Source organism: Clostridium sp. 10cd* (assembly GCF_044336395.1).
GTDB classification, from domain to species: Bacteria; Bacillota_I; Bacilli_A; order Erysipelotrichales; family Erysipelotrichaceae; genus Clostridium_AQ; species Clostridium_AQ innocuum.
The window spans coordinates 4089373-4147043 of sequence record NZ_CP172347.1; the positions used below are offsets into that span (position 1 = coordinate 4089373).

Annotated in this window: 54 protein-coding genes (2 of these 54 only partly in view); 4 read left to right on the plus strand and 50 right to left on the minus strand. The window is 43.7% G+C overall.

From position 1 onward, the window contains the following. The 29 genes from ACG3M1_RS20485 to ACG3M1_RS20625 all read right to left on the minus strand — a co-directional run. On the minus strand, positions 1–746 hold the 5' portion of the coding sequence (locus ACG3M1_RS20485) for an NAD(P)H-dependent glycerol-3-phosphate dehydrogenase (RefSeq protein WP_008816550.1). Its footprint begins 256 nt before the window's first position; 746 of the gene's 1002 nt are visible here — the first part of the coding sequence; it begins with the start codon at positions 744–746; its stop codon lies off the left edge, out of view. 103 nt (positions 747–849) lie between these two features. Beyond that, positions 850–2709 carry a 1,4-alpha-glucan branching protein GlgB gene (gene glgB / locus ACG3M1_RS20490; protein ID WP_008816549.1) on the minus strand — a complete coding sequence of 620 codons (1860 nt, stop codon included), beginning with the start codon at positions 2707–2709 and terminating at the stop codon, positions 850–852. Positions 2710–3111: 402 nt separating this feature from the next. Next, positions 3112–4806: a phospho-sugar mutase gene (locus ACG3M1_RS20495; protein ID WP_008816548.1), complete on the minus strand. Its 1695-nt coding sequence runs from the start codon at positions 4804–4806 to the stop codon at positions 3112–3114. 446 nt (positions 4807–5252) lie between these two features. Then, positions 5253–5420 (minus strand): hypothetical protein, encoded by a 168-nt coding sequence (locus tag ACG3M1_RS20500; RefSeq protein WP_009589156.1) that lies wholly within the window; start codon positions 5418–5420, stop codon positions 5253–5255. A gap of 73 nt (positions 5421–5493) precedes the next feature. Then, entirely contained in the window at positions 5494–5760 is a 267-nt protein-coding gene (locus ACG3M1_RS20505; protein ID WP_002606045.1) for a phosphocarrier protein HPr, read from the minus strand. Positions 5761–5887: 127 nt separating this feature from the next. Next, positions 5888–6337, minus strand: a complete 450-nt coding sequence (locus ACG3M1_RS20510; RefSeq protein ID WP_008816547.1) for a DUF523 domain-containing protein — start codon at positions 6335–6337, stop codon at positions 5888–5890. A gap of 473 nt (positions 6338–6810) precedes the next feature. Next, on the minus strand, positions 6811–7221 hold the full coding sequence (locus ACG3M1_RS20515) for a gamma-glutamylcyclotransferase family protein (protein WP_008816546.1): 411 nt from the start codon (positions 7219–7221) through the stop codon (positions 6811–6813). A 1-nt stretch (position 7222) separates the two neighbouring features. After that, positions 7223–7864 carry a pyroglutamyl-peptidase I gene (pcp, locus tag ACG3M1_RS20520; protein WP_008816545.1) on the minus strand — a complete coding sequence of 214 codons (642 nt, stop codon included), beginning with the start codon at positions 7862–7864 and terminating at the stop codon, positions 7223–7225. 15 nt (positions 7865–7879) lie between these two features. Next, positions 7880–8815 carry a DUF979 domain-containing protein gene (locus ACG3M1_RS20525; RefSeq protein WP_008816544.1) on the minus strand — a complete coding sequence of 312 codons (936 nt, stop codon included), beginning with the start codon at positions 8813–8815 and terminating at the stop codon, positions 7880–7882. Further along, positions 8808–9485, minus strand: coding sequence for a DUF969 domain-containing protein (locus tag ACG3M1_RS20530; protein ID WP_008816543.1), 678 nt, complete (start codon positions 9483–9485; stop codon positions 8808–8810). The genes ACG3M1_RS20525 and ACG3M1_RS20530 overlap by 8 nt, the downstream gene beginning before the upstream one ends. Positions 9486–9633: 148 nt before the next feature. Next, positions 9634–10380: a peroxide stress protein YaaA gene (yaaA, locus tag ACG3M1_RS20535; protein ID WP_008816542.1), complete on the minus strand. Its 747-nt coding sequence runs from the start codon at positions 10378–10380 to the stop codon at positions 9634–9636. A gap of 309 nt (positions 10381–10689) precedes the next feature. Continuing rightward, entirely contained in the window at positions 10690–11874 is a 1185-nt protein-coding gene (locus tag ACG3M1_RS20540; protein ID WP_008816541.1) for an AI-2E family transporter, read from the minus strand. A gap of 15 nt (positions 11875–11889) precedes the next feature. After that, complete coding sequence (uvrB, locus tag ACG3M1_RS20545) at positions 11890–13866, minus strand: excinuclease ABC subunit UvrB (protein WP_002606053.1); 1977 nt, start codon at positions 13864–13866, stop codon at positions 11890–11892. Continuing rightward, on the minus strand, positions 13856–15337 hold the full coding sequence (locus ACG3M1_RS20550; RefSeq protein WP_002606054.1) for a S41 family peptidase: 1482 nt from the start codon (positions 15335–15337) through the stop codon (positions 13856–13858). Before ACG3M1_RS20550 ends, uvrB begins: the two co-directional genes overlap by 11 nt. Before the next feature lie 317 nt (positions 15338–15654). After that, positions 15655–16557, minus strand: a complete 903-nt coding sequence (ftsX, locus tag ACG3M1_RS20555) for a permease-like cell division protein FtsX (RefSeq protein ID WP_002606055.1) — start codon at positions 16555–16557, stop codon at positions 15655–15657. Then, a complete protein-coding gene (ftsE, locus tag ACG3M1_RS20560; protein ID WP_009270654.1) occupies positions 16550–17239 on the minus strand; it encodes a cell division ATP-binding protein FtsE in 690 nt (229 codons plus the stop codon). The genes ftsX (ACG3M1_RS20555) and ftsE (ACG3M1_RS20560) overlap by 8 nt, the downstream gene beginning before the upstream one ends. 61 nt (positions 17240–17300) lie before the next feature. Beyond that, positions 17301–18698, minus strand: coding sequence for a murein hydrolase activator EnvC family protein (locus ACG3M1_RS20565; protein WP_008816539.1), 1398 nt, complete (start codon positions 18696–18698; stop codon positions 17301–17303). Further along, positions 18695–19591 (minus strand): permease-like cell division protein FtsX, encoded by an 897-nt coding sequence (gene ftsX / locus ACG3M1_RS20570; protein ID WP_008816538.1) that lies wholly within the window; start codon positions 19589–19591, stop codon positions 18695–18697. Before ftsX (ACG3M1_RS20570) ends, ACG3M1_RS20565 begins: the two co-directional genes overlap by 4 nt. Further along, on the minus strand, positions 19584–20273 hold the full coding sequence (ftsE, locus tag ACG3M1_RS20575; RefSeq protein ID WP_009270655.1) for a cell division ATP-binding protein FtsE: 690 nt from the start codon (positions 20271–20273) through the stop codon (positions 19584–19586). The genes ftsX (ACG3M1_RS20570) and ftsE (ACG3M1_RS20575) overlap by 8 nt, the downstream gene beginning before the upstream one ends. A 611-nt stretch (positions 20274–20884) precedes the next feature. Then, entirely contained in the window at positions 20885–21751 is an 867-nt protein-coding gene (locus ACG3M1_RS20580) for a YitT family protein (protein ID WP_008816536.1), read from the minus strand. A gap of 583 nt (positions 21752–22334) precedes the next feature. Next, positions 22335–23807 carry a murein hydrolase activator EnvC family protein gene (locus ACG3M1_RS20585; RefSeq protein WP_009270656.1) on the minus strand — a complete coding sequence of 491 codons (1473 nt, stop codon included), beginning with the start codon at positions 23805–23807 and terminating at the stop codon, positions 22335–22337. A 236-nt stretch (positions 23808–24043) separates the two neighbouring features. After that, positions 24044–24559, minus strand: coding sequence for a hypothetical protein (locus ACG3M1_RS20590; protein ID WP_009270657.1), 516 nt, complete (start codon positions 24557–24559; stop codon positions 24044–24046). Between the two features lie 476 nt (positions 24560–25035). Then, positions 25036–25710, minus strand: a complete 675-nt coding sequence (locus tag ACG3M1_RS20595) for a class II aldolase/adducin family protein (protein WP_008816532.1) — start codon at positions 25708–25710, stop codon at positions 25036–25038. 15 nt (positions 25711–25725) lie between these two features. Beyond that, positions 25726–27162, minus strand: coding sequence for an FGGY-family carbohydrate kinase (locus ACG3M1_RS20600; protein WP_054343816.1), 1437 nt, complete (start codon positions 27160–27162; stop codon positions 25726–25728). Next, the gene (locus tag ACG3M1_RS20605; protein ID WP_395814545.1) at positions 27159–27365 is read right to left on the minus strand and encodes a hypothetical protein; all 207 of its coding nucleotides are present in this window, start codon (positions 27363–27365) and stop codon (positions 27159–27161) included. Before ACG3M1_RS20605 ends, ACG3M1_RS20600 begins: the two co-directional genes overlap by 4 nt. Beyond that, positions 27334–28146 (minus strand): NAD(P)-dependent oxidoreductase, encoded by an 813-nt coding sequence (locus ACG3M1_RS20610; protein WP_395814548.1) that lies wholly within the window; start codon positions 28144–28146, stop codon positions 27334–27336. Before ACG3M1_RS20610 ends, ACG3M1_RS20605 begins: the two co-directional genes overlap by 32 nt. Positions 28147–28161: 15 nt before the next feature. Next, positions 28162–29214 (minus strand): s-methyl-5-thioribose-1-phosphate isomerase, encoded by a 1053-nt coding sequence (locus ACG3M1_RS20615; RefSeq protein WP_395814551.1) that lies wholly within the window; start codon positions 29212–29214, stop codon positions 28162–28164. 190 nt (positions 29215–29404) lie between these two features. Further along, positions 29405–30610: an S-methyl-5-thioribose kinase gene (mtnK, locus tag ACG3M1_RS20620; protein WP_257334243.1), complete on the minus strand. Its 1206-nt coding sequence runs from the start codon at positions 30608–30610 to the stop codon at positions 29405–29407. 23 nt (positions 30611–30633) lie between these two features. After that, on the minus strand, positions 30634–31965 hold the full coding sequence (locus ACG3M1_RS20625) for a Na+/H+ antiporter NhaC family protein (protein WP_002606066.1): 1332 nt from the start codon (positions 31963–31965) through the stop codon (positions 30634–30636). A 335-nt stretch (positions 31966–32300) separates the two neighbouring features. Between ACG3M1_RS20625 and ACG3M1_RS20630 the strand changes: the two genes are divergently transcribed. Continuing rightward, a complete protein-coding gene (locus ACG3M1_RS20630) occupies positions 32301–33068 on the plus strand; it encodes a DeoR/GlpR family DNA-binding transcription regulator (protein WP_002606067.1) in 768 nt (255 codons plus the stop codon). An 18-nt stretch (positions 33069–33086) separates the two neighbouring features. Next, the gene (locus ACG3M1_RS20635; RefSeq protein WP_257334241.1) at positions 33087–34253 is read left to right on the plus strand and encodes an iron-containing alcohol dehydrogenase; all 1167 of its coding nucleotides are present in this window, start codon (positions 33087–33089) and stop codon (positions 34251–34253) included. Between the two features lie 158 nt (positions 34254–34411). Here the strand turns inward: ACG3M1_RS20635 and ACG3M1_RS20640 are convergent, their stop codons facing one another. The 17 genes from ACG3M1_RS20640 to ACG3M1_RS20720 all read right to left on the minus strand — a co-directional run bounded on the left by ACG3M1_RS20640 (position 34412) and on the right by ACG3M1_RS20720 (position 52417). Further along, the gene (locus ACG3M1_RS20640; protein ID WP_395814554.1) at positions 34412–36142 is read right to left on the minus strand and encodes a GH25 family lysozyme; all 1731 of its coding nucleotides are present in this window, start codon (positions 36140–36142) and stop codon (positions 34412–34414) included. Positions 36143–36397: 255 nt separating this feature from the next. Next, positions 36398–37496, minus strand: a protein-coding gene (gene prfB / locus ACG3M1_RS20645) for a peptide chain release factor 2 (RefSeq protein WP_181968901.1) whose coding sequence is annotated in 2 segments (ribosomal slippage) — positions 36398–37423 and positions 37425–37496 — 1098 coding nt in all. Because the reading frame shifts where the segments join, the coding sequence is not laid out codon by codon here. 1 nt (position 37497) lies between these two features. Then, positions 37498–39726 carry a preprotein translocase subunit SecA gene (gene secA, locus ACG3M1_RS20650; RefSeq protein WP_395815479.1) on the minus strand — a complete coding sequence of 743 codons (2229 nt, stop codon included), beginning with the start codon at positions 39724–39726 and terminating at the stop codon, positions 37498–37500. Then, positions 39660–39845 (minus strand): hypothetical protein, encoded by a 186-nt coding sequence (locus ACG3M1_RS20655; RefSeq protein WP_395814557.1) that lies wholly within the window; start codon positions 39843–39845, stop codon positions 39660–39662. The genes secA and ACG3M1_RS20655 overlap by 67 nt, the downstream gene beginning before the upstream one ends. A gap of 312 nt (positions 39846–40157) precedes the next feature. Beyond that, a complete protein-coding gene (locus tag ACG3M1_RS20660; RefSeq protein WP_009270662.1) occupies positions 40158–40913 on the minus strand; it encodes a collagen-like protein in 756 nt (251 codons plus the stop codon). 154 nt (positions 40914–41067) lie between these two features. Further along, positions 41068–41265 (minus strand): cold-shock protein, encoded by a 198-nt coding sequence (locus tag ACG3M1_RS20665; protein WP_009589121.1) that lies wholly within the window; start codon positions 41263–41265, stop codon positions 41068–41070. 329 nt (positions 41266–41594) lie between these two features. Continuing rightward, positions 41595–41792: a cold-shock protein gene (locus ACG3M1_RS20670; protein ID WP_002606099.1), complete on the minus strand. Its 198-nt coding sequence runs from the start codon at positions 41790–41792 to the stop codon at positions 41595–41597. Between the two features lie 27 nt (positions 41793–41819). Further along, entirely contained in the window at positions 41820–42488 is a 669-nt protein-coding gene (locus ACG3M1_RS20675; protein WP_009270663.1) for a ComF family protein, read from the minus strand. Next, the gene (locus tag ACG3M1_RS20680; protein ID WP_009270664.1) at positions 42485–43639 is read right to left on the minus strand and encodes a helicase-related protein; all 1155 of its coding nucleotides are present in this window, start codon (positions 43637–43639) and stop codon (positions 42485–42487) included. The genes ACG3M1_RS20675 and ACG3M1_RS20680 overlap by 4 nt, the downstream gene beginning before the upstream one ends. Before the next feature lie 157 nt (positions 43640–43796). Continuing rightward, positions 43797–44807 (minus strand): UDP-glucose 4-epimerase GalE, encoded by a 1011-nt coding sequence (galE, locus tag ACG3M1_RS20685; RefSeq protein WP_002606102.1) that lies wholly within the window; start codon positions 44805–44807, stop codon positions 43797–43799. Positions 44808–45064: 257 nt separating this feature from the next. Beyond that, a complete protein-coding gene (locus tag ACG3M1_RS20690; protein WP_008816519.1) occupies positions 45065–46063 on the minus strand; it encodes an SIS domain-containing protein in 999 nt (332 codons plus the stop codon). 35 nt (positions 46064–46098) lie between these two features. Then, positions 46099–46932 (minus strand): PTS system mannose/fructose/sorbose family transporter subunit IID, encoded by an 834-nt coding sequence (locus ACG3M1_RS20695; RefSeq protein ID WP_008816518.1) that lies wholly within the window; start codon positions 46930–46932, stop codon positions 46099–46101. Beyond that, the gene (locus ACG3M1_RS20700) at positions 46919–47689 is read right to left on the minus strand and encodes a PTS mannose/fructose/sorbose/N-acetylgalactosamine transporter subunit IIC (RefSeq protein WP_008816517.1); all 771 of its coding nucleotides are present in this window, start codon (positions 47687–47689) and stop codon (positions 46919–46921) included. Before ACG3M1_RS20700 ends, ACG3M1_RS20695 begins: the two co-directional genes overlap by 14 nt. Before the next feature lie 85 nt (positions 47690–47774). Then, on the minus strand, positions 47775–48251 hold the full coding sequence (locus tag ACG3M1_RS20705; RefSeq protein WP_008816516.1) for a PTS sugar transporter subunit IIB: 477 nt from the start codon (positions 48249–48251) through the stop codon (positions 47775–47777). 165 nt (positions 48252–48416) lie between these two features. Beyond that, positions 48417–48836 carry a PTS sugar transporter subunit IIA gene (locus ACG3M1_RS20710; protein ID WP_008816515.1) on the minus strand — a complete coding sequence of 140 codons (420 nt, stop codon included), beginning with the start codon at positions 48834–48836 and terminating at the stop codon, positions 48417–48419. 13 nt (positions 48837–48849) lie between these two features. After that, positions 48850–49671 carry a sugar phosphate isomerase/epimerase family protein gene (locus tag ACG3M1_RS20715; RefSeq protein ID WP_008816514.1) on the minus strand — a complete coding sequence of 274 codons (822 nt, stop codon included), beginning with the start codon at positions 49669–49671 and terminating at the stop codon, positions 48850–48852. Next, complete coding sequence (locus tag ACG3M1_RS20720; RefSeq protein ID WP_009270666.1) at positions 49661–52417, minus strand: sigma 54-interacting transcriptional regulator; 2757 nt, start codon at positions 52415–52417, stop codon at positions 49661–49663. Before ACG3M1_RS20720 ends, ACG3M1_RS20715 begins: the two co-directional genes overlap by 11 nt. A gap of 613 nt (positions 52418–53030) precedes the next feature. Here ACG3M1_RS20720 and ACG3M1_RS20725 point away from each other — a divergent pair. Further along, entirely contained in the window at positions 53031–54014 is a 984-nt protein-coding gene (locus tag ACG3M1_RS20725) for a hypothetical protein (RefSeq protein WP_008816512.1), read from the plus strand. 404 nt (positions 54015–54418) lie between these two features. After that, on the plus strand, positions 54419–54856 hold the full coding sequence (locus ACG3M1_RS20730) for a LytTR family DNA-binding domain-containing protein (RefSeq protein ID WP_008816511.1): 438 nt from the start codon (positions 54419–54421) through the stop codon (positions 54854–54856). A gap of 221 nt (positions 54857–55077) precedes the next feature. On the opposite strand, the gene ACG3M1_RS20735 is transcribed toward ACG3M1_RS20730, so the two are convergent. The 4 genes in view from ACG3M1_RS20735 to ACG3M1_RS20750 are tightly spaced (at most 3 nt apart) and all read right to left on the minus strand, a layout consistent with a single transcriptional unit that may run on beyond the window. Further along, a complete protein-coding gene (locus ACG3M1_RS20735; protein ID WP_008816510.1) occupies positions 55078–55533 on the minus strand; it encodes a hypothetical protein in 456 nt (151 codons plus the stop codon). Beyond that, a complete protein-coding gene (locus ACG3M1_RS20740; RefSeq protein WP_008816509.1) occupies positions 55530–56657 on the minus strand; it encodes a hypothetical protein in 1128 nt (375 codons plus the stop codon). The genes ACG3M1_RS20735 and ACG3M1_RS20740 overlap by 4 nt, the downstream gene beginning before the upstream one ends. Then, positions 56654–57511, minus strand: coding sequence for a hypothetical protein (locus tag ACG3M1_RS20745; protein WP_008816508.1), 858 nt, complete (start codon positions 57509–57511; stop codon positions 56654–56656). The genes ACG3M1_RS20740 and ACG3M1_RS20745 overlap by 4 nt, the downstream gene beginning before the upstream one ends. A 3-nt stretch (positions 57512–57514) precedes the next feature. Further along, positions 57515–57671, minus strand: partial view of a hypothetical protein gene (locus ACG3M1_RS20750; protein WP_008816507.1) — the final stretch only. The gene runs 1496 nt beyond the window's last position; the window shows 157 of its 1653 coding nt (coding positions 1497–1653); the start codon falls outside the window, past its right edge — the gene reads right to left on this strand; it ends in the stop codon at positions 57515–57517.

Sequence of the window (57671 nt, forward strand, 5' to 3'; positions counted from 1 at the left end):
GTACAGGTCACAATCAAATCTCCGATACCTGTCAGCCCCATGAAGGTTTCCTTTTTACCGCCCAAGGCAACACCGTACCGCGTCATTTCCATCAGACCGCGGGTAATCAAAGCTGCCCGTGTATTATCACCATATCCAAGACCATACAAGACACCACTTGCCAGTGCAATGGCATTTTTCACTGCAACCCCGATTTCACTTCCTATTTCATCTGTACCGGTATAAATACGCAGATAATCATTGGAGAAGAGCTTTTGAATTTTCTGTGCATCAGCTTCCTTCTGCGATACCGCACAGATCGTTGTCAGCATACGGATGACAACCTCCTCCGCATGACTTGGACCAATCAGTGAAACCACGCTGCTGAGATGCTCAGCACTTATATTTCTGCGAATGACATCCGACATTCGATCAAAGGTCTCCGGATGAAATCCTTTGGATGTATTAACAACAACAACCTTATGATCCAGCAAAGCATCAATTTCTTTACAAACGCTTTCCACAGCAATCGTCGGTATACTTAAAACGATCACATCCGCATCCTTTACAACCTGGATATCAGTCGTTGCCTTAAGCGCCGGATTCAACTCCACTCCAGCAAAATATTTTGCATTCTGATGATTTTCATTGATATCCCGTATTTCACTCTCGCAATTTCCATATATCATCACATCTTCATTATTATCACAAAGAACCTGGGCCAATCCGGTGCCCCAGCTTCCGCTGCCTACTACAACTGCTTTCACTTTATTCCCTGCCTTTCATAAGGTCAATGTCTGCCTTGATAATCATTATACACATTTCCCCGCATACCGACAACTCTTTTTCCGTGACTGCCTCTGCAAACAATTATTTTACGGCTTTTTTGACAGGTTTCTTACGCTTTTTCAATTCCAGCAGCACACCGCCGAACGCAGGCACATCCACCTCGATGGTATACGGCAGCTTGTTACATTCCTTTTCAACAGCCTTCATTTTTCCAAGCTCCGTGATCTCTCCGCCCCAGATATCCTGTTCCGTATTCAGCAGCTCATGATACACACCCTTTTCCGGAACACCGAACGCATGCTTCTTATAGGCATTTGGAGAGAAATTCAGAATGACGATGTAATAGGTGTTTTCATTTTTACGAAGGTAGCTGAACATATTTTCATCCGCATTGTCCGCATCAATCCACTGAAAGGAGGTCCAGTCATATTCTGTTTCATACAATGCCGGTGTCTTACTATACAGCTCGCCAAGCTTCGCAAAATACCTGTGAAATGCATCATGCATCGGATATTTTAACAAATCCCAGTCGCACTGCTTTTCTTCATCCCACTCACGGAAATGCGCCAGTTCATTTCCCATAAAATTGAGCTTCTTGCCCGGATGCGTGAACATATATAAATACAGGGTCCGCAGCTGTGCGAACTTTTCCTCATAGCTGCCCCATATCTTATCGACGATGGTTTTCTTTCCATGTACCACCTCATCATGGGAAAACTCCATAATAAAGCGTTCGGAATAGAAATAAGCCATGGAAAAGGTGATATTATTGTGATGCCACTTTCGATAAATTGGATCCTTTTCCAGATACTTCAACGTATCATTCATCCAGCCCAGATCCCATTTATAATCAAATCCCAGTCCGCCGTCCTGCGTTGCCTTTGTCACATTCGCAAAATCACTGGAATCCTCCGCAATCAGCATGACACCTTTATATGCCTCAGACAAATGATAATTCATCCGCTTAATGAAATGCAGGGCACCTTCATTTTCTCCCAGGTCCTTGTTTCCATGCCAGTGTATGATATTGCTGATGGCATCCATTCTCAGACCATCCACATGATACTTATCAATCCAGAAGGCAGCCGCCGACATCAGGAAGCTGCGCACCTCTTCTCTCCAGAGATTGAAGTTCGCCGTTCCCCATTGAGAATCCGCATCGCATGCCTTCTCATATTCATACAGCGGTGTCCCGTCAAAATATGACAGGGAGAAATCATCACGCACAAAATGAACAGGCACGAAATCCATAATGATTCCGATATTGGCACGGTGACATGCATTGATCAGATACATCAGCTCCTGTGCACTTCCATAGCGACTTGTTGCGCTGAAATACCCGCTGCACTGATAGCCCCAGGAACCGTCAAACGGATACTCATTCAGCGGCATCAGTTCAATATGTGTAAAATTGTTTTCTTTCACATACGCAATCAATTCCTTCGCTATATCCTTATAATTCACCCACTCCTGATCTTCATCCTTTTTCCAGGAGCCCAGATGCATTTCATAAATATTTACCGGTTTATCAAAATTTTTCGTACGCTGCGCAAGCCATTTCTCATCGCTCCATTTCTTATAATCCAGATTTGTAACGATGCTGGCCGTATTGGGACGCAGCTCGGAATAAAATGCATACGGGTCCATCTTATCGACAATACGTCCGGTAGCCTGTGTCACCCGATACTTATACATATCGCCTTCTTTTGCTTCTGCCACAAACAGTGACCAGATTCCCTTATCATCCTTTCGGCGCATCTGGTGTCCCTTGCAGCTCCAGTCATCAAAGGAGCCGATGACCTGAATGCCTTGCGCATGCGGTGCATACACCGTGAAGCGAACTCCTTTTTTCCCCCGTTCTTCACACAGGTGTGCGCCGAACAGCTCGTAAGCATCCAATGCACAGCCCTTATAATAACGATCCATAATTTTATTTTTCATGAGTAGCCCTCCAGTCTGTAACTACTTATATTTTACTCTATTTCAACACGAAAACCTATAGGTTTTCCTCTCTTTTTCATAAATTTGTAATGGGTTACATTACTTTTTTACCTATTTGTATACTATTTGCGAATAGCCTGATTCAAATAGTATACAGGCTTTGAAGCTCAAAGTTTTTCTATGCGGAAGCTTGACAGGAACAGATGAATGCGATATGCTGTATACGAAGATAGTTAGTTTAAACTAACAAACAAGGAGGGATACCCATGCTGCTGTCTTTACTAGCATTGACCATACTGACAATCGCATTGCTGAGCACCCGAAACTATCTGCTGCACAGCTATCGCTGACATTCATATAAAACAGTAAGTGGTGAGTTCATGATCGAACTCACCACTTTTTTTATTTGATCATTTCTGCCATCGCATTCTGGAATGCCAGAGTTTTCTCATGAGCATTGTCCAGTGATGTTCCCTTGATACAGTAATAGAACTTGCATTTCGGCTCAGTGCCACTTGGACGAATCGCAATCCAGCTGCCATCCTCAAGATAGTATTTCAGAACATCGGATTTTGTAAATCCGCAAAGCTCCTCTTCTTTTCCGTTTTCAATGATCTTGCTTTCCTTATAGTCTTCGAAGCGGATAACCTTCACATCGTTAATTGTTTCCACTGAAGTCTTACGCAGGGTTGCCAGAATTTCCTGAATACGCTGTGCGCCTGCCTGCCCCTCCAGCTTTAGCGATGTCTGGCTTTCCTCATAGAAGCCCAGCTCCGCATACAAATCATACAGAACATCCACCAGAGTCTTGCCCTTTGCCTTGTAGTAGCATGCCGCCTCTGCCAGCATCAGACATGCCTGCGGAGCATCCTTGTCACGCACGAACGGCTTGATCAAAGAGCCATAGCTTTCCTCATATCCGAATACATACTGCTTCTCATTCGTAATTTCGTATTTTGCCACCTTTTCACCGATAAACTTAAATCCGGTCAGTGTCTTTTCTGTAGCAACTCCGTATTTTGTGGCGATTTTTTCTCCCAGATCACTGGTCACCACAGTATTGAACATCACCGGGTTGTTCGGCATGCGATCCTTCGCCTGCAGCTGTGAGAAGATGTATTCAATCAATACAGCACCACTCTGATTACCGGTAAGCAGCTTGTATTCCCCGTCATGCTTTACACCAACACCCATACGGTCGGCATCCGGATCACAGACAAGGATAATATCTGCATCCTCTCGCTTCGCATATTCAATTGCTAGCTCGTAGCTTCCTGCCTCCTCCGGATTCGGTGTCGGTGTATTGGAGAAATCAGGATCCGGAGAACACTGTTCTTCCACAGCGACAAAGTGATAGCCTGCACGTGTATACACTTCCTTCACAGGAATGTTCGCAGTTCCATGCTCCGGCGTAAAGATTATTTTCACATCATCCTTATTGATATCCGGATTCAGCTGAATGCTGAGTACATTTTTATAATACTCTTCATCCACATCCTTACCAATCACGGTAATCAGCTTTTCCTGTTCAGCGGAAGGCTCTGCCATGATGGCAAGCTCATCCTCAACTGCATTTACTCGGTCGATAACCTGCTGTGCCAGTGCAGGCACCAGCTGACATCCTTTTTCATCATACAGCTTATATCCGTTGTATTCCTTCGGATTATGAGAAGCGGTAACCATGATACCTCCAAAGCAGTTAAAATGACGAACAGCGAAGCTCAGCTCCGGTGTCGGGCGAAGACTTTCAAACACATAGGATGCAATGTTGTAGGTCGCAAGCACCTTAGCGGAATCCATAGCGAATTCCTTTGACATATGACGGTTATCATAGCCAATGGCTACCCCCCGCTTCATCGCATCTTCCCCGTTTGCGCAGATATATTCTGCAAAGCCGACATTCGCCTTGCGGATCGTATGCAGGTTAATACGGTTTGTACCAGGTCCCAACAGACCTCTCATCCCCGCTGTACCAAATTCGATGGTTGTATAAAACGCATCGTTGATCTGACCCTCATCCATCTGTTCCAGCACTTCTTTATAAGAAGGATCCAGATTCGGATGGTTCAGCCATTTTTCATAAATATCTTTCACCATAAACTATCTTCCTTTCTGTTGATTGCTGGTTTTATTATACCATAATCTCATGGTTTTTTCTGTAAAAGTTTAGCGAATGTAAGCGATTACCACATTTTAAAGAGTTAAATTAAAAATTTTGCCATTCTGTACACGATTTGCATCTGATTTTTATCTGAATTTCATACAAAATAAGGAATGAAACGACTATTCGACTACTGTTTTCCTGCAAGTATCGTCTTTACATACTTGAAAAAACCCGTTTTCGATTTATACCCTCTGTGGAAAGTTTTCATTGTACAGATGGATTTCATATGAAACAGCGCATAACATGCACATCTTCCTTTCAATGGCGTGCTGACAGGAATATACGGATATGTCTCTGCCTCCGGCTATCATAGTTGAAGCCGAACCCCTCAGATGCTTCATATCACCTTTCCTGTAAAATACAGGTATTTCCACACCGCCTATGGATATGGCTTACGCACATTTGAATCTCTGGAAGAGACTGCGTCCTCATCGATAATAAGGATACAGGTAAGATACATGCGGTAAAATATACCGGCATTCCACCAGAAATGATATTCCTGCATACGCACAACAGCCGTATATTGTTTTTTAAGTGAAACCTCCATCCAATACTCATATACAAAAAAAGCTCCGTCCACAGTCTATCAGCAGGACTGTGCTCGGAGCCTTTCTCTTTTATTAACCGATGATTTTCTGAGCGCGCAATACTTCTTCGATTGCAGCGATTGCAGCATCTTCGTCATCACCATTGCAGGAAATAGTAATTTCAGACTGCGTAGGGATTCCCAGTGACATTACACCCATGATGGATTTCATGTTTACTTCACGGCCCTTGAAAGACACGTTAACTTCACATTTGAATTTGCTTGCAGCGTTCACAGCAACAGTTGCCGGACGTGCGTGTAATCCAACTGGGTCAATAACAGATACAGTGATTTGTTTCATTTTATATTCCTCCTATTAAACAACTTTTTTACATATCCTATTTTAAACCATTTTGATACCACTTACAATCTTTAATTCGTTTTTTTTCGAGAAAAATGGCTTTTCCCATGGGTTTTCCATGCATTTCTCAGCCTTTTGTAGAAAGCGGCTTCACTTCTTCCAAAAATTCCCCGCAGGTCATTACCGGGATTCCCTCATCCAGCAGCAAACGTGCAAACATTCCATCGCCCTCCACCAGCCGGTTTTGAAAGCTTCCATCATAAATGATTCCCTTTCCGCAGCTTGGACTACGCGGCTGTAAAATGACCAGATCCGGCTGAAACTCACGTATCTGCGCCAGTGCCAGTGCTGCTCCCTTTTTAAACTGCGCAGTTACATCCTCACCTTCTGTATTCATGATGTACTCCCCCGATATCTCCGCACAAGCTCTTGGAGTAGGTAGACCACCCAGCACCTCAGGACACACCTGCAGCACCTCATGCTCCTTCAGATAATCGATCAATTCCGAGGAAGCATTATTTCCGCCATTATATTTACAATTTACTCCCAGCAAGCAGCTGCTTACAGCATATTTCATTCCTTACCCCTCCTGTTTATTCAATGTATTTAAATAATGAATGTAGCCTTTTCTTATTTTCTATAAAGAAAACAGCACACCCACATCTCTATACATTCTATCATAAACCATCCAGTGACACATACAAATGTTTGTGTATCACATAAAATTCAATCCTCTCAATACCGATTCGCTTCCGCATATCATCATGAAACAAACTATAAAACCATAATTGGCAGCTTCCTTTCACATTCTATCTTCATTCCCCCACATATCCTGATAGGGACCATATGTTTAAACTCCCTCTATTCTCCCACGCTTTGAGCGCAGGCGCAGACATTGCCTAACAGTTGTTTCAAATTACTGATTTCATCACAAACTGGATTTTATTTCACACATTCCTATCGACGATTTTAAGCGCACCTGTATATTCACGCAGACGAGCTTGTAGCGCAAAAAAGCCGCCTGCACAAATCACAATACGGCTTCCTGTATTAGCTTGCTTTTGCCTTGCAATAGGCTGTAAAATCATGCTCCTGTATAATTTCATCCAAAAGCTCGCGGTTCCCCGGCTTCTCCACATGATACCAGTAGACAGGCAATATATCCAGCTGTCTGCCCTGTTCATCCAGTATCTGCGTGTTTATTTTCTCATATTCATTTTCCGAACTACCAGGCACATATTCCTCCAGTGCATCAACCGCACGGGCTGCCGCTTCATCCACCTCATAGATTTCTCCAAGAATTCTGGAATTCCCCGGAAGCAGTGCCGGGTATGAGCGTTCCTTTAGGGAATACAGTTCCCCGATGACATAGCCATAGCCTAAAAACCGACTCTTCCCCTTCAAATAAAGCTCATAATTATACAATCCCATTCGCAGGGATCCATAAACGAACAGCTTCATTCTAACAGATGGTGCCTCCTGTCGTTTTGACATCCGCTTCATTATGGATCATTGCGGAAATAGCACAGGTTAACCCCTTAACGATAACCTCCAGCGCCATGCTCGGCTGTCCCGGCTTGTCCACCACCTGCTGTGGAAGATACGGAATATGGATAAATCCGCTTTTCTTGCCGGCAAATTCCTTTTCAATCATATAGCGCACACCATAAAGCACATGGTTGCATACAAAGGTTCCCGCACTGTTTGATATAGAGGCAGGTATCTTGTTTTTGCGTATCTCATTCACCATTGCCTTGATTGGCAGGTTGGAGAAATAGGCAGCATCACCATCCGCAAACACAGGCTCATCAATGGGCTGATTGCCTTCATTGTCCGTGATACGGCAGTCATCGATATTGATACCGATACGCTCCACGGTAAGATCACTGCGGCCACCTGCCTGTCCGATCGACAGAATCATATCCGGATCATGCTTCTGAATAGCTTCACGAATCACCTGCAAAGACTTATGAACGACAGTAGGTATTTCCAACTTGATAATCTCTGCTCCCTCTATCGTAGCTGGCAGCAGCTTCACTGACTCAATAGCGGGATTTATCGGCTCTCCGCCAAACGGATCAAATCCGGTCACTAATATTTTCATAAACAGCTTCCTTTCCTAGAACGCCAGCAACAGCATCAGTACGATGTGTACGACGATCATTGCGAATGCCATCGGTGCCTGTGCCCGAATGACAGTCCATTTATTTCTTGTTTCCAAAACAGCTGTTGGCACAATATTGAAATTGGCAGCCATCGGTGTTAATAAGGTACCACAAAATCCGCAGGTCATACCAAGTGCTCCGACAACAACCGGGTTTCCACCCTGTGCAATGACAAAGGGAATACCGATTCCCAGAGTAATGACAGAGAATGCCGCAAATGCATTTCCCATAATCATCGTAAATATTACCATGCCAAGGCAGTAGATAATGACTCCGATCAGAATATTGCCGCTTGGTACGACACTGGATATCATTGTGGAAATCACATCACCGACACCGGCTTCGGTAAACAGGGTACCCAAAGCGCCCAAAAGCTGTGGCAAAAGACAGGATGCACCGACCTGCATCAGCTGCTTGGTTGTATTTTCACGCGTTTCATTTACCTTTGGACGGCAGATGATAACCGCCAGAACAAAGGATACCAGACAGGCGATTCCAACCATAACGGCACCATCCAGCGCAGCGCCGTCGATTCTGACAAACGACATCACCAGCGCCATCAGACCAACTGTCACGGCCGGAAGGAATATCCAGCTTTTGATCCGTCTGTTTTCTTTTTCCTTTTCCTCAACACTGACATCCCGGAAGGTACCGATACGTACCTGCCCGCTAACTGTTAAAATCCCCATAACCACAAGGATTCCTCCGGTAATCGTACTCGGAATCCATTTTCCAAGGATGAAGATCACACCGACAAGCACCCAGAACAGCGCTGTCCCGTATTTTGCCTTATCATTCTTCCGGAATGCCCGCCAGCCGGCATCCAGACAAACCAGTCCGCATAATGCATAAAATATTTCCGGAGCGATATTAGTCAGAAAATCAGTCATGACGAGCACCTGCCTTTTTTACCTTACGGTCAAACAGGAAAACCTGCACAAATGTAAAAGCTACGGTAATGACCATCACCGGGATACTGGCCATTGCAATACTTGGAAGTGTAACTTCCTTGTACATGGAAAGTGTTCCCTGAATCAGCACAACACCGCTTGCCGCCGCAAAGCAGTTCTGTGCAAAGAAGTTACCGAAGTTTTCCACAGCTGCCGCATGTCCCTTCAGCTCCTCCACCTCATTTTCACTCAGGTCACTCTGCTTACTCACCTTTGCCGCAGCCTCTGACATTGGCAGAATCAGCGGACGGACAAACTGAACATGTCCTCCGATCCGCACATTGAATGCACTGGCAGCAGTACGAACAAGCATATAGATTGCCAGCACCTTTCCTGCGGATGCATTTTTTATTTTTCCTATCAGATATGCCGCACGTTCCTTCAGCCCGTAACGCTCAATAATCGCGATTACCGGGAAGATAATCAGGAAGATCGACATCAGACGATTGCTAACAAAAGACTCTCCCAGAATGGAAAGAATATGTGGAATATCCATTCCTGCAACAATTCCTGTCACCAGACCAGCCAGCAGAACAGTTGCGAGTACATCGAACTTCAGTGCGAAGCCGAGAACGATGATTACGATTCCAATCAATTTCAAGTATTCCATAATAAACTCCTCTCTATCATGGGGATTTTATCATTAACGGTAAAAAGTCGCAATCATTTTCTTACAAAATTTTATGAATTATTTTCACATTTCACCTGAAAAAGAGCTTCAGGCTTCCATTTTTTATTGAAATAAGCCAGCATTTACCTTATTTTCGTTTCATAAACACAAGCTCCTGTGCCTTGGATAATTCCTTATGATATGCATAGCCGTCCGCGTGAAAAGCGATAAGCTCCTCTGCGGTGGATATCCGCTGTGTGATGATCCAGTTAACCATTGCGCCTCTTGCCATCTTCACCTGCGTGGATTCTGTTTTCAGTCTGCCCGCCTTCTCTATAAGAAATGTCACTGTATAGGTAGATTCTTCGCACAGATAAGGGTACACAGCTTTTGAATATTCCTTACTGGCAAGATTGATGATACAGGGTTTTTCGCCTTCCTCCTGCAAGAGGAAATGCGCAAGACGATCCCCCCAGTACGCATACAGGTCCCTGCATTCACCGATCGGCAAACGTGTCTGCATTTCCAGACGATAGGGCTGGATGGCATCCATGGGACGCAGGACACCATACATACCGGACAGTATTCGTATACAGTTCTGTGCATAGGCGGCATCCTCCTGTGAAAAATTCTCCACCCCCATATGCTTGAACTGCAGTCCGTTATATGTATACAGCGCGGGTGAGCCTGCAAGAGAAAACGTCATGTTCTGATACCGCTGTACATTCTCCACAGCTATTTTCTCATTTATTTTCATCAGGGTACGCAGCTCATCAGCGGAAAGCTGCTTCAGCCTTTCACATATAACTTCACTGTCGTTGATGAAGTGTGGAAGCTGCAGCGGTTCTCTGTTCACCGGCTTCATCTGCTTGGTTGGTGATAACATTATTTTCATACTATCTTCCTCATTTCTCCTGTCTATTATAGCAGAGGGAGCTGCTTTGCGGCATTGATTTGCATGTTCATATCCGATTTCATTCCTAATGATTTTATAGCCTCTTTGAAGAATGATATCCCTGAAAGAAGAATCAAAAGCATACAGCTACCGAAAGGTTTCTTTACCATAACAATATAAGTTGATAAAGCAGTAAAAACCGAAAAAAAGAAATAAAGTTCCTGCATGTGAAGGAAATCTATTTCTTCATGGTTTGTTATGTACACCGGTATTTCAATCCGTGTTAGAATCAGCTTTACAGCACCGCTTTTAGATCATGTCCTCGCTTTGTTCCGGCAGGTCCTCACTCACCGGTAGTTCCACGCTGCTGTTTTCCCTTTTCAAGCGTACTCTGCGATTCATTTCCTCACGCAGCAGAGAATAGATAACAGAGAAGGTTGGCAGTCCCAGCAGCATACCCGCAAAGCCAAACAAGCCGCCGCCAACTGTGATTGCAAACAATACCCAAAGGCCGGAAAGCCCCACACTTGTTCCAACGACGCGCGGATAGATCAGATTGGATTCAAACTGCTGCAGACAGATGCCGAATATGACAAAGAACACCCCTTGCAGAGGATTGACGAATGCGACCAGCAGGGCACACAGAACAACACCGAAGATCGCTCCGAAAATCGGTATGATGTTGGTACAGCCGATAATCACACCCAGGATCGGTGCATATGGGAAGCCTAACACCAGGCAGCCGATATAGCACAAAACACCGATAATCACCGCTTCCACCAGCTGCCCGGTGATAAAGGCGGAAAAGGTTGTGTTGGTAAGATGAGCGACCCGCAGCACAAACGCATTCGCTCTGCTGGATGTAAAGGCATAGAGAAAGCGATGAGACTGTTCCAGCAGCTTATCCTTGGATACCGTCAGATAAACCGCAATAACCAGCGCCATAAATACATTGGCCAGACTGCTCGCAAAGCCGCTTGCCATGGTAAGCAGATGCGGTATTCCGTTTTTCAGAAGATTCACCAGAGTGTCCTGCAGCTGTGCGGAATAGGTGTCCACCTGCTTGAGAACATCCTGCGGTATCTGCTGTTTCTCGATCATACTGGTAATCGTTTTCTGTGCATCCTCAATATATCCCGGCAGTGAATTCGCCAGTGAGGCAATGCTTTCAATCACCTGCGGCATCACAATGCGTACAATAAAGGCGAGAATACCGAAAATAATTAACAGGGAGCATACAGCGGCGAGCGCCTTTTTCCACCTTCCCAGATTGTCCGGAAGCTTTTTCAGGAAAAATTTCATAGGGATGTTGAAAACAAACGCCATCATGATGCCATAGATAAACGGACGCAGCATACCGATGATCATAGACACCGTATCAAACACCTCATTCAGATGCAGCATGATCCAGATTAACGCTATCGTATAGGTAATCAGAAACAATACATGCTTCAGCGTCAGCCGGTTGATTTTCTTATTTTTTTCAGTGAACATAGAAGACCCCTTCCTTTATGAGTTCCTCAGCTCCAGCAGGATATCGCGAAGCTCTGCCGCACGTTCGAAGTCCAGCACCTTTGCGGCCTCCCGCATTTCCTTTTCCAGATTTGCCAGCAGCTTTTCCTTATCCTTCTTGCTGACCTTGGCTTTCTTCCCAATATATTTCGCCGTCATTTCCTGGGTTTCCTTACTGCGGACAACCTCATGGATCGGCTTGATGATCGTTTTTGGCGTAATGCCGTGCTTCTCATTATAGGCAATCTGTATTTCACGGCGACGTGCGGTTTCATCCAGCGCCTTCTGCATGGAATCCGTTATTTTATCCGCATACATAATGACCTGTCCATGGGCATTACGGGCAGCACGACCGATAATCTGAATCAAAGAGCGCTCACTTCGCAGGAAGCCCTCTTTATCGGCATCCAGAATGGTAATCAGAGAAACCTCCGGTATGTCCAGACCTTCACGAAGCAGGTTGATACCGATCAGCACATCGTATTTTCCTTTCCGCAGGTCCCGTATGATTTCCGTTCGTTCAATCGTTTTAACCTCATGATGCAGCCACGCCACCTTGAAATCCATTCCCTTCAGATAGCTGGTCAGATCTTCCGCCATGCGAACGGTCAGCGTTGTAATCAGAGTACGTTCATTCTTTTCAATGCGCGTACGGATTTCATCCACAAGATCGTCGATTTGTCCCTGCGTCGGACGTACGGTTACCACCGGATCCAGAAGACCTGTCGGACGAATGATCTGTTCTATGATTTCACCCTTTGTCTGTTCCAGCTCATAGTTACCCGGTGTTGCGGAGACAAAGATTGCCTGATTGATCATTTTCTCAAATTCTTCAAAACGCATCGGACGGTTATCAAGTGCGGAAGGAAGACGGAAGCCATAGTTTACCAGTGTTTCCTTACGGGCACGGTCCCCATTGTACATGCCGCGAATCTGCGGCAGGGATACATGGGATTCATCCACTACGAGCAGAAAATCGTCAGGGAAATAATCAAATAAGGTATACGGGCGTTCTCCCGGCTTACGACCATCAATATGACGCGAATAGTTTTCAATACCCGGGCAGACACCGAATTCACGCAGAGCTTCTATATCATAACGCGCACGCTGTTCCAGCCGCTGCTTCTCCAGCAGCTTGCCCTCATTTTCCAGCACCTGCAGACGGTCAGCCAGCTCTTCTTCGATCGTATTCGCTGCCCGATTGATAATTTCCTGCTTTGTCGCATAACCGCTGGCCGGATAAACCACGTAAACGGTATAGGCATTCAGAACCTTGCCGGTTAGGGGATCCACTTCACAGATTCGTTCGATTTCATCATCAAACATTTCGATTCGCAGGATAAAGGAGTCCGTATGTCCCGGTGCAACCTCAATTACATCTCCGCGGACACGAAAGGTACCCCTCAGCAAATCCATGTCATTTCTCGTATACTGTCTTGCGACCAGCTTTCCCATCAGCTCCTTGCGATCAATGATATCACCCACACGGATTGAGAAAAACATCTCCCGATACTGTTCCGGATTGCTGGCACCGTAAATACATGCGACTGAAGCTATGATAATCGTATCCCTTCGTTCCAGAATGGAGTTGACAGCTGCCATTCGCAGCATATCCAGCTCCATGTTGGTTGTCGCATTCTTGTCAATATAGGTGTCGGAGCTTGGAATATAGGCCTCCGGCTGATAATAATCAAAGTTGGATACAAAGTATTCCACCCGGTTGTTCGGAAAAAATTCCTTAAATTCAGAATAGAGCTGTCCTGCCAGTGTCTTGTTATGTGCGAATACCAGTGTGGGCTTATTGACCTTCGCAATCACATTGGATATGGTGAAGGTCTTACCGGTACCGGTCGCCCCCAGCAGAACCTGCTGTTTCTTTCCTTTTTGAATGCCGTCCACCAGCTCCTGAATTGCCTTTGGCTGATCTCCCTGCGGCTGATAATCCGATACAAGATCAAATAATTTAGTTTCCATTTGTCAGTTCCACCGCTTTCTTCATCTGCGTATCCAGAACTGCCTCCTCACTATGCCATTTTAACGCACAGCTGGAAAGCAGAGAGGTCAGGGTATCCGCATCAATGTTTCCAGTGACCTTCATTCCCTTATCCTTCTGATACTGCTTCAGGGCTTCACCGGACGCATAAGAGAAATATTCATCCGTCCGATCCACTGCATAACCGAGGAATTTCAGATAAATCTGTGCACTCTTCGCTGCTGCGGAAACCGTATCCGGCTTGTATACTTCCTTTTTCAGAACCGGTGCACTCGTATAGAACGCTTCATCCAGCTTTACCTGAACATCCGGTGTAATGCCCTTCCCGTTTATTTTTTCCCCCTTTGGCGTAATCCATTCCGCTGTTGTGTATTTAAACATGGTTCCGTCCTTAAAGGTGAGCGGCACCTGCACCGTTCCCTTGCCATATGTTTTTTCTCCGACAACGGTTGCGCCCAGATGTTCGCGCAGTGCTGCAGTCAGCACTTCTGCCGCACTGGCAGTATCCCCGTTGACAAGTACAACAATTTTCTTATATTTGTATTGCTCATAACCGCTGATGGTTTTGTAATCCTCCTTCGTGCCGTCCTTTGTTTCTTCACGGAAGATAACGGTATTGTCCGGAAGCAGATAGCTGGCAATTTCCTGTGCGGATTTCAAATAGCCGCCGGTATTGTCCCGCAAATCCAGAATCAGGTTCTCACAGCCATCCTTCTTCAGACTTTCCAAATGGCTTTTAACCTCTTCCCCGCTTGTTTCCGCAAAGGTGTCAAGCTCCAGTATTCCGGTTTTCCCGTTGACACTGCTGTATACGGAATCCTGCACAGTTGCTTTCTTCACCTTGATTTTCTTATGCCTGTTTTCCCGTATGATTTCCAATGTGATTTCATCACTCTTGGAATTGGTGATCAGCGCTTTAACATCGCTTGTTGTCATATTCCTGCATACAGTTCCATCAATGGCATAAATCTGATCTCCCATCAGAAAGCCTGCTCCCTCTGCCGGTGAATTTTTCAGCACCTCATCGATGATAAACGTCGAATCATCCACGCCGTAAAACTGAATGCCGATACCGACAAAGCTTCCTTCCATGGAGCCCGTAAAGCTTTCTGTCTGTTCATTATCCAGATAGCTGGTATGAATATCGCCGCCGGCATCCACCAACCCGCTGATCGCACCGTCAATCAGCTTCTGATTCAGATTTTTCTGATTCTTTCCGAAGTAGAATTTGTCACTCATGATGGAATAGATTTCCTCCAGCTTCTGAAATTCATCTCTGGAGGCTGCCGCAGTCTGATGCAGCGTGGAGTTTAAAAAGAAGCCTCCGAAAAAGCATACGATACATGTGGCAACAATGCACATTCGTCTCTGTCTGCGTTTTTTCTCTGCCTGTATTTCATCCGGCCATTTATGTCTGACCAGTTTATATCTCACAACTTTTTTCTCTGCCATACAAAACACCTCATTGTCCTTTACAGATTTACGTTTATAATCATATCACATTTTATGAACGATGATAACTATTTCGATGAAAGAACATGACAGTTCGTGAAATCTCATTCGCTCATTTTCATAAAGGCGCTCATTTTCATAGACTTTCCTTCAAAGTGAAAACAAGGAAAAGGACTGCCTGAGCAGTACATCCTTCCCAGATTTACATAGAACGCTCCCTTTGGAAAGCTCTGTGTAATCACGGAATGCACACCCGGCAGTCCTTTTTTACGATTATTCTGATAAAGCGGCACTTTCATTGCGTGCCGGTGTCCATATCAGCGCTTCCAGCGCAGATACTTCGTAGTTGAGAAAAAGCTTCCCACAAGTCCGACCAGCATACCGCCCAATAGCAGAATACCGCAAATCTGAAGTGTAAACGGCATAATCGGCTGTAGTGTAAACAGACTGGTTATAATCTGACCGTTCAGCATGTCAAAGAAATACTGATAGCCGAAATAGGTAAAGATACACGGCAGTACAGCGCCCATTAAACCTATGAGCATTCCTTCAATCATAAACGGAACCTTTATGTACCAGTTTGCCGCACCGACATTTCGCATAATGGATATTTCGGCATTTCTCGCATAGATTGTCAGCTTTATGGAATTGGATATCAGGAAGAGTGCCAGCAGTGTCAGCAATCCGACAAAGACGAGTCCTCCGGAGCGAATGGTATTCAATACGGAAATCATTTTGGATACACTGTTTCCTCCGTAAACAGACTGCTTCACAAAGGGCAGCTGTTCAATCTGTGCATTGATGGCTTTGATCTGATTGGCATCCTTCACGGACACAAAGAAGGCATTGCACAGCGGGTTATCCTTACCGCGGTACATTTCAAATTCCTTCCCCTTTTCCTTAATCATCAGCTCCAGCTCATTATCCTTATCGGAAAAGGTCACCCTGCGTACACCGCTGATTTTTTCCAGACCGTCTTTTGCCTCATCAATTTTCTTCTGTGTTTTTACATCCGCCTTTAAAACCACATGAATCTGCAGATCATCCTCGATGGAATTGGTAAACAGAGATACATTTCCTGCAATCATCAGAAATGCGGAAAACAGAATCAGTGTGATGGTAACTGCACTGGATGCCGATAAGGACATGGCGATGTGACGAAAGATACTCAAAAAGGCCGTCTTTATGAATTTCGGGAACGCCTTGAAAAATCTAATCATGCTTCAGGTAGCCCCCCTTCATGATATCCGCAACCACATAGCCCTCCTCCAGACAGATGGTGCGTTTCTTAAAGCGGTCTACGATCGTTGAATCATGGGTAACCATGACAACCGTTGTTTTTTCAACCTCATTGATTTTCTCCAGCAGCTCCATGATTTCCGCAGATTTATCCGGATCAAGATTTCCTGTCGGCTCATCCGCTATCAGCACCTTTGGATGATTGGCAATTGCACGGCCGATTGTCGCCCTTTGCTGCTGTCCTCCTGAAAGCTCATTGGGAAAGGCTTTCGCCTTGTCTTCCAGCGATACCAGCTCCAGCACCTCTCGCACACGACGCCGGATATCCACCTTTTTCATGCCGATGACTTCAAGAGCGAATGCGATATTTTCAAAAATTGTAAGCCTTGGAAGCAGACGGTAGTCCTGAAATACGACCCCGATGTTTCTGCGGTAAACCGGTACACGGGAATGCTTCAGCTTTCCCACATTGATATTTTCCACCATAACCGTGCCGCTGTTTGGGATTTCTTCTCCATCCAGCAGCTTGATCAGTGTAGATTTACCTGAACCGGTCGGTCCGATGATGTACACAAATTCTCCATCATCAATGGCAAGATTGATATCCCGCAGTGCATGTACACCATTCTTATATTCTTTTGATACGTTTTCCATTACGATCATAACATCACTCCTGACTTTTCATAATTACGCTTGAAACGGGCAGCGTTCCTTATAGGTAAGCTTACCCGAAGATATTTTCCGGTTTTTCACGACAAGGGGCACCGCTTACGCCACAGGTTCTGCTTAATGCTCCATTACCCCAGCCGCAGCCCCATGCAAAGTCAGCAGAGGAACGGAATTGTGAGATTGCAGAGGATATACTCATTTTTCCCAGATTGATAACTTCAATGTGACAGTGAGGTCCTGTAGAATTGCCACTGTGTCCGGTTAACGCCAATAACTGCCCCTTCTTTACCTGTGATCCTCCAGATACCGCAAAGCCTTCTCTGGATAAATGAAAGAAACTTATCGCATATGTGGTTCCGCCTGCCTGTGTCAACATTTGAATCGTATTACCACCGCCAGCAGGATAACCAATCCAGTTATTGAGAAATCCACCGTTAGTTGGTGCCGGATTGTCCGCATATAAAATTATGCCATCAGCAGGCGCTACCAAAGATGTACCAATCGAGGTTGCAATATCAAGACCTAAATGCACTCCACCGTCAGGATAATACCAGGTACCGGCAGACACGCTGCCTCCGCGAACCGGCATCATAAGCGCACCATTTCCACTGAAATCCAGCTTTCCTGCGACAGAGGTATTGATATTGATTATATTGTTCTGAATGCTTGCGATATCCACCTGCACCGAACGCATTTTCTCATTCAGTTCAGCTTCCTGCTTACGGTATTCCTCCAGAAGCTTCTTTTTCTGCTTCTGTACCTTTTCTGTTTCTTTCTTATTTTTCTCGTTCTCCGCTTTTTTCGCTTCCACATCAGCCTTCAGCCGGTTTTTCTCGCTTTTCTGATGATCCAGCTCAGCTTTATCCTTCTGCAGCTTTTTAATTTCCACCTGATCACTGTCTGTGATTCTCTGCAGACCATCCACCTTACGAATCATATCAACAAGATCCTTGGAGCCCATAATGACCTCCACATCCATATTGGTGCCGGTCACCGCCTGTTCATCAAGCATGCGATCGGTGATGATCTTATTCCGCTGATCGATATCCTTCTGCTTCTTTTTGATTTCCACATTCAGCTTGGAAATCTGACCTTCAATGGTTCGAATATTGGCTTTATTGATTTCGATATTCTTATCCAGTTTATCAATCAAGGATTGCAGCTGCTTCATAACGGAGGTTATTTCCTCAATATTGCTTTTGATTGCGGATATTTTCTTATCCAGAGAGGATACCTCTCCTTCTAAAGAGCTGCTCAGCCCCGCATAGTATTCCTTAAAGGCCGCACACTGCTGCGCTGCCGCTTCACTTTCCTGAGCAACACTGCATTTGTTCAGCCATGCTTCTTCATTTCCTTCAAAATCTGCTGCATACAGCCAGCTGTTTTTCTGTGACGGTACCAGAAACAGCATTGCCGCCACACAGCCTGTAATCATAAGTTTCTTCATTTTCATCGACGCCACCTCAAATATTTCGTTGCTGCCAGAAAGCTGCCAATAATGCCCACAACAGCTCCACTCAGGAATAGCACCCCTGCAATCTGCAAGGTGAAGGGATATGGCTTCTGCATAACGAACATGCTGCTCATGAATTGCCCGCCAAAGAAATCATAGAGAAAGCCATAACCGAATATCGTCAGAATCACAGGAATCAATGCACCGATCATTCCAATGAGCATACCTTCGAACATGAACGGTGTTTTGATATACCAGTTTCCTGCCCCTACGTTTCGCATAATGGAAATTTCTGTCTGCCTTGTATAAATTGTCATTTTAATAGTATTGGTAATCAGGAATATCGCAAGCACACCCAGTGCCAGTATAAAGACGGCACCTCCGTATCGTATCGTTTCAAAGGTGTCAATCATATCCTGTATGCTTTCTCCGCCATACTGTGCCTTTTCAATACCTTCCATATTGTTTAATGTTTTTGTAATCTGAGGAATATCGGTTGCCTTCTCCACCTCCACGATGAATACATTTGGCATCGGATTGCGTTCCTTGTAGCGTTCAAACACCGAACCGCTTTCCTCAATCAGGATGTTCAGCTCATCCTCTTTGCTGGAGAATTCCACTGTTTTCACACCGGAGATTCCTTTGATCAGCTTTTCCATGTGTTCAATTTCATCCTGCTTCTGCAGGGAATCAATGGATGCATGAATTTTCAGATTTGTTTCCACATGATCCGCAAAGCTGTTCATGTTGGCCGCAAGCACGAGAAACAAAGTCATCAGTGTCAGCGTTACTGCCACAGCAGAGGCACTGGACAATGTCATCGCCATATGACGGCCCAGATTGCGGAGCGCCGTCATGAAATGCTTGGGAAGACTTTGTATAAAACTAATCATGATGTATATATCCGCCTTTCGCGATATCCGCAACGATAAAACCGTCCTCCAGCGCTATCGTGCGTTTTTTGTATGTATTCACGAGTGTGGAGTCATGCGTAACCATTACGATGGTCGTCCCCTCCACCTTGTTGATTTTATCCAGCAGCTCGATGATTTCCATCGATTTCTCAGGGTCAAGGTTTCCTGTCGGCTCATCCGCGATCAGCACCTTGGGATGATTGGCGATGGCCCGGGCGATGGTAGCACGCTGCTGCTGTCCTCCGGATAACTGATCCGGGAAGGATTTTGCCTTATCCTGAAGTGATACCAGCTCCAGAATTTCACGTACCCGCCGTCGAATCGTAACCTTATCCAGCGCCAGCACCTCCAGAGCAAATGCAATATTTTCAAAGACTGTCATTTTCGGAAGCAGGCGGAAGTCCTGAAACACGACACCGATATTGCGGCGATAAAAGGGTACACGGGAGTGACGCAGCTTTCCCACGTTGGTTTCCGCAACATATACCTCTCCCGCATCCGGAAGCTCTTCTCCGTCCAGCAGCTTGATCAGTGTGGACTTTCCACACCCTGTCGGACCGATGATATAAACAAATTCACCTTCATCTATTTCAAGATTGATATCACGCAGTGCGTGAACCCCATTCCTATATGATTTGGATACATTTTTTAAGAGGATCATTTCATCACTCCTTTGGCTAACATTATAACATAAATCGACACCGTTGACAGTGTCTGTCGTATGTAAAATTCTTACAATTTCAAAATGCAGACACAAAAGTTATGATAGATAGAAAACATTACCTGTCAGCCATATAGCATTTTTTGAAAACCGAATGGGATTAAAAACATTAATATACAGCCTCTGCAGTATTCTCTGTCAGATAAGCATACTGATGTTCTATTATGGTACAAAGATCAACGATTAACCAAGCTGAAAAAATATGAACACTCTTGCTTTCATATTTAATGTAATTCAAACCTTATCATTAGCCCTGTTCTTGTTGGACAGTCCTTTCCTATTAGGGTTATACACTGCCTATAAGCGGTATATTCAAATGCCAAGCATATACTTGAAGCAATTTCACAAGTTCTATACCTTATACCCCTGACGTTTTCAGTTCATGAAAGTACAGACACAAAGCTTTCCTTAATTAGCCGCCATATACACATCAGCGCAAACAATACACACTTAAATATTTAAAAGCCCTACCTACCTCTGCCATGTTTTACAGGGTACAAAAATTAAATAAGAGCAAAAACCAGAATACTGGCGTGCTCTTTACGGATACATTACAGCTGTTCCTGATATGTAAAGCCCTCTCCCTGTACCTCATTAACATCACTGACGATAACAAATGCTTCCGGGTCGACCTCAGTTATAATATGATTTAATTCAGAAAACTGCTTCTTGACCACCACCATCATAATCACCGGCTTGCTTGTTCTCGTATAGCCACCCTCAGCATGCAGAATTGTGGCACCGCGGTTGATATTCTGATAGATTACCTGCATCATCTCTTCAAATTTATCAGAGATAATCATAACATTCTTCGCTTCATGAGAACCCATGGTAATCACCTTGTCAATCAACTGTCCGCATACCCAAACGGATACCAGTCCAATCATGGCAGCCTCCACTCCATAAACACTTGCTCCTAAAAGAACAGTCGCACCGTCTATACACATAACCAGCGTAGGCAAAGCGATTTTCGTGTATTTGTTAATTATCAGCGGTGGGATATCCATTCCTCCCGTACTGCCACCTACACGATAAACCAGTCCAATACCGATACCGGTGCATACACCTGCATAGATAGATGCTAGTAATGGATTGCTCGTCACCTGAACATCCGACCACAGCATGCCCAATACGGAGATAAAAAGAGGATAGACAATCGTGGAAACGACGGTTTTCAATGCAAAGCGTTTTCCCAGCAACGCTGCTCCTAGCAGATATAAACCGATTGTTAGACCGTTAATAACAAGACGTGGAGACAGGTTGAAAATCGGCTGCAGAGCAACCGCTATTCCTGCCACCCCTCCGGAAAGAATATCCAGAGGGAGAATAAAGAATGTAACGCCTGCTGCAATAATCAGATTTCCCATGACGATACTGATAATTTCTATGATTTGATCCTTTTTATTATGATTCTGCATATGCTGCACCTCGATTCCTGCTGCCCGCAATTATAACACAGGAAGATATGTAATCCAAGACATTTATAACAGGAATTACTCTGAATATCGATCTTTCAGCTTAACATCAGGACAATTAAAAACAGAACAGGTGTACTGAAATACAATGGATAATATCAATCAGACGTTGTAGAGCTTTTCTGTACCTTGATGTAATGAAAAACCACGAATTTAATCCTGTACTATATGCTGTAAGTAGTATTAAAATATAGAAAACACCTACATAATAGACCCTTATATGTGTAGCTGTTTCATAAAGTTCAAATTTTTTATGTTGCATATAGTATAAAAGGTGAAAACTTACAAAATGCTGGATAGCTCATCATCAAAATATCCATGTCTCTTTTAACGTTCTCTGCTTTTTGCTTCAATAACCTTCAGAAGTCTAGCATCATTTTATCTGATTACTTCAATCAGCTTTTCCTTTCTGCGGCATTCTAATCTGTCTTATCACAATCTGTGATCCTTTGGAGTTTGTCTATTTTATGAATCATAACAAAAAATTCTCAATCTTTGTTGATTTCTACTTCCCATTATATTTAAATCAGAGCCAGTAGTTTTCTGGACGCTCTCTGCATGGTGCGCTGCCGCAGGCGTTCGGTACCTCTGCATTCCACCCTGTTCCAAATGTAAGGTCATTACTACTGTTATAAATATGCAATGCCTCAGACATACTCATATTTCCAACACGAATGATTTCCACATGGCAATGATTCCCCAAACTCCATCCGGAGTCTCCTGAATATCCAAGCACCTGCCCCTGTGATACCTTCTGTCCTGGCGTAACTGCAATAGAAGTCATATGATAAAATGGCATTGCGTAGATGGTATTTCCTTTTTTTGTAAGCAGCAATACATTATTTCCACCGCCAATTGGAATACCGCAGTTACTGTAACCATTTCCACAGCCTGAATATGTATGAAGGATGACTCCAGCTGCAGGAGCCTGTACAGGGATATTTATTGTACCTCCTGTAGAGAAGTCCATCCCCATATGACCACCTCCGCCAGGATAATGCCATGTTCCAGATTCATAATGCCATCCATAGGATAGAGGTACCAGAAAAGAATCGTTATTTGAAGTATCATTCGGTTGATTCGGAACCACTGGTTCCTGAGGTGTCTGCGTATCTGGTTTTTTAATATCATTATTGGTATTGTTGTCAGGCTTAGCAGTATCCGGCTTTTTCGGCTTATCAAATTCTTCTGCTATTGCCAGGTCAATTTTAGGAAGTGATGTCTGGGCCATTTGGATCTGACGCTTCTGCGCACTCAGCTTTGACTCTTGCTTATGATAACCGTTCAAAAGTTCCTGCTTCACATTGTTCAGTGTTTCAACCCGCAACTTATCATCCTTTATATTGTTTTGCTGCTCAATTAGAAGCTCTTTTTGCTCTTTCACAATGGCGCGATCCTCGTTGAGTTTTTGCTTTTCCTTGTTCAGTATACTGATTTGTTCGTTTTCATACGTGTTTAATTCACCAACGATTTCCGTGCGACGCAAAAGATCAACAAAACTTGATGATCCCATAAGGAAATCGATATAGTAATTGCTTCCGGTGTAAGCCTGCATTTCAATCAGACGTTCGCGCATCTGTTGATCACGTTCTTTGATATCGTTTTCCTTCTCACTGATTTTAGCATTCATATCCTCAATGGAATTTTGCATAGTTTCAATATTCAACTGAACTTTATGTATCTGTTTATCATACTGCTCTATTTTTTCATTATTCTCTTTAATGAGAGGAGCAATTTTATCAATATTCCCTTTCACTTTGCTAATCTGATTTTTTATTTCTTTGATTTCATTATCTAGGTTATTCGATTTGTTCTGTAAATATTGTTTATACTGTCTGCATAATCCTTGTGTTTCAGAATTTTTGATCACTTCACATTTTGCATTCATTTCATCTTCTTTACCTTCAAAGTTTTCTGCATACATGAAATCGTGATTACTGATAAATAGGATACCTGCAGCGAACAATGCTAAAATAAAGCCTTTTTGTTTATGTAGCATAGCTGTTTAACCATTCCCTTTCGTATAATCATAGTAATTTTATATTACTAACTGAAAAATACGTACATCATTGTGGTTCTTTCTTATTTTAGGGTGTTTGCAAAAGGGAGAATTCAAATACTATTGATAAATTACAATAGTATTGAATTCTCCTTTATTTGAATTTGCCCGCATTTGAGTAAGAACCGTCATTATAATGCAGCATTTTTCAATGCTATTTTAAAAGTTCTTAATCATTAATTACAACTACCATTTTTATTATTTGGATTATGTTCATACAGAGGTCCAGCATTTACCCAAACATACACATCTTTTCCCCATTTATCCTTGAACTTTAATTTCACAGTATTCGCTGATGCATTATTTGCATATACATAAAATCCTAAGTTATGAATTTGCGCAAACTTGCCATCTGGATGAAAATACTCTCCAACACGTAGTATTTGATCTAAACTGCCAGTACCGCCAACAGAATTTTGATACACCTCAGTCAAAGACCAAGCAGGTAACCAAGCTTTCAATTTATTATTATAAATCAAATCCTTTGCTGCATCTACTTTATCGACTCTGTATGAAGTCATTCCACTATTTCGCGGTGAAAACTGTGCATACTCACCAGGTTGAAGTATGTCATCGCAAGGATTCATTACCGCTCTACCATCTGGATTTTCAGTAGTCGCTGCTGTCACATTGATTCCTAACATAGGCATTGCAAGCATCATCATTAAAACCATTTTACCAATTTTTTTCATTATTTCTTCCTCCTATAAATGGTTAACTATATTATATTACAATTTATGGTTAATTACAAGCAGAATAGTTTTGAACTAAATATATTCAAGTGGTGTATAACAATAATTAAGTGTTCTTCTTATTATTTGATAACGCTTATCTTTTTACTTTGCACATAGTTTTTAATATTTTTGTATAATTACTCTACCATATACTAATCGTTTGTATCATTAAGAAAAATGTTGTTACTATTTACAGCAAGTTAAAGGCTATGTGATTTTCAAAAGAGATTAGAAGGACATAGCTGCACAGCTTATGAACATTATTGCATTATCGAATACATTAGGTTCCTTTTGCCACAGACTGAACCAAGTTATGCGATTCACATAACATATAACAAAAAAAGCTGGAATTCAAAAGTAGTGATTCATACCTCTGAAATTCAGCTTTTAATACAGTGCTTCCTGATGATGGAAAGCAGATAATCTTGTTTTTATCAGTATCCGCCCTTGCCTGTCGCTCCTTCTTCTACCTGCCCATATGTCTTGAAGCTTTCGATCACGACATCAATTTCCTCTTTACTCAGGACCGCCGGTTTTCCAACACACATGGTACGCCATTGAATTTCCGCAACCCATTCCACGTTTTCCGCAACGTTGAAGGCTTTTGATAAAGAGGGGCCACAGGCCACCATACCATGATTTGCCAGCAGCATCGCCAGTCCTTCCCCCGTTGCTTCACTCACCTTTTCCGCCAGCGCCTCCGTGCCGTAGGTTGCATAATCAGCACAGGGTACACAAGATGTTTGCGCTCCAGCAAGCAGATAATGTACGGCTTCAATCGGCTGCTTCAAACATGCAAAGGTTGTGCAGTAGGTAGAATGTGCATGCACCACACCTCGCGCATCCGGATGAAGCTTATAAATTGTCGCATGCAGTGCATGCTCACTGGATGGCTTCCGGCTTCCCTCTATAAGGTTTCCATTCAAATCCAGTATGACAATATCCTCGGCAGCGGTTTCAAAATAATCCAATCCGGATGGTGAAATCGCCATATAACCACACACAGGATCATAGGCGCTGATATTGCCTGATGTTCCTTTCGACAAACCGGCAGAGCTCATTTTCTTCCCGTAATCTACAATTTCCTGTCGTTCTTTTTCCATTAACATACTTCGTTTTCCTCCTTATACCGTCGTATTCACTCTATCTCGATTTGTTTTCCATATTTCATAATACTCCTGTATGAGCGATCCCTTTTGCGGTTTATAGATTTTGTATGATCGCTCATTTGTGTCTGTATGAATATTCCAATAAGAATTGCATACAGCTACACAGCCCATAATAGATGCCTGATGGAAATGATCCGGCAGTACCAGAGCCTTCTGCGTCAGATCGCTGAGATGCTGACACAGCATATCCGATTGAAAACCGCCACCGCAGCCCAGAATCTTATCATGCTGTATCGGCAGCATCTGCAGCAGCTGTCGATACTGATAAGAAATAGAGCAGGCGATATCTCCCACCAGCGCCCATGCTAAATCTATTCGATGCAAATCGGCGCGGAATGGCGGGCGCATGAAGAAGCCGCCGTTTTTATAGCCGCAGGCGTGTTCAAAATCCAGAGAGGAAAAGGATGCGGTGCATTTTATGCTGGTTACTTCCTTCAAAGCTGCCTCCAGATCCTCATAGCTCACACCGTCAAAGAGCAGATTTCGTATGCGCTGATAGTTCAATCCTGTTACACCAGGATTTGTTTCCATCTGATACATGCTTCCCTTTAACCAGGAATCCGTCCAGCAGCGCTCCTGCGGATCACAGTATCGTTCTGTTCTCAGCGTCACCACCGGAGACGTTGTTCCTGATACAACAGCAATATCCCCTTCCTGCATACCGGCTCCCAGCACTGCCACCTGCGTATCTGCCCCACCTACAAGAAAGGGAATGTCATAGGCGATTTTAAGCTGCTCCTTCATATCCTCCTTGACAAGCCCCAGAAGAGAGCCGGCATGCAGCAGGGGCGGCATCGTAAGCTGCTCCAGCTTGAACCGCTTGATCAGCTCTTCGCTCCATTGCTGCGTACCGATATCATACAGCTGTGTTTCACAAGCCTGCGAAGGCTCGATGGCGAGCTTTCCACATAAAACATAGCCAATCCATTCGCTCAGGCTTGTAAAGGTTTGTACCTGATCGAAAATTTCTTTTCTGCGCTTTGATAGGCCCATAAGCTTAGCAGCAGGAAAATCCTCCGTAACCCAGCGCCCCGTTTTCTCATAGATCCCATCCTTCTGTATCTCTGCCATCCACGCTCTTCCCCGGTTATCAATATTGGGAAGTCCATAGAAGTCTTCCTGTTTCCGGTTGATGAGGACAATACTTTCTCTGGCACCGGAGGAGGATATGGCATCGATCGTGATATTTGGATACATATGAATGATTTCCCGACAAAGTCCTAAGATGTTGCGCTTCCAAAACGAAGGATCAAAATACTGCGCATCCTCATATGCCTCATCAATATAATAGATATTTTCAAAGGTTTTCACGCAAATCAATGCGCCATCCTCACGAACCAGAGCAACTCTTGAATTACCGGTTCCTATATCCACGATCATATAATGCTTCATAACGGCATCTTCAGGGAGTGATAATTGTATACGATACGCTCCAGCTGCTCCTGCTTTTTCCAGGCCTTTAAGCGCTCTGTGATGATATCCGACTGATGGTCTGTAACTTCATAGGTGGCTCCACAGATATGCGGTGTTAAAAGGACATTGTCATTTTCTATGATTTTCAAGTCATCCGGTAATGGCGGCTCGCTGTTCAGCACATCCAGAAGAATCCATAATGCGTTTCTCTCTTGCCATATCCTGCAATGCTTCCATATCTACGACAGCACTTCTTGCGGTATTCACAAAAACAGCATCCGGTTTCATTGTATACAGCAAATCTCTTGAAATCAGCTTCTCTGTAGCAGGAAGCACCGGCAGATGAATGGAAACGATATCACATGCGGCAAACAGCTCCTGCAGCTCACATTTTGTATATGGCGTATCACTGACATACGGATCGTAATAGCTGATGCTGCACCCGAATGCGTCCAGCAGGTGTGCAGCCGCTTTTCCCACGGCACCAAAACCGACGAAGCCGACATGCTTGCCATGCAGCTCATTTCCCATCCATGTATAATACGGTGTTGTTCCTTCTATCCATTGTCCGTCCCTGACCCATGCAGTTGCAGGAAGCAGCTTGCGCATATAGGCAATCAGCATTCCCACTAGCATTTCCGCTACAGCCGTCGCATTCCGGGCCGGAGTACACAAAACCGGTATTCCATGAGCACTGCATGCCTCTATATCAATATTTGCTGGATTTGCACGGCAGTCACCAATTACCTTTAATCCTTTATAGTTGGATACTACAGCTTCCGTGATGCGATCCAGCTCTGTAATCAGAATATCCGGCTGCACCGTTTTCAGCGCCTCCAGCATCTCTTTTTCATAAAAGCGCTCTCCTGTTTTATTCCATGGATCATATACGACCTCTTCAAACAGCTCCTGCAGCTCCCGCAGTCTGATTTCAGACATGGGAGCACGTACGTAAACCTTCATAAACCGACCTCCTTATCAATAAAACTGTGATACATCTTCCTCAAAATAAGCTGCGACATCATATGCACTATATACCCCCTTATCTGTTATGACACCATCAATCAGATAGGGTGGAGTAATATCAAAGGATGGATAAATCGCCTGAACACCGGGCAGGGTATTGTTGATACCGCGATAGCAGAGTACCTGCTGCGGATCGCGTTCCTCGATAATGATATCCGCCTTACTGCGCTTATCTGCATCCGGTATACCTGTCACAAAATACGGAATATGGAAGTATTTTGCCAGAATTGCAATCTGCATGGTTCCGACCTTATTTGCGATATGTCCATCCCCGGCGATTGTATCTGCGGCAGAGGTAAATAGTGATATCCCCTTGTTTTCCATTGCATAGGCAACCATATTATCAGTAATCACCGTTGAGGATAAGCCCATTTCATGACATACACTGGAGGTCAGCCGCGCACCCTGCAGGTAGGGTCTTGTTTCCGCATGATAAAACTCCACCTGTCTGTTTCTACGCTGTGCAACACGACACATCATGCCTACAATCGTTTCTCCAAAGCACTGTGTCAGTACACGCCCTTTCTCCGGTATCTGATCAACCAGATATTCCGCTACCTTTTCCATTGTCGCATATCTGCGATTTAATGATTCCAGTGTTCTTTGTATGATCGCCTCTACCGCATTCTCGCCCCGATCGATTGCCGCATAGGCTGCCTGCAGGCATCCGCTTGTTATGACACGGTAGCGGTTTGCAGTCGTAATTCTGGCTGTAGCGATATCCTCAGCTGCAGTCTTCAGAAATTCCTTCTGCTCCTTCTGGTCTGCATTTCGTATCTGCCATGCTGCCAGGGCCATTCCCATACCGGCTGCAGTATACGGTCCGGCACTTTGCGTCACCATGTCCCGTATCGCCTGAACAACCTCCCGATAATCCTTACATTCCACGTAGCGGATAACACTCGGATAAATTCTCCGATCCAGTATACGGACCATACCGTTTTCAAACCATGCCACATGCTCATATTGCAGCAGATATGCAAGCCCCTTGTCCTGTCTTTCCATTGTATCAGCTTCCTTCCTTATTATAATTAACCCTTTATAGCGCATAGCATGTACCAATTTCATCAGCGTACCGCACAAAGCCCCTTACTTCATAAAGCAAGTACCATGCCTACATGCAGAGAGCGTGTGTATGTGCTGTTCTAGTGTTTATGCCAAAGCACTACACACAATCCCTCAAGGTTCATCAGCCCTACGAACAAATCATGTTAAATTGTTCACTTACTTCCTTTCCCTCATGAATCACCTTTCGATTCCGTATCAGCCAGATTCCCATTTTCAGCAATGCACGCTCAAAGGCTACACGCTTGTCTGTCTCTTTGATTGAGGTGACCTCCATAACCTTGGAATCCCCCACAACCCTGCGAATAATTTCCGTCCCTGCATAGCCAAGGGAATCACTCATTACATCTCTGAGATAGTGCTGCTTAAATTCCTTGGTACGATACAGCGGACATTCCACGCATTGTTCATAAACCTTTGACAGCTTTTCCATGGTCAGATCAATCGTATCTGCCACCGTATGTGAACACCAGGTGAGAAATTCTGTATGCCGGGGTTCTATAAACTGTATTCTTGCCCAGGCGAAGAAGAGATTGCCAATCACATTTCCGATGTCATATCCCATTGGTCCGTAAAACGCAAATTCTGGATCGATAATTTTTATTCCCTGCTCATTGATGAAGATGGAGCCGGAATGCAGATCTCCATGCACCAGTGCCTGCGCATGGTTCATAAAGCTATCTCTAAGCTGGGCAACATCGGCTTTCAGCTGCTCATTCTCATATAGAAACTCTTTCACAAACTCCTCATTTTCCGGTAATACGATATTACGATTCTTGTAATTATCATATGGCTCTGTAAGCACAAGATCTTCTGTAATATCACACAGCTCCTTATTCAGGAAGATCCTGACATTATCTTTCTTCACTGCCCGATCCAGCACCAAATCTGTTGTAGGCAGAAGTGTCCTTGCCAGAAATTCTGCGATATTTTCTGCAAAGTGGGGAAAGAATCGACCTTCCATCAGCTCTTTCCTCATATTTTTATAGGCCGAAATATCCTCCATTGCCAGCACGCACATTGTTTCATCATAGGCATAAACCTTTGGAACAAAGCCCTCTGCCAGCATACCCTCCAGTTTGAGAATTTCCGCTTCAATCTTATTACGATATACATCCAGCGCTCTTCCGGAAGAGCGCAGAAATTTATCTGCCTGCTTTATGATGATGGATTTTCCACTATCCGGATTCCATACACGGAAAACATAATTGATGTTTCCATCACCGATTTCCTCTGCCTGCAGAACTTCATCCTTTTGAAAGTATTGCAGCTTGGAGGTGACATAGCATTTTACTTCCTCCACATCCAGCAACATGTGATGCTCATAGTTATTCATATACATTTCCACCTTATATTCTTCTATGCTTCCTTTTCAACCTGTTCTTTTTTCGTTCTGATATCCTTGAATTTCGGAAATCCGATGATGATAAAGACGATTCCGAAGACAATCATCAGCATGGAATACCAGTTATAGCCCATGATAGCGGTTGGCGATACATTCGCCAGACCTCCGGCTACCAGCAGCTGTCCGGCATATGGCAACAGACCATTAAATGCGGAGGAAAACAGATCCAGGATACTTGCGACACGCGATCTTGAAATATGGAAATTATCCGCAATATCTCTGGCAATCGGACCGGCTGCGATAATCGATATTGTATTGTTGGTAGTCGCAATGTCCAGAAGACTTACCAGAGCCGCAATGGACAGCTCGCCGCCTCTGGATGATTTTGCCCCTTTTGTCAGCTGATTCATCAGGAAATCCATACCGCCAAAGTGCTTCATCAGCTCTACCATACCGCCGACCATAACGGCGATCAAAGCCATATCCTCCATACCGATTGCACCGTCATGAATAATCGTAAGCGACTGTATCAGGGTAAACCCGCCATTGAAGCATCCGATGACCACTCCGGATAAAATACCGATGATCATCACGACCACAACATTCAAGCCGACCAGGGACAAGGCGATGACCAAAATATACGGTATGATATTCACAAAGCTGAAGGAACCGATATTTCCAAGACTCACATCGCCTCCAGACTGGATAGCGAGCAGAATCACATTGATGACAACAGCAGGCAGAACCATCAGTATATTCGCTTTGAATTTATCCTTCATGGATACCTCCTGCGTTCGTGTTGCGGCAATGGTCGTATCGGAAATAAAGGAAAGATTATCTCCAAACATTGCACCGCCGACAACAGCTCCGGCTAACAGACAGACATTGATGCCCGTTTTATTGGATATATCAACTGCAATCGGCATGAGTGCGGCAACGGTTCCCATGGATGTTCCCATGGAGAAGCTCAACAGACATCCAATCAGGAAGATTCCGGGCAGAATCAGATTTCCGGGCAGAATGGTAAGTCCCATGTTTACGATAGAGTCAACGGCTCCCATTCCCTTTGCGACTCCGCCAAAAGCACCGGCAAGCAGGAAAATCAGAACCATCAGAATCAGAGTTTCTTCTCCTCCTCCTTTACAGTACAATGCAATTTTTTCCTCGAATGGTGTTTTCTTATCTCTTTTGTTTAACAGTAATGCGACTCCGGATGCGATGGCGATTCCCGTCATCAGCGGCATGTTGTCAAAGCTTCCTGTTCCAAGTCCCGTACCCATGTACGCAACAAGGAATACAATCAGCGGCAGCAATCCAAGAAAACTGCCTTTCTTTTCATTTTTCATAGTACCTCCTCAAGTATCACATGATTCTTTAAGTAGCTTCACCCTCGGCAGCTGTCCTGTGCTTCCCTCCCTTCTCAAATATTGTTTTCTGACCGAAATGAAACCCCCTACAACGAAAATACAACATATTCAGTCACATGTCAACAGTTTTGTGTTACTTTTTGTTGTTTTATTTGTGTTTACCCTTGCTTTTCATGTTGGATATTGTTATATTATAGATGTCGATGTGACTTTCTGTTTGATTATATGGGATTTTGAAGGAGGATGATTGACCATTTCCAAATAAACTTATATAATATTCATAGAAATATTACGATAAGAAAGAGGGAAGACGTATGTTAAAGCTAGAACGGCAGTTGTTTATTGAAAAGGAGCTGCACGAAAAGGGCAGTGTACTTGTTTCCGAGCTCAGCAAGGTACTGGATTGCTCAGAAGAGACAATACGCCGGGATATCAAGGAAATGGAAGCGGCCGGAAAGCTCAACAAAATTCATGGTGGTGCCTATCTGCCGGATAAATACGACAAGGGTGTGCCAATTGAATTACGTGAATCATTCTTCGCCAGCGAAAAGGAACAGATGGCGGACAAGGCGGTGGATATCATCAAGGATCATTCTGTCATTATGCTGGATTCCAGCACGACATGTCTGAAGCTTGCGGAGGCAATCATCTCATCCGGAAAATGTATTACATTGATCACCAATTCGCTGCGTATCAGTTCTCTGTTTAATTCCCAGTCATCCAATGTGAATCTGATTTGTCTGGGTGGACAGCTTCATCGGGCAACTGCATCCTTTACTGGGTATCGGACGACAGATACGCTGAAGCAGAATTTTGCGGATATCACCTTTATCTCCTGTCCGGCACTGCATCTGCAGCATGGACTCTCTGACAACAACCTGAATGAGGCAGAGGTGCGCAAGCATATGCTGGAAAATTCCCACTATAAAGTCCTGATTGTCGATCATACAAAGTTTGATTCCATATCGGACGTCCTGTTTTATGACCTTGCCGGAGTTGACCTGTTGATAACGGATCAGCCGCTCAGTGAGACATGGGAGGAGTATTGCAGAAAGTCATCTATCGAAATTATTTATTCGTAAATACGATAGGAGGACATCATGAGAAATTTTACGTATCACAACCCTGTACGGATTCTGTTTGGCGATCATGCACTGGATCAGCTTCCTGATCTGTTCAGGGAATTTCATGTTTCAAATCTTTTGCTGGTTTACAGCGGAGATTTTATCAAAGAGCTAGGAATCTGGGATGCTGTTCGTAAGGCTTGTGTTCAAAGCGGCATCGCCTTCTATGAAGAGGGCGGTGTTGTTCCGAATCCGAAAATCGAGCTTGTACGTGAGCTGATCACACTGGGAAAGGAAAAAAAGATTGATTTCGTACTTGCCGTGGGTGGAGGCAGCTCGATCGATACAGCAAAGGCAGTGGCAGCAGGAATACCCTATGAGCATGATGTATGGGACTTCTTCGAATATGCTGCTGTTCCTGAAACGGCTGTACCGGTTGGTGTTATCACCACCATACCTGCGAGCGGCTCCGAGTGCTCCAATTGTTCCATCATTTCCAATGGGCTGCACAAATGCGGCATTGAGTACGATTGCATCATCCCGAAATTCGCAATCATGAATCCGGAGTATACCAGAACGCTTCCGGCCTATCAGACATCGGCGGGAATTGCAGATATTCTCTCTCATATGCTGGAGCGCTATTTCACCAATACGGAGCATGTTGATACGACAGATTATATGCTGGAGGGTACAATGCAGGCACTCATGGTGAATGCCCGCCGTTTGATGAAGAAGCCGGATGACATTCATGTGCGTTCTGAGGTACAGTGCCTCGCCTTTATCGCGCACAATAATTTGCTGGATATCGGCAGAGAGAGCGACTGGGGAGCGCACCGTATTGAACATGAGCTGAGTGCACAGTATGGGATTACGCATGGAGAAGGTATGGCTGTTGTAACCATCGCATGGGCCCGCTACATGGCTGCGCATCATCCGGATAAGCTGGCGCAGCTCGCTAGCAGAATTTTTGGTGTCGATCCATTTGTTTACACAAAAGAAGATATGGCCTATATCCTTGCGGACAGGCTGGAGGAATTTTTCCGGTCGCTGCATCTGAAAACCACCTTGCATGAGATGGGAATCGATGATGCACATTTTGAGGAGATGGCTAATCGGGCTACCAATAATGGTAAAGACTGCGTTGGACATTATGTGGCGTTGAATAAACAAATTTTTGTGGATATACTGAAGATGGCGTTATAAAAAAGCTTTGTCATCACGAATGCAGGTCCGTGATTGCAAAGCTTTTTACTGTTCTGAAAGCACAACATGTTTTACTTGATTAAATGCGGGGCAATAAAAAAGGCATCTGCATCAGCCTGTACATTATATACATACCTATGCAAATACCTTATCACTCTCTATTGATTCTGGAATCCCCAGCTATTGATATAGCCAATCCACTTATCTCCGATATAGCAGGAATAATACAAGCTTCCATCTGCTCTGGCAAGAGAACGTTTGATTGTAAATTTCTGATTACGATAACCAGTCATTCGCTTCACCCATTTATCTGCTGGTGCGTTATAAAGCCAGTATTTCTGTGGATTCGGTGTATTAAAGACTCGAGCATTATTTTCTCCCCATCCAAAATACGTATCCTTTTTCACACTGTTTTTCAATGCGTAGGAATTTATATAACCAATCCATTTCCCATTATAATAGGCAGACCAGTAAGAGGTACCTTCTTCATTCACATATTTTCTTGTTAAAAGCAGTGGTTTGTTATTGTAATTTTTCATGCTGCCCATCCATTTTTTCTTGAATGGATCATAGCGATTGTAATTTGCAGCATTCGGTGACGAGAATACACGGACTCTTCTGGACAGATTATAGAACCCCTGCGCCTTTTTTTGCGGATAAGTCAGACGGTTACTGAAGCTTGCTTGGCTAAATTTATACTCGCCATTTATAAGGTTTGCTGTTCTGACAACGAAGCGGTAGGATGCCCCGGAGGTTCCCGTTTTAAAGGTATAGGAAGTCCCGGTTTGAGATGTCAGATAATTCCATTCACCATCGTCTGTTGTCTGATAATATACACGGTATCTCGTATTGTAAGGAACCTTATCCCAAGTCAGCTTGATATTTGTTCCCTCTACCGTAGCTGTCAGATTTGCAGGACTTTGTGTCTGCAGACTCAGCAGGGTATTTGTAAACATACTAACATCCACATTTTCTGGAGTAATTCCTTCAAAATCAGCTTCCGATGTATACTGCCATCCACTGTCTCCCGTATAGTACGGATTATCAAACGCCAGATAGCTTCCATATTCTGCAATCCATGAAGTAAGTCCTAAAATATAGGCAGAGTTTAGCTGCTTCTGACAATAACTGCGATAGCTGTAAACGTGCACTTTTCCACTATAACCTGCGCTGTTCATTTTATCAACGTATGTTTTGATAATACTTTCATACGTCTTAACATCCTTTGGTGGAACACGTGTTGCTCCATCATGATTATATGCCTTGAACGCCTCTATATCATAATAAATCGGATAAGACATATCAGTTAAATCATATCCCTGCAGACGTTCAATTGTACTATCCGCTTCCGCATAGGCAAAGTTAGCATCATATGCATAGCTGTATAGATATAAACCATAAGGAATTCCCAGACGTTTACATTCGCTTATATTATAATCAAAATATTCATCTGTGTATCCGACACCCCATCCGATTCTAAGAATTGCGCCGTCAATTCCCTCACTTTTCAATTTTTCCCAGTTTATTTTACCATCATGCTCAGAGACATCAACTACCTGCTTTGGATTTTCAACAACAACGCTTTGTCCATTCTTTGTATATGTAAAGGTTTTCGTTGTTCCGTTCATTCCCCAGACAGGTGCAATCAAGCGGGCATTTGCTGATCTGCTTCTATACTGCGTTTGCGGCTGCTGTGGCGTACCGTCTCCCATGGCAGCATTTTCAGCTCCTTCCATCTCACCAATCGGCTGATATGTATCTGCTGTAACTGTCTTAATTTCATTTGTATCTGTATTGGTTACAGTACCATCTGTATTCTCTGTTTCTTGTGCATGGACACCTGTCAGGCAAAGACCGGCTGCCAGCAATGTGACTAAAAGTTTTCTCAAATTCAGTACCCCTTTCTTTTTCTATATAAGTATAACATCCCTGTAGCTAATTTCCACATTTTTTTATAAATCACTAACATTATTTAATTAACTATGTGTTAAAAATACGATATTTTAAAGCCTTCACATATATTCTTAAGGAAATCGTAATAATCACACAAACATCTCAATTCCTTTATTTTTACATATTCTGTAATCTCCACATTAAATGATAAAAAGGGGAGGCTCCCCTTTCCTTGACATTACACATAATAATCAAATCTGTGTTTTTAAATATGCGAAGATAAATGCATCCAGATCGCCATCCATAACCCCCTGCACATCACTGGTTTCACAGCTGGTCCTATGATCCTTCACCATGGAATACGGATGGAATACATAGGAACGTATTTGTGAACCCCACTCATTAGCTTTCTGCTCACCCTTGATTTCCGCCAGTCGGGCTTCCTGCTCCTCAATCATTTTCTGATACAGACGACTTTTCAATACACGCAGCGCCTCTTCCCGGTTTTCATGCTGGCTTCGACCATTCTGGCAGGTGGCCACCAATCCGGTCGGCTTATGCACCATGCGGACAGCGGAATCTGTTTTGTTGATATGCTGACCGCCGGCTCCACTGGCACGCTTGGTCTCCACAATCAGATCCTCCGGTTTGATTTCGATTTCGATTTCGTTGTTAAACTGCGGCATAACATCCAGAGAAGCAAAGGATGTATGCCTTCTCCCGCCGGAATCAAACGGCGATATGCGCACCAGACGGTGAACGCCCTTTTCCGCCTTCAGATACCCATACGCCATATCACCCTCCACAAGGAAGGTCACGGATTTGATCCCTGCCTCATCTCCGGGAAGATAATCCAGCATACTGACCTTGAAGCCTTTTTTCTCAGCCCAGCGGGAATACATGCGATACAGCATATCCGCCCAGTCACAGGATTCTGTTCCACCGGCTCCCGGATGCAGCTCCAGGATTGCACTGGAATGATCATATTCATGGGACAGAAGAATCTTGATTTCAAAATCATCAAAGTTCTTTTCCATCTCCAAATACTCTGCTTCAAACAGCTCGAAAATTTCATCATCATAATCTTCCTTCAAAAGATCATGTGTTTCTTCCAGACCTATCAGCGCACTGTTCAGCTTTTCGTAGCTTTCCACGATGTCCTTGATACCGTTCAGCTGACGAATCAGTGTTTGCGCATGCTGCGGATCATTCCAGAAATCATCCTGCAGCGTCATGCTCGTCAGCTCCTGAATCTTATGTTTTTTTTCAGCTAAGTCAAAGTGACTCACCAAGCTGCGCAAGCTTTGCCTGATGAGTGTTCACCCCCTGTTTAATTTCGTATAGTTCCATATTAGTTTTCCACTTTTCTTTCTACCTGTACCTTTAAAGCAAAGAATACAACCTCACGTGCAATACGTGCCTGCATTTCCTCAAACATTTCATATCCTTCCTGGATATATGCCTGTAAAGGATTGTTCTGCGCATAAGAGCGCAGGTGAATACCGTTTCTCAGCTTATCCATCATATCAATATGCTCAATCCAGTTGCGGTCCATGTTCCGCAGTACGATGGTTTTTTCAAACTGCTTAAATTCATCACGGATATCCTTGATTTTATCATCGTATAGTGTGAAGATTTTCTCTGCACAGTATGTTGTTACATCATTCTTTTCCTTACCCTGGATTTCCTCCAGCTTCAGATTATCCTTTTCTTCCAGTCCGAGCAGCTCCAGTCCCTGCAGAACACCTGCATAATCCACGCTTTCATCATGGCGGGTATGATCCACATTCGCATCCACCACACTGTCAATGACGCGGTCTATCATATCACGAACGATGCCGTGAACATCCTCATTTTCCAGAACGAAATTACGCTGCTCATACATGATTTCACGCTGCTTACGCAATACATCATCATAATCCAGCAGCTGCTTACGAACATCATAGTTATAGCCCTCGACACGTTTCTGTGCCTGAGAAATCGATTTTGTTACCATCTTGGATTCAATCTGTGCATCTCCCATGGATTCAAACAGCTTTTCAAATTTATCGCCGCCGAAACGAATCATCAGCTCATCCTTTAAGGAAACATAGAAACGGGAATATCCCGGATCCCCCTGACGTCCGCTACGTCCACGCAGCTGGTTGTCAATACGTCTGGACTCATGACGCTCACTGCCCAGAACGACCAGTCCGCCAAGAGCTCTGGACTCATCGGTAAGCTTGATATCGGTACCACGCCCTGCCATATTGGTTGCGATCGTTACGGATTTCGGGCGACCTGCCTTGGCGATAATTTCTGCTTCCCGCGCATGGTTCTTCGCATTCAGCACTTCGTGAGGAATCCGCTCTTTGCGCAGCAGCTCATGCACCAGCTCACTGGTTTCAACGGAAATCGTTCCAACCAGTACCGGCTGCCCCTTTTCATACAGTTCCTTAACCTCTTTCACCAGAGCCGCAAACTTCAGTCTCGGGTTCGCAAAAATCGCATCCGGATAGTCGATACGCTGTACCGGTCTGTTTGTAGGAATTTCAATAACACGCATATTATAGATATCCAGGAATTCCTCTTCCTCGGTTTTTGCGGTACCGGTCATACCGGCAAGCTTATCATACAGACGGAAGAAGTTCTGATAGGTGATCGTTGCAAGGGTACTAGTCTCTTCCTTAATGGATACACCTTCCTTGGCCTCAATCGCCTGATGCAATCCATCGGAATATGCACGGCCCGGCATCGTACGCCCGGTAAACTGATCGACAATGACGATCTCATCATCCTGTACGACGTACTCAACCTCATTTTTCATGATATAGTTCGCCTTTAAAGCCTGTGTTATATGATGTACCAGCTGGGTGTGATCCACATCATACAGATTCTTGATTTTGAAGTAACGCTCTGCGACACTTACACCCTTTTCACTCAGCATGATCTGACGGGTTTTTTCATCAATTTCAAAGTCATCCCCCTTCAGACGTTTTGCGAATGCATCCGCCTGCAGGTACAGGTTTGCTGTTTTTTTCGCGCCACCGGAAATGATCAGCGGCGTTCTGGATTCATCGACCAGAATGGAATCGACCTCATCGACGATTGCAACATGCAACCCGCGCAGCACGCGGTCCTTCACATCGGTAACCATATTATCACGCAGATAATCAAAGCCCAGCTCGGAGTTTGTGGTATATGTAATATCACAGTTAAATGCATCACGCTTCTGAGATGGTGTCAGCGGGCGGGAGTTTACACCGACACTCAGACCCAGGAACCGGTAAATCTGTCCCATCCATTCCGCATCACGGCCTGCCAGATAGTCGTTGACAGTAACAACGTGTACCCCCTTGCCGCTTAAGGCATTCAGGTAAACGCACATGGTGGAGGTCAAAGTCTTACCTTCACCGGTTTTCATCTCTGCAATATCGCCCTGGTGCATAGCAACCGCACCCATGATCTGAACCTTGTACGGATACTCACCAATCGTACGGCGTGCAGCTTCACGAGATGTCGCAAAGGCTTCTATCAGCAGACTGTCAAGGGTTTCCCCTTCCTCATATCTATGTTTGTACTCCTGTGTTTTTTCTTCAATGCATCATCACTTAACGCTTCCATGTCATTTGCCAGTGCCATGACCTGTTCTGCAGTCTTTTCCAGATTATGCAATGTCTTTTTTTCACCGTTTAATAAACGTTCGATAAAATTAGCCATTCAAGACCCTCCATACCTTCTTTATAAGTTTATATCGCCTGTTTCAAAACTTCATATAGCCTTATCTATTGTAACACAAAGTGTGTTTCAATAACACCGGATACAGACAATTTCAGAAGAATTTACATTTTGTTTCTTTTTTCCATAACATTTGTGTGAACAACCTGTCTGCGTTTTCGTTTACGTAAGCCTCCTCAATAATTTTACGTGTCAATTTCAACTCTGGAAAGGATTCTGTTTGAATAAAAACCAGGATAGGAAAAAGAGGACATTCCCAAACAAGCCAGGATTTCTGTCCCCTTCCTATTCCTTTTATTTCGTAATGATTTCTGCCTTACATGCTGATACAAATGTCGGATCGCTGTTGTTTGGGCCCACCAGTACCACCATTGCAAATTCATTTCTTATCACAGTTCCCTGTCCCACCGTCTGACCGCCGGCGTTAATGTCAACACCCGGAGTTCCGACTGGAAGGTATGAGCGTACAGCATTTTCGCAGGCAGCGCTGCATCCGGTTGGAGCAGGTACAGGTGCAGGAAGATACGTAATAGCTTCATTATATACTGCGCTCGTAATTCGCACAGACGCAATGCGGCAGATCGACACGGCCTCTTGAGGTACGCCCTGTGCATTGGTGAGCTGCAGCAGTCCATAATCAGGTGATGGCAGCAGGGAACCGGCACGGCCACTGGCATTGTTACCACTTTCCATTGCAACAACGACAGTATCGTTTGGATAGAGCTGAATGATCTGCAACAATATATTGATCATCTGCTGAACACACAAACAGTCAGCACCACTTCCTTCAGGGCCGGTTGGTCCTGTGCTTCCTGTATTTCCCGTTGCCCCGGTCGGGCCGGTTGGTCCGATACCCGCTGGGCCCGTTGCTCCGGTACTTCCGGTTACTCCTGTGGCTCCCGTAGGACCGGTGATTCCGATACCAGTTGGCCCTGTTGGACCGATACTTCCTGTAGCACCACGAAATCCTCTGGGACCACGTGGGCCCTCACAGCAACAATCACAACAGCAATCACAGCTGTCATAATATTCATTCTCATCATATAACATGATTCTCACCTCTTTTCATAACCATCACAAATTTTCATGGTCATTTCAGAGTATGTTGAACATATATCTCCGGTGGCTGTCATCTCCCTATTTTTATCATAAAAAAATAACCGTGACAGCCATTATACATTGGAATCACGGTTATTCTGTTTTTTTACGCTTTAACGATGTTGTGAGCCTGCAGTCCACGGTCAGTTTCAACTAAATCAAATTCAACTTCTGCATCAGCATCAATTGTTTTGAAACCTTCCATCATCAATTGTGAATAGTGGAAGAATACATCTTTTCCATCCTCTAAAGTGATGAATCCGTATCCCTTTTCCTGGTTAAACATTTTTACTTTTCCTCGCATTGCTTCAAAACCTATACCTTTCTATGCTTGATCTATTGCATAACATCATTATAGACAGTTTACGAGTGAAAATCAATCAAAAAATTGTGAACTTTTTGAAAAAACTATCATGTTTTTGTAATATGTTTCTTATTTTTAAACAGTTTTTCATTTATGTATAAAAATTACATATATAGAGAAATATTTTTCATTCATAAGACATGTGCTTTGTAATGTATTATAGGTTTTTATCTGTTAAAAACCATAGTTTAAACACTACATTCGAATATCTATTTGCCAGAAAACAGGAAAAGGATCCGGAGAGCTCCTGATCCTTTTCTTTGCGCCATTTATGCTTTTTCTACATTTCTGGCCTGCAGTCCCTTATCGGAATCCACCGTATCAAATGTTACTTCCTGACCTTCCTCCAGGGACTTGTATCCTTCCTGTTGGATATGAGAATAATGTACGAAAATATCCTTTCCATCTTCTCCATTGATAAATCCATAGCCCTTCTCAGCATTAAACCATTTTACTTTGCCTTTCATTTCTGACTTCACCTTCCTGTATCTATGTCAAAGTATAGAGAACATCCCTTTTCTTTTCAAATCTTTTTTTTCGCAGGATTCGACAAATCGGGGATTCGCACAAAGCGCCAGTGCCTCTATCTTATACCTATGCTTTTGAAGAAGATCATATGCACAAAGTAATGTATTTCCACTTGTAACAACATCATCAACCAGCAACAGTCTGGTTTTTGGAAGAACGATATTCGGTTTCATTTTTATTACCTGGGAAATATTACTGCGGTTTTCAAAGCTTTGCAGGGACTGCTTGTGATTGCAGGTCTTATAAAATGGTTCAATGGTCTTTAAACGGCAGGCATGTAGCATGTCCTTTACCGGATGAAAGCCGCGTTCAATGGTTTTTTCTTCGCTCGAAGGGAGAAGAACGATCGTGTAGTGTCGAAATTTAGCATTGATTTTTTTCATGATGTCATGGAAAAACACGTCTCTTAGAGCTGTATCCAGACCTTCCTTATATTGAAATATCATATTTTCCAGAAAATCATTATATACATATGCGATATGCAGCTTTATGCCATTCAGCTTTACTGTCTTATTCAAAACGGCTAACTCATGACGGCAGGCTCCGCACAAAAGGGAATCCTGACGCAGGAATTCAAAAAGACTTTGCTGATTTATTATCTCCTCCATACATAGTCGGCACCATTCTTCCTTCATTTTGAATCCCCCCTGTTCATCCTCTGTAATGCCTGTATGCAGCGCTCGATATCTCTTGTTTTTCTTGTGCACAGAAACAAACCTTTCCCTGTCGGCATTTCAATATTACGTCCAACACGGCCAATCATCTGAATCAGGCTCGCTTCATTGAATACCGGATGATCAGCATGATAAATCACAACATGTACACCCTTGATGGTGATTCCTCTTTCCAGAACGGTTGTCGCAATCAGACATTCGTAGCGCTTTTCATGAAATCTTTTAAGGATTTTTTCCTTATCCTTCGTTTTTGAAGTAAAGGAAGTACAGCGAAACACAATACGCAGCCATCTGCTCATCTGCTCTGCCAGAGCTATCGTCGGTACAAAGACCAGGGTCTGTGCGGCTTCCTTTTTCTGACGCTTTAAAAATCGGATAAGCTGATACAGCTGTATGGAAGGCAAGGCTGCTTTCACATCGGGTACGATCAAAGGATAGCCGTGCGGTCTTTGAAACAGCTCGACCATCTGCAGTTTTCCCTGCTTTACATCTGACAGCATTTCTTCATCCGGTGTAGCGGTCAAATACAGACGGCTCCCGATACAGGCATGTATTGCAATCTGCTTCAGCACAGCATTGCCACGATAAGGAAATGCATCCACCTCATCCATGATCAACAGATCAAACACCGCATGATAGCGATACAGCTGGTGCATTGTGCATATGATGAGATCACCCTCTGTGACCTCAGTATAGCCCTCACAAACCGCGATCACATTTAGATTTTTAAACGCATCCTGCATGCGCTCCCGTATTTCCAGAACAACCTGACGACGGCTGATGGCAAAGCCCACCCTGCTGCCTTTCACAAGGCTTTGCTTAATCGCCTCCATGACAAGCTCCGTTTTTCCGGCACCACAGGCTGCATATACCAGCACATCCTGGTGATGATTCAGGTACATTACTATTTCTGAAGCACACCGTTTCTGTGCAGGAGTCAGTGGATATTTCAGCTGATATGCTGTATGAATGGGTTTTCTACATACGTTTTTCCTTTCCGGCAGCTCTCCTACCCCAATTCTTCCAAACATGATGCATTTTCGACAGTACCAGCCCTTGGCATCTTTATAAAAGTAACGTTTCTCTGTATTTCCGCAACGCAGGCATTGCATAGTATCACCTCCATAGTTCTATACGTATGAAAGTGGTAAAAGTCCTAAAAAAAACAGAATTTTTTTCATTCTGTCTTTTCTAACTTATTCGTTATTTATTCGATAGTGCTGAAGCATTTCCATTTGTTTTTTATCTGTTTTGTAGAATTGCAAACTATTAATTTGCTTCTTTTTCCACCTGTAAGAAATGCCATGCATCTGCACACATTTCTTCCAGTCCTCTTTCTGCTTTCCAACCAAGCTCCTTCAGCGCTTTTTCTGTGCTGGCATAGCATTGTGCAATATCCCCAGGACGTCTAGGATCAATCTGATAAGGAACCTCGATATTATTAACCTTTGCAAATGTATTAACAACATCCAGTACACTATATCCTATACCAGTACCGAGATTATACGCATCAACACCAATTGGTTCCATAACCTTATTCACAGCATTCACATGTCCCTTTGCAAGGTCTACTACATGAATATAATCACGTACACCCGTACCATCCGGTGTATCATAATCATTTCCATAAACATGCAGATAAGGCAACTCCTTATTGGCAACCTTAACGATATACGGCATCAGGTTATTCGGGATATCATTCGGACTTTCTCCCAACAGACCACTCTTGTGTGCTCCGATTGGATTGAAATAGCGCAGCAAAGCAATATTCCACTCATTATCTGAAATGTATAAATCTTTTAAAATCTGTTCAATCATCAATTTTGTCGTACCATACGGATTCGTAGTAGGTCCCAACGGGAAATCTTCAAAGATAGGTACACTTGCAGGGTTTCCATATACGGTGGCACTTGATGAGAAAACAATGCGCTTGCAGTTATGCTTTCCCATTACCTTACACAATGCAAGTAGCGACATCAGATTATTCTGATAATACATAATCGGTTTCTGTACTGACTCTCCTACCGCTTTATACCCGGCAAAATGAATAGCTGCATCAATTTTATGCTCACTGAATATTTTCTCCAGTGTTGCCTCATCACAGCAATCTGCCTCATAAAACGCAACACGCTTTCCTGTAATATTCTCAATCTTATCAACAACATCAGCCTGTGAGTTATACAGGTTATCGATTATCACTACTTCATTACCAGCTTCTATTAATTCAACGCATGTGTGGCTTCCAATGAATCCGGTACCACCAGTTACTAAGATTTTCATGTACGGTTCCTCCCTTAGTTTATCCATGTCCTATTATAGCATAATCTATTACTGATAGCGGAGAAACAAGAAAAAAAATAAGGATTTCACAAAACTAATCACCTTCAGTATATCAATTTAACCGTTTTCTATGCTTTTATATAACTCACCAAAAGCTTTTCTATCGCTTTAACTAAAAAAAGACCATGACGAAAGTGCTGTCCTAACACCATGGCCTGTTTTCCTGACAGTTTGATTTTTCTAACGCTGCTTCACAACTAATAATCCAGACGTCTGTAATACCGGCGAATATCCATTGGATGCCTTGTTTCTCTTTCCATATACGCATCGATCCGGTTATTTACGGCATGCATCACCAGGTGTGAAATGTGCTTTCTGTACCCTTCACTGATTCCCATCAGCTCATAATCCTTTGTATCGATAATCGTATAATTCTCACAGATTCTTGGCAGGAATTTCGCGACTCTTTCAGACAGCGGACGCTGTGCATCTTCTCCTATGAACACGGTAACCGGTGTTTCCTTTGTGATGATTTCAAACATACCATGAAAGAACTCCCCGGATGTGATGGACTTCGTCTTGATCCACAGCTGTTCCTCCCAATAGCACATTGCATAGGAATACGTTGCGCCCCACTGGTTTCCTGCCCCCACAAAATAATGGATTGGATCATTCCAGTGTTTTTTTGCAAATTCCTGTCCGAATGCATCAGCCTTCTTTTCCACATCAATCAGCGCCTGTGCCAGATGTGCTTCAAATTCCGCATACATAGCATCACAATCCGAGAACTCTCCGTTGTTCTGCATGAATCGATCCGCAACCATAAAGAACTTCAGCTGTTCATTCACCGGATACGCTATTTCATAATCCACCAGCTTTGCAAGCTCGGTCGTATCAATGTCAATAAATCCAATCACCTTTGCCCCGGCTGCCTGCATACGCTTTACAGCCTCTACCACTTCCACTGTGCTGCCGGTAACGGATGAGGTAATTACGACAGTGCCCTCACCCACACGCTTATTCCCCGTCGTATTGTACTCGGAAGCATTTTCCGCCCAGGTTTCGATTTCTGATTGTTCCTTCATATGAACCGCCGCCTGCATACCGCTCGCCCAGGTCCCCCCGATACCCAGCCAGCAGATATTGCGATATCCCTGTGCACATATCTCATCCACGATCCGGTTGATATCCTTACGGATTGCCAGTGCACCATTGACACTGCTTCGTGCCCATTCTTCATTGAATTTCAATAACATGTTCATGTCCTCCTCTTATTTGTAAATCATTTATCTTATCCGGCAAGTATACCGAAATAAGCACCTGCAATACCGAGAACCATCGTTCCCAGAATCAACATGATCGGATTGACTTTTTTCTTCAATAGCCAGAAATACATCCATGTACCACCCAGTCCAATCAACCCGGGCATAATTCCGTCCAGAATAGACTGCAGGGTGGTGACCTCTTCACCGACCTTACTCAACTCGACATTCAAAGTCGTCCATACCATATCCTTTGACATACAGCCAATAACCATAACACCAAGAATACTCGCTGCCGCAAGCAGCTTATCCATCATACCGTTGGCCTGCATTCTCTGCAGATACTTGAAGCCGATGCTATAGCCGAAATGCGCGCCGAAATAGCGGATGATAAACGCAGGAATGTTATACATCAGAAAATACACGATCGGTCCAAACATATTTCCGTTCTGTGCCAGTGAAATACCGATACCAACAGCAATTACCCGCAGACAGCCGACAAATACAGAGTCACCGATTCCGCTCAGCGGCCCCATCAGTGCCGTCTTGATACTGGAAATCGCCTCTCCGTCCACCTCGCCACGTGATTTCATTTCCTCCATGGATGCCACAATGCCGCCAACGAACGGAGCAAGCTGCGGTGTGATATTAAAGAACTCGACATGGCGGGTCAGTGCATCCCTGTAGCCTTCCTCATCTTCTGCATATACCTTTTTCAAAATTTTATTCATCATCATGGCAAAGGCGATGTGCATCTGCCGTTCATAGTTCCAGGAAAACTCCATTCCCAAAGAGCCCTGGTTAAATGCCATTCTGGTGATATCCGCTTTCTGAATGCTCTTATCGGATTTAGAAGTCATCATCGCTCACCTCCATACCAGCTTCTCCAGCTGCGGCTCCCTTCAGATTCATAAAATCGAATTTGACAACAATCAGAATCACACCCAGAATTGCCACGCCTAATACAGGTACACTCATATAAGCTGCAAGCGCAAATCCCAGAAAATAGTAGGGAACATTCTGCCTGTTTACCGTCATGCGCATCAGCATTGCAAACCCCAATGCGGGAAGTAATCCGGCTGCCGCAGCCATACCATCCGTCACATAGGCAGGAATTGCATTGATCATACTGCCCACTGCTTCACTTCCCAGATAGAAAGCAAAGAACACAAGCAGGAATCGTCGTACAATGGTGATCATACCGATCAGCCAGTGTGTTGCCACAACACCGCCGTATTTTCCTTCCATGGCATAACGGTCTGTAAAACGCAGAATCACGGAATTAAATACATTGCAGAAGTTACCGATTGCCTGTGACACCAGGGCGATCGGCATCGCCAGCGTAACCGCCGTTTCGATACCCTTCCCCATGGAAATTGCAAATGCAGTGGCCAGAACACCGCCGACAATCGTATCCGGTGGAACATAAGCCCCAATACTGACAGCCCCCATAAAGAATAATTCCAGACTTGCGCCGATAATCAGTCCCTGATGCAGATTTCCCAGCACCAGGCCAACCAGCGGTGCAAGAATAATTGGTCGATTGATATACAGGGAGCCCAGCTGATCGCCGAAGACACCCAGACTTGCAATCAATCCGATTAAGCATGCTTGTACCATGATTTCCTCCTCTTTTGCATTTTCATGCATGTTTCAGGAATTAAATTCCTGTATATTTGACCCGCACGGTTGCGGGAAGCGGACCTTATTGATGCAGTACATGCTCCAGTGCTATTGGAGATTCTGCCGGCAGCTGCTGGATGAATACAGACACGCCGCGCTGCTGCAGCTCCTTTAATTCCGCCTCATCCCTATCACTGATGAAAATCGCCTTGCTGATTTGACGACAGCCTTCCCTTCGAATCGTTCCGCCCAGATTGAGACTGTGAACAGCCGGACAGCCTGCACTCAGCACATTGGCATCATGAATGGTCTTTACGACCACCAGCAGTCGGTACTTATCGGTGACTCCGCTATTGATTGCCTTTATGGAATCCTCCAGATTTTTAATGACCAGCTTGACCCCGGAGGGCTTTGCCAGCTTCATGGTCGTTTTGAAAACCTCGTCATGTACCACTGCATCATTGGCAATCAGAATGCAGTCAGCACTCAATTCATTGGTCCAGGAAAATGCAACCTGTCCATGCAGCAGACGATGGTCCACTCTGCATAATTTGATCATATTTGACACCCTTTCCTTTGCGCTTTTTGCGCTTACTCACATGTAGAATAAAGCAGTTCAGCTATCGTTTCTTACACCCCACGCTCTTCGTGCATCTGTATGTCTTCTTTACAGCATGTGGTTACTCTTTTGTGCTTTGCGATTGTTCTTTTTAGGTTGCAGTATTTAAAATTCATCCTCCTGCGACGAAATACCTTTGACGGTTTCATTGCAGTACATGATCCCCGTTTTTGCTTCTGTGAACAGACGGCGAATCAGCTTATCCGCATCCTCATCGGAAAACAGAAACAGATTCATCAGCATCGGCAGATTCATTCCGGTTAACAAATGGAAATGCTTCTTCCCGATATATTTCATCAGTTCATTGTTTACACTTCCCCCGAACAGATCCGTACAGGCAATGATTTCCGCATCTGTCGGGATTTTCTTCATAGTCTCTTTAATCAGATCTGAAATATCCTGCCCGTCTTTCACATAAGCGGTTATAAGATGCACATGCTTCTTCTCTCCCAGAATAATGCGGATGGAATCATAAATCCCCTGTGAGAACATCCCATGACTTGCGAGTATATAATGTCGTTCCATATTCTCCCTCCTTTCACTCCTCAAAGCTTTTCAGCGTTTTCATTTCCGCAGACCATGGTTTTTCATAATACCTTTGGGTTGCCGTCTCCAGTGACAGATATCCCTGATAGCCATATTCCTCAAGGACAGCAAGATCCGTTTTCAGATCACGGCTACCATCCCCCCAGGCCAGATGACCGGTCGGATTCCCATCCACAAAGTGAATATGGACAATATCGCTGCCGAAGGCCTCGAAGTATTCCCGGGGTGTATGTCCCATACGTGCCATTGCCCCAAAATCGATACACACCTTGAGACAGCTGCTTCCAACCTCGTTTCGATATCGCCTGATGTCCTGAATTGTATTCACAAGACGCGATTCCTCCGGCTGCAGAGCTTCCAGAGCCAGAATCACATTTCGCTGTTTTGCATAGTCTGTGATTCTCTTCATCATAACGACGGAACGATTCCATGCTTCCTCCACCGCTTCGCTGTAATAGCACCATCCGCTGGTCACCAGAACCTGGCGACACCCCAGCACACATGCGATATCAATCATCTGCCGGTAATAGTTGAGTACCTCTTCCTGACGATGCTTCTGCTTGACTGCGATATTGTTCGGCTTTGGGTTTGTCTGTTCCGGACAGATGCCGATGATGGTTATCTGATAGCGATCGCACAGCTTCTTCAGCTGTTCCGGCGAGTCATGACGGCGGGCATCCACATAATAATGCATGGGACCGCTCCACAGCTCCACATAATGCATGCCCAGCTTATGGACGGATTGAAAGAAATCCTCCAGCTCATAAAAGCGGTAATGGCAGTTCATCGCACAGAGTCTGTCTTTAAAATTCATCTTCTCCTCCCGCCTTTCGTACATCATTTTCTATATATTCAAAGAGATATGCTATTTCCGATAGGGGCAGCTTGACATGGTAGTGCTGCAGCATAACCTCAAAGCTCCGGTTGACATCCGCAATAAAGTCCTCATGCTGTTTCTCAAAGGATGACAGGTCTGTATATTTTTCCAATGCCGTTTTTGTGACCAGACGTTCCACCAGGAAACAGATATGAATATAAATGCCGACAATGGTCTTGCTTTGAAACTTACGACCCATCGTATGCTGAAGCGCACTGACGGAGTCACTGACATAATCCAGCAGCTTATCTGCATTCAGAATCGTGATATTTTCCATGACTGACTGCATGGAGAAATTTTTCAACAGCTGACGGTCAAATTCTTCAATTTCCTCTTCCTTCAGATATGGCCGAAATACCTGATTCAGCTGTTCGATATGTTCGAAATTCATGATATCCTCCAGCGTCACACTATTGACCTTTTTTAGCTTCAGCGAATACGGCTTGATCATCAACACCACATCATATCTGTGAAATAAAATGTCCTCTGCCTTATTTTTCATCAGCTCATCATATTCATAGGAAATCATTTTCAAATCAATGGGACGCGGCAGACTGTTTTTGAATAATCGGCACAGCTTTTCTGAAATGACCATACCGGCATCATTTGTGAATACGATTGCTTTTTCCTTCTTCGCCTCTGAGAGTACCTTGTAATTGCATTGATTTTCTGCACAGGCCGTTTCCAGCAGATTCTCCAATTCGTAGTGCTGCTGTATCTTCATACCGATATTCAGAGCAAGTGAGGTGGAAATATTATTGATCACACCGACATTCACACTGTCTGCAATCACCTCGCCGATTCCCTCCAGTGACCCCATATCGACAAGTAGGATAATGTTTTTCAGATGCGGATTTTCTTCAATGAAATCGTTCAGCTTGCCGCTGATTTCCTGTACCGGTGTATTCAGCGGCATATCGATAGCTTCAAACGTATAGGAGTTCAGCAGCGAATTTGCGGCATCGGCAATAGAGCTTGCGGTCGAGTACCCGTGACTCAATATGATACCCACGGTATCCTGAGAGCGGATGTCACGATTGTAGAAGTTGATATTCAGCATCAGAAAGATACGGTTCATTTCCGACAGGCGCATGTTGATATTGGAATGCAGCTGTCTGGCAATGGATTCCGTCAGAATATATTCATTGCTCATATTCTCTGCCATTTTCTTTAGACAGCGCTGTATTTCCTTCTGGTGATCCTGTTCCCACTGATGCAGGGAGGAGGTGTTTTTCTGCGCAGAGACGAGCATTCTCGCCAGTACATAGGCACAGTTGATCGGCAGGTTGATATTTTTCATGAGCTTCACGCTGTTCAGCACACCGATGACTATTTTCTCCATAGCCTCCAGTCGGCCGTCATAGTACGTTTCCTGAAAAACAAGGATATCATAGTAGTAGCGCAAGGCCTTCTGCCCCTGTTCCAGAAAGCTGGTAAAGGCATGTGTATCCATGCAGGTTTCTTCAAATGCCTGCAGCAGCTGTTCCCACATGATGAGGATTTTACTGCCGGCTGCGTTTTTCTCCACTGCGTCTATGCGAATCAGAGAATCACTGTCCCTGCTGTTTTTTTCCACCTTAAGATGATCGAGCAGCTGAACAGGCAGGTGATACAGGCAGATGTCCATGCGCTGGTTTGATACACAGTCCGCAAATGCATTGGCACATATGGTACGGATACATCTTCGCAGTTCATCGATATTGCTTTCAAAATGGCAGCTCATCAGGAAATGCTGAAGACGCTTTGATATATAAATCGTGCGTTCCAGACGTGCCTGTTCTTCCTGAAAAAATTTAATAACGAATTCCAGACGCTCCTCCTCGTTGCGTTCCTGAAAGGATGGGATGGAACAGATAACAGGAATGCTGAGCAGCAGGCTATGACAGAAAGCCGTATGCGGATCTTCACTGGTGGAGAGAATCAGATGGACACGGGATTCAATCTGTGCCTGATCATCCTGCATTCTCGTAAATTTATTTCTGCTTAAATAGTCGGCCAGCTTTTCCTGACATTCCTCACTCAGATGACTGGCGTCCTCTATACAGAGGATGCCTTCATCCGCCTCCTCCAGCAGTCCCCGCTCTGCCGCTTTCCCATCTGCGGCACCTTTTCCAAACAGCTCCTCCATCTGCCTGCCTTTATCCTCACCGCGAAATGCCTTTTTGCGAAGCAGCGGTATTTCTTTTCTCGTGGAGGTCATGTGATTCAGACAGTATTCATGTGTGAGTCGTACCAGATAGGATTTTCCACATCCCATTTCCCCATGGAGAATGACAGGTAATCCTCCCTGCGGATAGGAGAGGGCGGTTTTCAGCTGTGCAATCGGGTATTGCAGGCTGCCGTCACAGCCGATTGCTTTTTGAAAATCCTGCAGCTTGGGACTGTTCCGGTGCAGCTCCTTCATAAGCTCACCCAGACTCAGATATTCACAGCTTTTTAATTCCAGCTGATACTTGCGTTCCAGCACACTGCGATCCATATAATAGACGGGACGCGTACTGATCTTTATGATACGCTCATCCTTCACCAGCTCATTGAGATACTGGGATGTTAAGGAGCGGGAGATGTTTAAAGCACTGCTGATACTGATTGTTGTAAAACCGCCCAGCTCATTCATGCGCAAGCCCCGGGTAATTTTCTGCAGATATTCCAGAATCTGTAATTTTGATGTTGTGATATTCATGAAAGCACCTCACTTTTTCGGTACCGCTTGTTTACGATACCATTATAGAAATTCACATTGCACTGTGTCATCAGAGTCCTATATTTTTGACACTGCGCAATGTTTCCATTCTAACTCAAACACTAAAGCGGTTTCAACACTATATAGTGTTGATTTCAAAGACACTGTTGAAATGGTGGCAACAGTGTCTGTATAACATAGTTAGCATTAGGTAAAGCATCAAGCAGGATCCTACGTCTATTTCGGCTCCACTTTCATTTGCAGGAATGTGTTTCCCGTTTAGCTACTGCCATACTATGAAAATCGATCAAATTCCTTTATTGCATATACTTCCCTGTATCTTGGTTGTCTCCGGCTTGCATCCATCAGAATTAACTGCTTCATCATATAACACTGTGATGCTTAACTTTTTGAAACAGAAAAAATAATCGTATCGTAACCGATTAAATTTTTTATCCTGAATCAGTCACAACACACATGATTGATCGATTGAAAAACAAGTAAGCTTATCCTAATTTTTGTATAATCCTAACCTCGATTGGGACATTATCATATACGTTGTACACGTATCGCTGGAAATCATTATAATGATTGTCATAAGGAGGTGCATATTATGTACATTAAAGATACAATATTAAAAAGTCTGGCTATGGCCAATATGGATCCTGTTATCATTATGGATCAGGACCCTCTGACACATCCCTCGTATGCCACATTCTCAGAAGCAATGGTAAAGGAGAAAAAATCCACTGCTGAAGCTGAGGCATTATGGAAACTGCTGATTGATGGGTTCCGTCATCAAAGAGAGCTGAATAAGGATGCTCAGAAAGAAGCTGAAGCAATCAAAAACACTGCACAGTTCAATACGCTGCTGATAAAGTATGCAATTCCGGAGCCGTTGAAATCAATTTATCAGGACAACTTTATTTACTTTTCTGAAAAAATCACAAATGCTTCTACTGCTAAAAAACAGGAAAAGGCTAAAGAAAACTACATGAGCTTTCTGCGTGGTGTCATACGCTCCACCAATCCCGAGTTTGAGCAATTTGCACATAAGCTTCGTGCTTTATTAACAATTTCGGAAAATCGTGAGCTCGCCTTATGGTCAGGAGGAATTGATCTGAGTACGTTCTCTTATGATAAAGGACGCTGCCCTCTGGAACAAACAGTTCTCGGTAATTTATTAAACAATATGCCAATTACTACTTTATGGAATCTGGAAGCACCGCTTTGGAATATCATTTCCAGAACCTTTGTATCGCAATACACGCGGCTTCCCGTTCATGTTTACTTCCGCGTACTTGATAATGCCAGTGTTTTATTACGGCAGGAGCTGCCACTCATGCAGAAAAATAATGCAGCCCTCGTTATCCACTGGCATCCTGTATTTAATTATCCAAAGGGCATGGCGGAGATCGGTGTCCACGGCGAAGCTATTACAGAGTCAGGGCGTGGTATAGACGATATGAAAGCTGCTGCAGAATTATTGATTGCCAAATTAGGAGCAGCCAGCTATAAAGCAAACAAACAGGCATATGAAAGAGCGAACAGTGATTATTTCGATCCGACTCGTCCACCTTTTGCAGTCGATGAATAACGGGATAAGCAAAGACTGACAGCATAATCTGTCAGTTTTTTTCTTTAAGGTTAAGCTAAATATCAGTTTTCATTATCTTAACGTATTCAACTGCTTTCCCGGATTGTATGATTACACAATAAAGAATATGTGTATCGATCGAATATCTATGAATTTGATCTCATTTCACTAATCACACATAAGCTCCCTTACTGATAGCTTGCTGAGAGGATGTAGGACATTGAAAGCATGTACACGATAATATAAATCCGATTTTTTTTACATTGCTGTCAGATTAACGATTCGTTTTTCTGAACTCCTCATGATATTGTAACTTATGGTGATTGATTGGTAACATCCTGCCTGTTTCTGAAATTTCGCGTTTAAAATCATTACGATAGATTACATATGGGAGGGGATTTCAAATGAATTTTATAATACAGATTGATAATACTATTACAGAAGACACAATTATACTGCGAGCGTGCAGTAGAAACAAGAATTATATTTATAATGTAATCCTTTATCTACAGAAAAACAGTTCACGAATTAAAGTATATGATGAACTGCATAATCTTTACCTTATCACCTGTCACGAGATATATTATATAGAGAATATAGATCATAAAGTATATATCTATACAGAAAAAGATGTCTATCGCTGTTACCTTCGATTTTCAGAATTAAAAAAGCAGCTGCATAATTGTGGCTTCTGTCAAATAAATCAGAGCACTCTGGTTAATTCAATTCATATAAAATCTGTTCGTATTGAAAAAGACTGCCACCGGAGCATAACTCTGGATAATGAGGAATGTCTAATCGTCAATCGCAGATATCGCTCTTTTTTAAAAGATCAGGTTTAACAGATTGCTGCCTTATTTATTTAAATAAAAAATGATAATAGTACCATACGGTTTTTTCTTACGTTAGGGTGTTTGTAAAAAAGAGAATTCAAATTCTATTGCTTTTCTACAATAGTGTTGAATTCTCCTTATCTGTATTTATGCACAATCGGTTAGCCTGATGATTGAATATGAGTGAGTAAGGCCCTAGCATAGGACACAAGCATCCTGTTGTTTAATATTCAGCTTTCTTCATCTATATAGATATGCTGAAGCTTATCCCGATAATCTGTTATCAGTCTGCGCAGGCTTTCCTTATCCGGATCATTTATCATATTATGAAAAGCATCCTGTATATCATGATGCAGCATTTCAATCAGCCACTGCTCATAAATATCAACAAATTCCTCTATCTGCGGGATTTTCGGAACCGGCTTTAGACTCATCCAAGATTTCAATGCCTGTTTATAAAAATCAGCATCATCATCTAAAGACTCTTGGAGATCTGTATACTGATTCTTCTGCAATGCATTCCATCCAAAGTCCCATGTCAGCATAATTTTATAGAGTTTGCTTTGCATACCAATATGCAGAATTTTTAAATTTTGATAATTCATTCTTTCAGTATCCGTTAAGTTCTTTTCATTATCTTCAATAACCTTCAACAGCTGCTTTAGTCTTTTACTTTTTTCTGTCATTCTGTAATTCTCCATTCCTGTATCAAATGCTTCCAAATCATTCCGGTTGTCCAGTATTCCTGCATAGCATAGCCGTCTTTCCCCATATAGCTTGTCATATCGTGCCGGATCAGTTTATGTTCGACACTATCATAGGGTATCTGACTTGATGTTATCAGTGTACCACTCCCCTGCTTTTCATCATTTTTCCCACCATGAATATATGGATTTAACCCGCTTGCAGCAGTACCCGGATGAAGCATATCCGTACCCTTCATTCCATATGGCGGAATGTTTACCTCCGGATTTAACTGACCGCCAGCATACTCATCACCAACTTGATAAAAGTGTGAAATTTCATGTACCATCGTTATTGCTGTTTCATCACCGTTTTCAAGTATAACAGTCGTATCTGCACCAAACGTAAAGCCGCTTAAAGCGTCCTTTTGATCATTCAAATCCATTTTTGCCGGAGACAGACCGATAACACCGTCGCATTCAAATTCATTCTTTAAATGCTTTAACAGATTCCAGGTACGAAGTCTGCCAAACCATGTGTCCAGATCATACACATCCCCTCTTATATCCAAAGAATCATGCAGTATCAGCTGCAATCCGTTCCGGGATAAGGGAAGCCTTTTTAATATCTCATTATGCCAGGCTTGCATTTGGGTATTCGTGACGGAAAGCTCCTTATTTTTCTTAGATGTCAGAAGCGGTACAATCAGGAATTTCTTCACTGGTATAACGGTTGTATTAACACTCTCTTTTTTGCGGGTATCCCCTATCTGTACCTCAAACTGCATATCCCCCTGTTGAATATCTGTATGTGGAATATAAAACAGGATCTCATCTTTGTTTGTTTCCTCCGGGTGATAATCAAGCTTTGTATCTGAATTGTCCAGAGTGGCTCTGGCAGCCTTTTGCAAGCTTTGATCGAAACAGGAGTCCTTAGATTTTGCGAGCAGGATGCTGTCACGCTTTGCCACATGTGTTGAAATCGCAGCAGGTGTGCCATCGTGTTCATTGATACCATATCCGAGTGCCTGATCAAAAACAAGCTCATAGTCACAGGATGTTTTCTGCGAAGCACTCTCACAGCCAAAGCAGCTTATGATCAGAATAAATAGAATGAATTTCTTCATAATTGCTGAAGCTGTATAAGTTCGGCTTGCATCGCGATGATTTCATCAGGTCCCAGACTTGCATTTTTTATTTTGTTATACAATGCATTCACTTCACTGAGAATCAGCTCCCAGTGTACCATCTCTTCTTTCATCTGGTGAAGCTGGCCCTGTACTTTTTTAATTTCATCTACCTTATCATCATATGACTTTTGTACATTATTTTTTTCTGTTTGACTACATTGATAATCATACTTTGCGGATTCCAAATCACGACTGATTGCTGCCAGTCTTTCTTTGGAGGCACAATATTCCCGATAGGCTGCATCTGTGTCTGCTTCCTGGTCATTCAGCAGCTTGTCAAAAGCCAGATAAGCTCCATATCCGGGTACCCAGAACCATCTTTTTAACAGCTCATTTTGTTTCTCTGCTTTTCTTCTGGCACTTTCGAGTTTTTCCTGTGCTTTGCTGTATGCTTCTTGTTTGCTTATATAGGAAGCATTATATGCATCATATAAATTCTTTCTGCCTTCATATATGCTCTCCTGCTCATGATTTATCTGTTTCAATATTTCCATATGTACATACAGGGCAGATAGATTTGCGTTCAATTGGTCACATAGCACTTTTTTTTCATCGAATATCCGATGGACCCTATTTCGGTTTTCATCGGCCTGGATTCTGATCTGCTCAAGAGAATCCAAAATGCTCTGTTCCTGCCGTTCCAGCCTGGCTATATCCTCATCACTAAGATCCATATGAATGGAGTTTTTTTGCAGCATCTGTAAAATCTGTTCCATGATTTTTGTCAGCTGCAGATTAGCTGAATCCGTCTTTTTCATGTTTTTATCTGCGCTATTATCTTTATTTTCCATAAGCTAGCCTTTCAGTGTACTGATTTTTTTATTGCTTTCTGCAACCTGCCGATTCAGGTTATTTGCAACATTACCAGCTGTTTTAGAAGCCAGATCCCAGTGCTGTTCTCTGCTCATTTCAGCCTTATCTGCTTTTGTAATTGTCTCGTTTAAACGGAAT

Coding starts and splice junctions, on each gene's coding strand:
- glgB (WP_008816549.1), bottom strand. CDS start 2,709: ATGAAAAATAAAATTATGGATCGTTATTATAAGGGCTGTGCATTGGAT.
- ACG3M1_RS20495 (WP_008816548.1), bottom strand. CDS start 4,806: ATGGTGAAAGATATTTATGAAAAATGGCTGAACCATCCGAATCTGGAT.
- ACG3M1_RS20500 (WP_009589156.1), bottom strand. CDS start 5,420: ATGGAGGTTTCACTTAAAAAACAATATACGGCTGTTGTGCGTATGCAG.
- ACG3M1_RS20505 (WP_002606045.1), bottom strand. CDS start 5,760: ATGAAACAAATCACTGTATCTGTTATTGACCCAGTTGGATTACACGCA.
- ACG3M1_RS20510 (WP_008816547.1), bottom strand. CDS start 6,337: ATGAAATATGCTGTAAGCAGCTGCTTGCTGGGAGTAAATTGTAAATAT.
- ACG3M1_RS20515 (WP_008816546.1), bottom strand. CDS start 7,221: ATGAAGCTGTTCGTTTATGGATCCCTGCGAATGGGATTGTATAATTAT.
- pcp (WP_008816545.1), bottom strand. CDS start 7,864: ATGAAAATATTAGTGACCGGATTTGATCCGTTTGGCGGAGAGCCGATA.
- ACG3M1_RS20525 (WP_008816544.1), bottom strand. CDS start 8,815: ATGACTGATTTTCTGACTAATATCGCTCCGGAAATATTTTATGCATTA.
- ACG3M1_RS20530 (WP_008816543.1), bottom strand. CDS start 9,485: ATGGAATACTTGAAATTGATTGGAATCGTAATCATCGTTCTCGGCTTC.
- yaaA (WP_008816542.1), bottom strand. CDS start 10,380: ATGAAAATAATGTTATCACCAACCAAGCAGATGAAGCCGGTGAACAGA.
- ACG3M1_RS20540 (WP_008816541.1), bottom strand. CDS start 11,874: ATGTTCACTGAAAAAAATAAGAAAATCAACCGGCTGACGCTGAAGCAT.
- uvrB (WP_002606053.1), bottom strand. CDS start 13,866: ATGGAAACTAAATTATTTGATCTTGTATCGGATTATCAGCCGCAGGGA.
- ACG3M1_RS20550 (WP_002606054.1), bottom strand. CDS start 15,337: ATGGCAGAGAAAAAAGTTGTGAGATATAAACTGGTCAGACATAAATGG.
- ftsX (WP_002606055.1), bottom strand. CDS start 16,557: ATGATTAGATTTTTCAAGGCGTTCCCGAAATTCATAAAGACGGCCTTT.
- ftsE (WP_009270654.1), bottom strand. CDS start 17,239: ATGATCGTAATGGAAAACGTATCAAAAGAATATAAGAATGGTGTACAT.
- ACG3M1_RS20565 (WP_008816539.1), bottom strand. CDS start 18,698: ATGAAAATGAAGAAACTTATGATTACAGGCTGTGTGGCGGCAATGCTG.
- ftsX (WP_008816538.1), bottom strand. CDS start 19,591: ATGATTAGTTTTATACAAAGTCTTCCCAAGCATTTCATGACGGCGCTC.
- ftsE (WP_009270655.1), bottom strand. CDS start 20,273: ATGATCCTCTTAAAAAATGTATCCAAATCATATAGGAATGGGGTTCAC.
- ACG3M1_RS20580 (WP_008816536.1), bottom strand. CDS start 21,751: ATGCAGAATCATAATAAAAAGGATCAAATCATAGAAATTATCAGTATC.
- ACG3M1_RS20585 (WP_009270656.1), bottom strand. CDS start 23,807: ATGCTACATAAACAAAAAGGCTTTATTTTAGCATTGTTCGCTGCAGGT.
- ACG3M1_RS20590 (WP_009270657.1), bottom strand. CDS start 24,559: ATGAAAAAAATTGGTAAAATGGTTTTAATGATGATGCTTGCAATGCCT.
- ACG3M1_RS20595 (WP_008816532.1), bottom strand. CDS start 25,710: ATGTTAATGGAAAAAGAACGACAGGAAATTGTAGATTACGGGAAGAAA.
- ACG3M1_RS20600 (WP_054343816.1), bottom strand. CDS start 27,162: ATGAAGCATTATATGATCGTGGATATAGGAACCGGTAATTCAAGAGTT.
- ACG3M1_RS20610 (WP_395814548.1), bottom strand. CDS start 28,146: ATGAAGGTTTACGTACGTGCTCCCATGTCTGAAATCAGACTGCGGGAG.
- ACG3M1_RS20615 (WP_395814551.1), bottom strand. CDS start 29,214: ATGGAAAGACAGGACAAGGGGCTTGCATATCTGCTGCAATATGAGCAT.
- mtnK (WP_257334243.1), bottom strand. CDS start 30,610: ATGAATAACTATGAGCATCACATGTTGCTGGATGTGGAGGAAGTAAAA.
- ACG3M1_RS20625 (WP_002606066.1), bottom strand. CDS start 31,965: ATGAAAAATGAAAAGAAAGGCAGTTTTCTTGGATTGCTGCCGCTGATT.
- ACG3M1_RS20630 (WP_002606067.1), top strand. CDS start 32,301: ATGTTAAAGCTAGAACGGCAGTTGTTTATTGAAAAGGAGCTGCACGAA.
- ACG3M1_RS20635 (WP_257334241.1), top strand. CDS start 33,087: ATGAGAAATTTTACGTATCACAACCCTGTACGGATTCTGTTTGGCGAT.
- ACG3M1_RS20655 (WP_395814557.1), bottom strand. CDS start 39,845: ATGGCTAATTTTATCGAACGTTTATTAAACGGTGAAAAAAAGACATTG.
- ACG3M1_RS20660 (WP_009270662.1), bottom strand. CDS start 40,913: ATGTTATATGATGAGAATGAATATTATGACAGCTGTGATTGCTGTTGT.
- ACG3M1_RS20665 (WP_009589121.1), bottom strand. CDS start 41,265: ATGCGAGGAAAAGTAAAAATGTTTAACCAGGAAAAGGGATACGGATTC.
- ACG3M1_RS20670 (WP_002606099.1), bottom strand. CDS start 41,792: ATGAAAGGCAAAGTAAAATGGTTTAATGCTGAGAAGGGCTATGGATTT.
- ACG3M1_RS20675 (WP_009270663.1), bottom strand. CDS start 42,488: ATGAAGGAAGAATGGTGCCGACTATGTATGGAGGAGATAATAAATCAG.
- ACG3M1_RS20680 (WP_009270664.1), bottom strand. CDS start 43,639: ATGCAATGCCTGCGTTGCGGAAATACAGAGAAACGTTACTTTTATAAA.
- galE (WP_002606102.1), bottom strand. CDS start 44,807: ATGAAAATCTTAGTAACTGGTGGTACCGGATTCATTGGAAGCCACACA.
- ACG3M1_RS20690 (WP_008816519.1), bottom strand. CDS start 46,063: ATGTTATTGAAATTCAATGAAGAATGGGCACGAAGCAGTGTCAATGGT.
- ACG3M1_RS20695 (WP_008816518.1), bottom strand. CDS start 46,932: ATGATGACTTCTAAATCCGATAAGAGCATTCAGAAAGCGGATATCACC.
- ACG3M1_RS20700 (WP_008816517.1), bottom strand. CDS start 47,689: ATGGTACAAGCATGCTTAATCGGATTGATTGCAAGTCTGGGTGTCTTC.
- ACG3M1_RS20705 (WP_008816516.1), bottom strand. CDS start 48,251: ATGATCAAATTATGCAGAGTGGACCATCGTCTGCTGCATGGACAGGTT.
- ACG3M1_RS20710 (WP_008816515.1), bottom strand. CDS start 48,836: ATGGAACGACATTATATACTCGCAAGTCATGGGATGTTCTCACAGGGG.
- ACG3M1_RS20715 (WP_008816514.1), bottom strand. CDS start 49,671: ATGAATTTTAAAGACAGACTCTGTGCGATGAACTGCCATTACCGCTTT.
- ACG3M1_RS20720 (WP_009270666.1), bottom strand. CDS start 52,417: ATGAATATCACAACATCAAAATTACAGATTCTGGAATATCTGCAGAAA.
- ACG3M1_RS20725 (WP_008816512.1), top strand. CDS start 53,031: ATGTACATTAAAGATACAATATTAAAAAGTCTGGCTATGGCCAATATG.
- ACG3M1_RS20730 (WP_008816511.1), top strand. CDS start 54,419: ATGAATTTTATAATACAGATTGATAATACTATTACAGAAGACACAATT.
- ACG3M1_RS20735 (WP_008816510.1), bottom strand. CDS start 55,533: ATGACAGAAAAAAGTAAAAGACTAAAGCAGCTGTTGAAGGTTATTGAA.
- ACG3M1_RS20740 (WP_008816509.1), bottom strand. CDS start 56,657: ATGAAGAAATTCATTCTATTTATTCTGATCATAAGCTGCTTTGGCTGT.
- ACG3M1_RS20745 (WP_008816508.1), bottom strand. CDS start 57,511: ATGGAAAATAAAGATAATAGCGCAGATAAAAACATGAAAAAGACGGAT.